Below are 57,671 nucleotides of genomic sequence, written 5' to 3' on the forward strand. Positions count from 1 at the left end.
TCCCTGGCAGTGACCGACCCACGCCGCGAACGCCTGGCCGCCCTGGGCCGGCGCGCCGTCATCCGCCTTGCCGGTGGCGTGCTGGTGCTGTGGGCCGTGGCCAGCTTGACCTTCTTCGCCCTGCGCTTGATGCCGGGTGATCCGGTGTTGGCGATCCTCGGCGGCCCTAGTGCCAACCCAAGCCCGGAGACGATCGAAGCCACGCGCAAGGAATACGGCTTGGACCAGCCGCTGGCGGTGCAGTACGTGTTCTACCTCGGCCGCCTGCTACAAGGCGACCTGGGCGTGTCCTACTCGCAACACCAGCCGGTGACCCAGGTGTTGGCGGAGCAGGGCGGGGCAACCCTTGAGCTGACCGTAGCGGCGCTGCTGCTGGCCTGGTTGCTGGTGTTGCTGCTGACGGTGGTGACCGCCGGGCGCGGCAGGCTGGTCGGGGGCCTGGCGTCGATGGCCGAAACCCTGAGCGCGGCATTACCGCACTTCTGGCTCGGCGTGGTGCTGCTGGCGGTGTTCGCCTTTGGCCTGCGCTGGTTCCCGCCGGCGGGCAGCGACAGCTTGGCGAGCCTGGTGCTGCCGGCGTTTTCCCTGGCAATCCCGCTGGCCGGCTTCATTGCCCAGGTAACCCGCGAATCGCTCGAACTGACCCTTGACCAGCCGTTCATCCTCACCGCCCGCAGCCGCGGCTTGAGCGACCTGGCCGTGCGCTTTCGGCATGCCCTGCGCCATGCGCTGCTGCCGGGGGTGTCGTTGTCCGGCTGGGCGATTGGCGCGCTGATCAGCGGCGCGGTGGTGTGCGAGGTGATCTTCTCGCGCAAAGGTGTCGGCCGTCAGCTGTATCAAGCGGTGCAAGTGCAGGACCTGCCACTGGTGATCGGCATCAGCCTGGTGGTGGCTGCCGGCTACGTGCTGGCCAACATTCTGGTCGACTTGCTCTACCAGTGGATCGATCCCCGTCAACAGGAGGCCAAGCCATGAGCGAACTGATCCTTGAGCGGGCGCAGGCCCCGCTGCGTCGGCAACGGCGGCTGCACCTGCCGCCGCTGGGTGCGAGCCTGGCCCTGGTGTTTCTCGCCGGGTTGCTGTTGGCGGCCCTGGCGCCGCAGCTGTTCACCCGTATCGACCCGCTGGCCATCGTGCCCCGCGAAGCGTTCCAGCCGCCGAGCTGGGCGCACTGGCTGGGCACTGATCAGTCCGGTCGCGATATCTTCGCCCGGGTCATCCACGGTGCCCGCCAGAGCCTGCTGATCGGTGTGGCGGCCACGGCCTTGTCGATGGCCATCGCCATCAGCCTGGGGCTGCTTGGCGGGCTGGGCGGGGCCAAGCTCGACCGTGGGGTCGGTTGGTTGCTAGAAGTGCTGTTCGCCTTTCCCAGCCTGGTGCTGGCGCTGCTGTTCGTGGCGGTGTTCGGCAGCGGCATTGGCCCGCTGATCGTCGCCACCGGCCTGGGCGGCGCCCCGGGCTATGCGCGGATGGTCCGCGGCCAGGTGCTGGCGGTGCGCAATGCCGGCTACATCGAAGCGGCGCGGGCGCTCGGCCATCCGACCTCGCGGATCATTGTGCGCCAGCTCCTGCCCAACGCCATGCGGCCGCTGATCGTCACCCTGACCATGGGCGTTGGTCAGGCCATCGTCTGGGCCTCTGCCCTGAGCTTTCTTGGCCTTGGCGCCCGGCCACCGGCACCGGAGTGGGGGACCATGCTGTCGATGGGCCGCGACTTCATCGCCAACGCCTGGTGGCTGACCTTCTTCCCAGGCCTGTTCATCGTGCTGACCACCTTGGCCACCACGGTGACTGGCCGCTATATCCAACAACGCTTGGAGGGCCGCCTGCCATGACTGACAAAACCTTGATCGTCGAAGGCCTGACGGTGTCCTTCGCCGGCAACAGCGTGGTCCGCGACGTGAGCTTCACCCTGGCCCCGGGGCGCTGCGTGGCGCTGGTCGGTGAATCGGGCTCGGGCAAGAGCGTCAGCGCGCGTAGCCTGGTCGGGCTGACCGGGCCCAACAGTGAAGTGACCGCGCGCCAGCTGAGTTTTGCCGGCCATGACCTGCTCGATTTGAGCGAACGCCAATGGCGCCAGGTGCGCGGCAAGGACATCGGTTTCGTGCTGCAGGATGCGCTGGTCTCGCTCGACCCCTTGCGCCCGGTTGGCAAGGAAATCCTCGAAGTGCTGCAGAACCATCGGTACGGCGACCGTCAGCAGCGCAATGCGCGGGTGCTGGAGCTGCTGGAGCGGGTCGGCGTGCCGGACGTTGCCCTGCGCGCCCGTCAGCGCCCAGGGCAGCTGTCTGGGGGGCTGCGCCAACGCGCGCTAATCGCCAGCGCGCTGGCCCTGGACCCTGCGCTGGTGATCGCCGACGAGCCGACCACGGCCCTGGACGCCACGGTGCAGGCGCAAATCCTTGAAGTGTTCCAGCAGATCAAGGCGCGTGGCGCATCGCTGCTGATCATCAGCCATGACCTGGCGGTGGTCGCCCAGCTGGCCGACGAGGTATTGGTGCTGCGCCATGGCGAGGTGGTGGAGCAGGGACCGATGCAGCAGGTCTTGCGCCAGCCCCGGCATGCCTACACCCAGGCCTTGCTCGCCGCAGTGCCGGCCGAGCATCCGCGTGGCACGCGGCTGTCGCCACAGCCAGCGGGCGTAACCCGCCCAGCGGTTGCCCGCGGGCATGGCGATGTATTGATAGAAGGGCGCGGCCTGGGCAAGCGCTATGCCGGCCCCGATGGCCTGGTGCGGCAAGTGGTGCAGGGCGTTGATTTCACCCTGCGCGCCGGGCGCACCCTGGGCATCGTCGGTGAATCGGGCTCTGGCAAGACCACCGTCGCCCGTATCGCCCTGGGCCTGCTGAGCCCCGACGAGGGCCAGGTGCTGTATCGCGGCCAGCCCTGGAACTTGCCGGGCGAGGCGGTCAGCGAAGCCAGCCGACGGCCGCTACGACGGCAGATCAGCGTGATCTACCAAGACCCGCTCGGCTCGTTCGACCCACGCTGGAGCGTGGCGCAGATCCTCGACGATGCCCTGCAAGTGGCGGGTATCGATACCGCCGCGCGGCCGGCGCGCATCGCCTTGCTGCTTAATCAGGTGCGCCTGCCGGCTGAGCTTGCCCAGCGCCGGCCATTGCAATTGTCGGGCGGCCAGCGCCAGCGGGTGGCGATCGCCCGGGCGATTGCCAGCGAACCCCGCCTGATCATCTGCGACGAGCCGGTCTCGGCGCTGGATGTCTCAGTGCAGGCCCAGGTGCTCGACTTGCTGGCTGACCTGCAGGACGAGTTGGGCCTGGCCTACCTGTTCATCTCCCATGACCTGGGGGTGATCCGCCATGTCAGCGACGACGTGCTGGTGATGCGCCATGGCCAGGTGGTCGAGCAGGCGCCCGTCGAGCAGCTGTTCGAGCGCCCTGAACATGAATACACCCGCCGCCTGCTCGGCTCGGTGCCGCGCCTGCCGGGCACCGGCGCCGAACTGGTAGTGCCGCCGCTGGACCTGGAACACGAAGCCTTCGACCTGTTCGATGAATCACGACTGTGGAAAATTGCCATCTAAGGACTGCCCCATGACCACCTTTCAACGTTTCCCTGCCCAGGCACCCGCTGCCACTGTCGCCGCACTCAAAGCGCGTATCGCGGCCTTGCTGCCGGAGATCGCCGCCGGGGCAGCCCTGCGCGAACGCGAGCGCAGCCTGCCGCACGCGGCCATCGCCCAGCTCGCCGCCGCCGGGCTGTACACCGTGCGCATTCCCCAGCAGTACGGCGGCCCGGGCGGCAGTGTCAGCGACGTGATCGACGTGTTGTTGCAGGTGGCCTCGGTCGACTCCAACGTTGCCCAAGCCCTGCGCCCCGGCTTCGCCTTCGTCGAGGGGCTGTTGGCCGCAACCGCCGAAGGCGCCGAACAGGAGCGTGAGCGTTGGTTCGCCCGCTACCTTGAGGGCGCGGTGATCGGCAATGCCGGTTGGGAGCTGGGCGGCGCCAATGGCGCCATCGCCGCCCGCCTGGTGCGCGAGGGCGATCATTTTCGCGCCAACGGCAGCAAGTTCTACAGCACCGGGGCGCTGTTCGCCGACTACGTCAGCGCGGTGGCCTTGGATGAGGACGAACAACCGGTGTCGTTCATCCTGCCGCGTGACCGTGAAGGCCTGGAACTGGTCGACGATTTCGACGCCATGGGCCAACGCCTGACCGCCAGCGGCACCACCCATTTGCACAACGTGCGGGTCGAGGCCAGTGATATCCGCACGCGCACGGTGCAAGAAGGCCAGCGCACCATCGTCACCCCGTTCTTGCAGCTGTTTCTCGGCACCGTGCTGGCCGGGATCGCCCGCAATGCCTTGAACGATGCCAGCCAGTTTGCCCGCGAGCATGCCCGGCCGATCAAGCACAGCAGCGCCAGCCGCTCGGTCGATGACCCTTACGTCGAGCTGTCGGTAGGCGATATCGCGGCGCGCGCCTTTGGCGCCGAGGCGCTGGTGCTCAAGGCCGCGGCGAGCATCGACCGGGCCTGGGCCGCACAACTTGACGAAGCCGCAGTGGAACAGGCCGCCCTAGACGTGGCGCAGGCCCAATACCTGGTGGCGGAGTTGGCCCTCAAAGCCGCCGAAACGCTGTTCGACGTCGGCGGCGCCTCGACCACTGGCCGCCAGCACAACTTCGATCGACACTGGCGCAATGCCCGCACCGTGGCCAACCACAACCCGCGTCACTGGAAGGCGGCGGTGGTGGGCGCCTGGCAACTCAAAGGCACCCGGCCACCTGTCTCGGGGCTGTTTTGACGGCACAGCCGGCCGCCCTGGTCGGCCATTTGCAAAGCCCCAAGGTGCCGGTGATCATCGGCGCCGCATTGTTCATGGAATTGCTCGACAGCACCGCGGTGATGACCGCGCTGCCGAGCATGGCGGCGGACTTTGGCGAGCCGGGCCTGCGCATGAACCTGGTGGTGTCGCTGTACATGCTGGCCTTGGCCCTGTGCGTGCCACTCAGCGGCTGGGCCGCCGAGCGCTTTCGCCCGCGTCAGGTGATGTTGCTGGCAATGGGGCTGTTCACCGTTGCATCACTGGCGTGCGCCTTGGCCGAGTCGCTCTGGCAGCTGTGCCTGGGGCGCATGTTGCAGGGCGCGGCGGGGGCGCTGATGACCCCGGTGGGGCAGGTGATCATTCTGCGCTGGTCGAGCCGCGAGCAATTGCTCCAGGCCATGTCCTGGCTGGCCTTGCCTGCCTTGGTGGGGCCGCTGCTAGGGCCGTTGCTGGGCGGTTTGTTGGTGACGGCGCTGTCGTGGCACTGGATCTTTTTGATCAACTTGCCAATCTGCCTGCTGGGATGCGTGCTGATCCTCAAGCACGTTCCGGATTTCCCCCCGCGCGCGGTGCCACCGCTGGATGGGCGCGGCTTGCTGCTCAGTGGCGGCGCCCTGGCCCTGTTGGTATTAGGCCTGGAGTCGCTCGGGCTGGGCCAACTGCCTCGGATGTGGGCCTTGGCCTTGATCGGCGGTGGCGTAGCTTGCGCCTTGGGTTACCTGCTGCATGCGCAGCGCCATCCCAACCCGCTGGTTGACCTGTCGTTGCTGCGCCTGCGCAGCTTTGGCGTGACCCAGGCCGGCGGCGGGCTGTTTCGCCTTGGTTCGGCGGCGCAGCCCTTCCTGCTGGTGCTGTTGTTGCAGAACTGCCTGGGCATGAGCCCGATGGCCGCGGGCTGGCTGGTGGTCAGCGGCGGCGTCGGCGCCATGTTGATGAAGCTGCTGGCAGTGCCGCTGGTGCGCCGTTACGGCTATCGCCAGGTGCTCAGCTGTAATGCCGTGCTAAGTGGCGCAGGGATTGCCCTGTGCGCCTGGTTCGACCGGGATACGGCGATCTGGTTGATGGCACTGGTGTTGTTCGTCGCAGGGCTGGTGCGCTCGTTGCAGTTTTCCACCTTGGGGGCGGCAAGCTATCAGGACGTACCGGGGGAGCGCTCGGCTGCTGCCACCTCGCTTGCGTCGATGTCGGGGCAGTTGACCATGGCCATGTCGGTGAGCCTGGCGGGGTTGATGCTGGGGGTGCTGGCGGGGGTGGACGGGCGGACGGAGACGTCGGTGGCGGATGTCACCACGGTCATGCTGGTGTGTGCGGGGTTGTGCGGGGTATCGGGGATGGTGTTTCGGCGTTTGGCCAATTGATGTACGCGACCTCCAGGGCCTCATCGCGGGCCAAGCCCGCGCCTACACAATCGGCGAACAACGCGGATCGTGTGGGAGCGGGCTTGCCCCGCGATGAGGTGCTAAAGGGCAGCGTGATCAGGCCACATCGACCAGGACGATCTCGCTGTCCTCGATTGCCGTGACGGTCAACAGCGCTTCCTGCTCGATCGCCAGGCCATCCCGGGCATTGACCCGTACCCCATTGACCTCGACCGCGCCCTTGGCCGGCACCAGGTAGCCGCGGCGGCCCTGGTCAAAGCGGTACTCTGCGCTTTCCCCGGCTTGCAAGGTAGCAGCCACCAGGCGCGCATCGGTGCGGATGCGCAGTTGCTGCTCATCGCCCTCGCGGCCGCTGGCCAGGGTCACGAAGCCTTCGCCGCGCTGGCCTTTAGGGAATGGCCGGGTACCCCAGGACGGCGCATCGCCAACCCGCTGTGGAATGATCCAGATCTGGAAGATCCGCGTATCGACCTGCTCCAGGTTGTACTCGCTGTGCACGATGCCGCTACCGGCACTCATCACCTGGACGTCACCGGCCTCGGTACGGCCTTTGTTACCCAGGCTGTCTTCATGGGTGATGGCGCCTTCACGCACATAGGTGATGATTTCCATGTCGCGGTGCGGATGTGGCGGGAAGCCACTGCCGGCGGCGATCAGGTCGTCGTTCCACACCCGCAGGTTACCCCAGTGCATCCGGGCCGGATCGTAGTATTCGGCGAACGAGAAGTGATGGTGGGCGTCGAGCCAGCCGTGGTTGGCATGGCCGAGGGTATCGAAGGGTCGCAGTTGCAGCATGATCGTGCTCCTTGAGTCGGTGGAATGGGGCCATGATGCGCGTTTGAATGATCGAAAATAAGCGTAAATATCGGCTAAATATAATCGTATTGATCGATATATAAAGGTGCGGTGCTTTATGCGTTTCATCGCCTAATCCACTGATCTTCAAGCATTCGCTGGTGATTTTTGGCGGATGCGGCGAACATGCACAGCTGATTGGATTTTCAACGGAGTGACCGTGCCACACGAGCAGCCCCTTGTCCCGGCGGACCTGTCTCCGCCTGCCCAACTGCCTTGGTTTCGGCGTCTGGCGGCACGCCTGTTGGGCCGTGGCCTGAGTCGCCTGCAAGCGCAGCACCGCGACTCCTGGTTCCTCGGCCATGCCACGGGCCAGCGCAGCGGCCATACTGATGGCCTGCGCGAGGGTTACGAGCGTGGCCGGGCCGAGGGTTATGAGGCCGGGCGCCAGGTTCTGGTGATCCGCGATACTCGCCCGGAAAACCCTGGGGTACCCGGCCAGGACGACAAACTGTTCGATGACTGGCGCCTACCGCTGAGCGCCGAGCTGAAAAAGCGCTTCAAGGCTGATGTGGCCCAGCGCCTCCCGGCCGAGGCCCAGCCTAGCGCTGCGCAGTGGAAGCTGATTTTCAGCGATACGCCGTCAACCTGTGTGGTGGCCGGGGCGGGCGCGGGCAAGTCGACCTCGCTGGTGCTGCGCATCCTGTTGCTGCGCCATTACCTGGGCTATGAGCTCGACGCCATGACCGTGGTGACCTTCACGCGAGAGTCACGCAAAGACTTCATCAAGCGCTTGCAACAGGTGTTCGCGCTTTGGCAGCTCGACTTTTCAGCGGCCAACGCCCGCGAGCTGGTGCGTACCTTCCATTCGCGAATCCTGCCGCTGGTTCGCAGCCTGCCTGGCTTTGGCCAACTACGCGCCTTCGAAACCCTGGGCAACGAGATGCCAGCCGGCAGTGAGGCCGCCGCCGACAGCAACCCGTTCGACCTGCGCTTGAACGACGCCCAGCGCCAGCAGCTCAACCTGTGTTATCGCGACCTGTTGCGCGACAGCCCGCGTTTCGCCGAGCTGATAGGCGCCTTGCGCCGCGAGGCCTTGCAGCTCAAGCCGCTGGACCCGGACCACCCCGACGTGCAAAAGCGCGTGCAGGTGACCCAATTGGCCGCCCAGCGCGACGAAGAGCTGTGCGACGTGATCGAGGATCTGTGGTTCGCCGCCGGTGCCTGGCCGATCAAAGGCATCGAGCCATGCCGCGAAACCGTGCAGATCCGTGGTCACAGCTTCCATGTGCATGGGCGTTTGCAAGGCCAGGATGGCTGGGTGGTGCTGGGCTTCGACCCTAGTGAAAGCGCTCAGTATCAGCGTCCGGGGGCCAAGCTTACGGTGCGCGCAGAGTGGGCGGTAAAACGCACCTTGTTTCAAGCTTTCTGCGATAAGCCACTGATATGGTTAGATAATTATGCAACAGCCAAGCGCCTGGCCGCCTCCTTGGCGGGCGACGCTGTAGCCGGGCCTGGCTTTGAATACAAGGTCAAGGGCGAGCTGGCGCCGGCGCCCTTGCTGGATGCTTTCGTAGCGGCCGCGAGCTTCATCGAGAACCTCGGCCTGGAAGTGGGCGGCGCGGTGAGCGCCATGAGCTTCCCGCCAGGTGACAGCGATGGGCAATTCTTCGAGGCCTTGGCGCTGTACTGGCGAGCGTTGGAAGCGCACCTGCTGGCCCAGTCGCCACCGGTCATGACCTACAACCGGATGTTTGCCCTATTTGGCGAGAACAACCCAGAGAACCTGCAGCTGTTGCCTGATGCATTGCTGCGCCCATTGGCGCATTTGATGATCGATGAGTTCCAGGACGTCTCGCCGCAGATCGTCAGCTGGCTGCGCGCCAGCCTCGCCGAGATTCGCCGGCGCGGCCCAGCGATGAATGTGGGACGCAGTGCCCAGCATTCATCGTTGCTGTGCGTTGGCGATGACTGGCAGTCGATCTATGGTTGGCGCGGCAGCTCGCCGAAGTTCTTCATGGAGTTCACCAAGACCTTCCCGTCACCGGCCAATACCCGGGTGATGCTGGTGGAAAACTACCGCAGCCAGCAGCAGGTCATCGATGCCGCTGAGCATCTGGTCAAAGGCGCGCAGGCGATTTCCGGCAAGAAGGCCCGAGCCACTGGCGTGGCAGCAGCACTGCCGTTGTCACCGGTGCGGATTTTCGATCGTGATGAGGCGGCCCTTGGCCAGACCGTGATCGAGCACTACGAGCGCGGCGAATCGGTGATGATACTGTTTCGAAAAAGTAGCGATAAATTGCTGATTTCAGAACATATTCAGTCTGTAGTTAAAGCGGATTCTAGCTTGCCGGCGGAGCAGCGCCGTCTGCGCCAACTGACCTACCACAGCGCCAAGGGCTTGCAGGCCGATGCGGTGTTCATGCTTGGCGATTGCCAATACCTGACCAGCTCGCCTTACAAGAACCAGGTCTATCGTCTGGCCGATCTTGGCCGCGCTGGCGACGCCCAGCCGTTCGATACTGCGCAGAAAGAAGAAGTGCAGCGCCTGGCCTACGTGGCGGTGACCCGCGCAGTCAGGCACTGCTATTGGCATGTGGAGGCGGCATCTGGCGATACTGCCAAGTTGCCGCGAGCGTCCAGCCAGGTTGATGGTCGGCAGGTGTTCTTCGAAGACCTGCGCGGCCAGTAGTGGGATGCCAGATTAGCTATTGGGCCCTCGGTCATTAAGATCCAGGGCGGCGGTCAGGCGCAGCTGGAGTGCGTGCTCAGCACGCTCCTTCGCTTGCTTGAACGACGCCCAGGCATCGATCAGCGCTTGCCCCTCAAGATCAGCCTGACGCAACTGGCCGTTCTCTATGGGGCTGTGCCCTACCGCGGCCGTCAGCGCCTGGGTTACCTCAGGGGTGAGCGCTCCGTCTGTCAGCTCATACACGCCAGAAAGGTAGTTGGAGCCTTGCAGCCAGGCTTCGGTTAGGGCGCTTAGCTGGTCGCCGTATTCACGCTGAAGAAACAGTTGCCAGGTCGGGTGGCGGACCATCCACTCATGTCGGTTGGCGGGTACGCTATCGAGTTCGTAGACCCGTTGCTCGACGTTGTACTCAATGGTCCTGGTGATCATTGCCGTCTGTCGATAGAGCATGCCCTGGCTTGGCTCAGGGAAGTTCAGCAAGGCTTCGGGCGCCAGGGCCTGGCGTAAGGCCAACCGAATCTCGATGTCGTCAACCAGCGAGTTGCGCAGGTCTTCGTCACTGATAGCGTCTTCTGGGGCGAGTTCTGGCAGTTCAGGCAGGTTGTCCACGAGGGCCGCCCGGCGTAGCGCTCTGCGCACGGCGATATTGTCGGCTATAGCGTTGACCTGAGCGCGGCGGAACAGCCTGCGGTAGAAGTTGAAGCGGTATTGCGGCGCAAGATCGGCATACTCGGTTTCGTCGAAGGCCAAAACTTCCAATTCCAGCGCACTGAACGCATCGGTCCCAGCATCGCCGCAGGTTGCCGGGTACTCGCGCGCAACCTCTACGATGCGTTGGCGCAACTGGTCATCTTCGGTCACCCGTCCCAGCAGTGCCCACACCCGACGATAAAGCTCTTGCGGGTGATGCAGGGCTTCGGCGGAAAGCGTCAGACGATCCAGAACATCGACCACCGGCTCATTCTCAAGGCTGATCATGAACGCTTCAGCGCGCGCTCGTTGTTGCGCCGAACCTGCCTCCAGCCAGCCACCCTCGCTTTCTGATTCGGACACGGAGTGTTCGATAACGCTGATGCCGGATTCACGCAGCCGCAGGGCTTGACCTTCCTGCAATCTGTTGTAATTGAAGTGCCAACGCAGACCGGCGCGCTCATCGCGTAGGCCCTGCGCATACGGTGTGGCAAGCACTGTCTCAATCTCCGGCACCAAGGGGATGGCGTTGTCACTCAGGTCAAGATGGCGCAGTTGATAGTTGCGTTGACTCATCAAGGTGGTCAGCCCTTCGGGCCAGCTGGTCAACTGGGTTCTGCTCAGATTCAGATGTTCCAGGCGCGCCAGGTAACGTACATCAGGGGCGATTCGCAGCGGATTGCCGGCGAGTTCCAGGCGGCGCAGGTGCACCATGTCCTGGAAGTAGGCGGCTGTGCTGGCATCGAGCTCGATGGCATTGCGGTTTAGGTCCAGGTATTCCACGGGCAGCTGAGTCAGCGCTCGCAACTGTTCCGCGCTCAACCGCAAGTCATTGTTGCGCAGGCTCAGGCTGCGTAACTGCCGCAGTTGCGTGAGCGTTGGCAGCGCATTTGCCGGTAATGTCGCCATCTGATTATTGCGCAGGTCCAGCTCATGCAGGCGCGTGCTGCGGCGCAACGCCTGAAACAGGGTTGTCCTGTCTAGTTGAGGGTTCTGGATGACGCGCAAGCGCTCAAGATTGGGGAAGCTCTGCAGAAACGCTTCGGCCACATGACGCACCCCCGCATCACGCACGGTGATGGCAGTAATGTGCTCCATACGCGCCGGCAGTGGGGGCAAGGTTTCCAGCTCAATGGATGTCACCTCCAACGTGTCGCCGGTTTCCCGCCGCCAAGCGCTGCGCACAGCGTCACTGAACACCTCGCGACTTGCCCGTTGCACATACCCGACTGCCTGCGACCAGGCACTTAGGCTGCTATCAAGGTTGCGCCATTCTTCCTCTAGGACGTTGAGTTGCGTGGCCAGATCGCCGCGCTGGGTGAGCCGCTGGAGCATTGTTTGGCGCTGGCGGGAGTCTAGTGCGGGGTACAAATCGCGTAGACGCCGTGCGCTTGTGCCTTGTCTGCCGCTCAGTGGATAGCCCACGCGTCCATCGCTTAGGCGCAAGGGCGAACGAAAGCCCGGTCTGATTGGTTGTTGGCCAAGCAGTCGGGCAGCCAGCGGGCGGTCATTGGCCAGTAGCGCAAACAGCTGCGCTGGCGTGGCATTGGCCAGATCCGGTCGCTCAACCAGGAGCGCCTCCTCCAACAGGCGTGTGTCGGCGTTTGCCAGCGTTGGGCGGTGCAGGCCGATCAAGGCTCGGTCCAGGCGCGCCCGTGATTGCAGCCGCCGCGCTTCCTCGCCAATGCGCAAGGGCACACCACCACTAGCCAGACGCTTGCGCTCCAGTGGCGTGGCGTACTCGACGATTTCCTCAAGGGCAGGGTCTGGCAGGCTGGTGAACTGGCGGCCCAATGTCTGCGCGGCTTCACTGAGCGCCGGGCGATGCCCCAGATACAGGCTCTGGAACATGGCCGTGTGCTGGCCATTGAGGTGATCAGCGAGCTTTTTCTGAAGGTTTTGCGCGCGTAGTTCTTGGGCAGTATTCGGTAACAGGGCGCTGGCAGTTTGTTCGTCCATTTGACTCAACACTGCCGTGGCCAGTTCGCCTTGTTCCAAGTTCGTTCGACTCAGCTGGATTTCCACACTGCCTTGGCCATACAGGGTAGAGCTTCCCCATAACTCTGGACCATTAAAGACGCGGATCGCGTGGTCCTGCGGCCAGTTTGGCAGTTCCAGCAGCGCCGGGACCGCGTAGTTTTTATAGGCCGCGAGCGAGCGTCCGCCACCCACGCGGGCAATGATGTCGTCTACTTCGTGGTCAAGCCTGAGCCGGGTGAGCGCGTCTACAAGCAGCGCCGGTGCGGGTTTTGCGCGCATATGGGTGTAACGCAAAACATCCTCGTCAAGGCCGGTGCTACGCAGTGCGCTGATTAGTTGCTGATCAGACAAGCCTGCGCTGGGTGGGCCAAGGCGGCGCAGTAGACGCGCAGTGTCCCAGTCCATGGGCTGTTCGTGCTCAACGCGCCAGGCGCCTTGCTGGTTGTGCTCCAGGCGCGGGCTGTAGGCGTGTGCGTCCTCGGGATGCTTCAGCCGCCAGCTGTTATCGGCAGCTTTGGCCTGCTCATAGAGTTCACCGTCCAAGCGGATGTAGTACTTGCCATCAAGTAGATATTGGCCTCGCTCGTTGGGCTCAAGCGAAGCGGGCAGCTCGACAGGGCTGCGGTAGCCAGTGAGGTTGGCAAACCACAGTCGTTCCTCGCCCTCGACCCACACCCTTTTCATGACATCGACGAATCCAGAAGCCTTGATCAGTGCAGCCCCGCCAGCAAGGGTGCCGACGACTGCAAGATTGACCATGATCGATTCCAGCTGCGCCAAAGCCTCGGCTGTTTCGCCTTCTTCCCAGGCGTGGAGGCCTTGGAAGACGCTTTGCAGGATCTGGCTGGCGCCGACTGCCAACATCACAGTGTTCAGCCCCGGGACGAACATGGCGGCGACGTTGAGTACGTTCAGGCCGACCTCATACCAATGTTTCAGGCGTTCCAGCTGCGCTTCGGCGTCCACCGCTGCGGTCGGCACAGCGATGCATGCCGCATCGCCTTTGAGCCGCAGTACATGCAGTTTGTGCAACGTGGTCCATGGCTGAATAGGTAAGCGCGTGATATTCAGGTCGATTGTTGGGGCGCTACGCGGATGCAGGACCTCGCTGCCATCGAGTTCGCGGCGTTCGAACAGCGCGTGTTGCAGTTTTTTGGCCAGCGCAGGCTGGAGTGGGCCGGGGGCAAGGGCATTGATCTGGCGGCGAAACGTAGTTCTGAGCAACTGCGCTTTGAAATTAGCCATCGCTTCGCGCCGTGACGTGTACTCGCGCAGCGGTTCCTGATCATCGCCTGGGATATAGAGGATCACTGGGTTGATCTGGTCGGGTTGGTCTGGGCCGATCAACAGGACTTCGTGCAGGCCGATATCAAACACACTCAGTCGCCAGCAGTGCAGGGCGGAGTGCTTGTAACGCGGCGTCGGCAGGTTGTTGCTCAGTTGCTGCAGGGCATCCAGGCCGTGGGCGGTTAGCAGCCCTTGCAGCGAGGCGATCCGAGCCCTGACTCGCAGTTCATCTCGGTTCGCTTCTGACATCAGGGCCTCAAGCGTCTCACCCGCGGCGCCGCCATGGATAGTGTCCAGATGCGTTTGATAACGTGCTCCCAGGTCCAGCGTCCGGCAATGCTGGATGAACTGCGCCACAGTCAGGGTGGGCAGTGTTCGAGTGTCTGTGGCGCTGTATTGCAGGGTGCTATAGGGACCTGCCTGGGAAGTACCGGTAAAATTGTGCAGCGCCGCCTCGAGCAAACTGCGCAGCTGTGGTGAGCCCTTAGGGTGGGTGGCGCTGACGTTGGTCTCTCGCTCGGTCGCCACTGGGTATTCAACGTCGATGGGAGATACCCAGCTGTCGCCGATCTCTTCAAAGGGCTGAAAGCTGTACTGGGCTTGATCGACTGGAATGTCGAGGGCCAACCGTTGCTCAAGCAAGGGTGCGCAGAATTCGGTAATGCCTTTGAGCGGTGCCAGTGCTTGTTGCAGCGCTTTGCGGCTTTCATTGCGTTTGGCTATAGCCCTGCGTACGCCATCCTGCCAATCAGGACGAGCGCCGGCAAACCACGGATAGGGCACGCCGTGCTCGTCCAGGTAGTCGTTGCGCAGGCTCTGGATCATCTTGCGGGTGTGGCTTGGGTGTAATTGTTTGCTCCACGCGGGCAGCGTGCGCACGATTTGCGCGTGGTGGTAGGCGGGGGTGCTGGTCATGCGGGTGCTCCTGAAAGTGGAGCCCCATCACACCGTAATCGCTGCCACGCCTTGCGGTACATAGCTAGGGCGCTGCGGTCGGTGTCGCGCATGTCGCCGTCGGTGACGGGCCAGCGGCTGGCGGCGCACTAGGCGATGGTAAGCTGCCGGCCTGGCGCGTGGGCGTCGGGCGCAGTCATGGAGAGTGCCCATGAGGCCCAAGGATCACCTGCTAGACCTCGACGGCATCGAGATCGCCGTGCGTACCTGGGGACCGGAGGACGGTATCCCAGTGTTGGCCCTGCACGGTTGGCTGGATAATGCCGCCTCATTCGAACGCCTGGCGCCGTTGCTCGATGGCTGCTTCGTAGTGGCCCCCGACCTGGTCGGTCATGGCCGCTCCGATCACCGCCGTCACGACAGTGGCTACTACCTGTGGGAGCATGCCGAAGACATGCTGGCGGTGGTCGACAGCCTCGGCCTTAGCCAGTTTCATCTGATCGCCCATGGCATGGGCAGTGGCATCGCCACCCTGCTTGCGGCAATGACCAGTGGGATTGCCAGCATGATCCTGCTCGATGGCATGGGCGCACCGTTTACCGTGGCCGAGGATGATCGCGTGCAGCACCTGGCCAAGGCCTATCGACTCAAGCGCTTGGTGCGGCGCAGTCGCTTGCAGGGCTTCAGCGAGCCGGATGGCAGTCAGTTCGACAGCCTTGACGCGGCATTGCAGCAGCGCCGTAGTCGCCTCGCTGGCAATTTGTCGGAGGACGCTGCGCGGCTCCTGGCGCTGCGTGACCTGTTGCAGGTCGGCGATGGTTACTGCTGGCGCCATGATCCGCGTCTGGTGTTGCCCGAACCCATGCCGCTGACCGAAGGTGAAGCCTGCACGCTGCTGGCGCAGGTCAGCTGCCCGTTGTACCTGATGCTGGGTCGTCAGGGCGCGTTTGCCGGTGACGGTTTCGCCCGCCGTGAGGCGGCTCTGCCGCGCCAGGCCAAGGTCTCCTGGCATCCGGGTGGGCATCATCTGCACCTGGAGGCACCTGAGCGCGCCCTGGTTGACCAGATCTTGCGGGTACTGGCCCGGCATGAGCAGGGGGCCGTGCAGCGGCTGGTCAATGAGTGACACGGGTCTATTGCCCCACGCTGTGATGGGCTATGTTGGTGCACTTGTTTCCACGTCGCCACAGGGAGATGCGGCATGCGGCCTTTCACCATCGAGCAGATCGACCATCTAGTCCTGCGGGTTAGCGATCTTGAGCGCAGCATCGGCTTTTATCGAGACCTGCTCGGCTGTCAGGTCAGTCGGATTCGCGAAGACCTGGGCATGGTCCACCTGGCCGCCGGTAGCGCGATGATCGACCTGGTGCGCATCGACGGCCCGTTGGGCCTGCCGGGAGGTCGCGCTGCCCAGGATCAGGGGCGCAACCTGCATCACTTCTGCCTGCGCATCGAGCCGTTCGATGAGCAAGCGCTGAGCGACTACCTCAAAACCGCTGGGGTAATTGTCGAGCCGGCCGAGAAGCGCTACGGCGCCCAGGGTGAGGGGCTGTCGTTGTACTGTTTCGATCCAGACGGCAACCAGGTCGAGCTCAAAGGGCCGGTGCAGGAGAAACCATGATGCAGCCGCAGGTCAGGCAGCACTGGATCGCAACTGCACAGGGGCGGCTATTCGCCCAGGACTGGACGCCCGAGGCCGAGCAGGGCGTGCCGATCATCCTGTTGCATGACTCGCTGGGCTGCGTGGCGTTATGGCGCGAGTTTCCCGAGCGCCTGGCGCGCGCTACCGGGCATCGGGTGATTGCCTATGACCGGCTCGGCTTTGGCCGCTCCGACCGCCACCCTGGCCAACTGCGCCTGGGTTTTGTCGAAGCGCAAGCTGAGCAGGAATTTACCGCGCTGCGCAGCCAGCTCGGCATCGATGCGTTCATCGTCTTTGGCCACAGTGTCGGTGGCGGCATGGCGATCAGCTGCGCGGCACGCTTTGCCGAGCATTGCCAGGGGCTGATTACCGAATCGGCCCAGGCCTTTGTCGAGGCGCGCACCGTTGCCGGGATTCGCGCCGCCGATCGCCAGTTCGCCGAGCCTGGGCAGATCGAACGGCTGAGCAAGTACCACGGCAACAAGGCGCACTGGGTGTTGCGTGCGTGGGTAGACAACTGGTTGTCCGACGCTTTCGCCGGCTGGAACCTGGATGCAGTGCTTGCCCAGGTGCGCTGCCCGCTACTCAGTTTGCACGGAGATCTGGACGAGTTCGGCTCCGACGCCCATCCGCGCCGCTTCATCGCCATGGCCGGCGGGCCGAGCGTGATGCGGATGCTGCCCGGTTGTGGGCATGTGCCTCATCGCGAACATCAAGAGGTGGTGCTGAGCGCCGTCAGGCAGTTTCTGGCCTGAACGTGCCGCGATTCATCCGCCGTCAGCGCTGTGCCTGGAGAGGGGCGCGGGCTGGCGAGTGGATATCCGCGCAAAGCCGATTATGCTTGAGCTTACCTTGCTGCGATCCGAGGCGGTTCGTCTCGTCGTGCTTCGCGCAACCGTGAGCCAAACAAGCCCAAGGGCCAGGGTGCGGTGTTGATCTTTGAGGTACTCAGGCCTTCAAGAACAAGACGGAGGCAACCCATGGCGGTTATCGACAGCACATCGACGGGCAGCGCGCCCCAACGCGGCATCACCCGGGAGGAGCGCAAGGTCATCTTCGCCTCATCCCTAGGCACAGTGTTCGAATGGTACGACTTCTACCTGTACGGCTCACTGGCCGCGATCATTGCCAAGCACTTCTTCGCCGGCGTCAACGAAACCACCTCATTCATCTTCGCCTTGCTGGCCTTTGCCGCGGGCTTTGCCGTGCGCCCGTTCGGCGCCATCGTGTTCGGTCGGCTGGGGGATATGATCGGGCGCAAGCACACCTTCCTGATCACCATCGTCATCATGGGTCTGTCCACCGCGATCGTCGGCCTGTTGCCCAGCTACGCGAGCATTGGCGTGGCGGCGCCGGTCATCCTGATAACCCTGCGTCTGCTGCAAGGGCTGGCGCTGGGCGGTGAGTATGGCGGTGCGGCAACTTATGTGGCCGAGCATGCGCCCAAGGGCAAGCGCGGTTTCTTCACTTCGTGGATCCAGACCACCGCCACGCTGGGCCTGTTCCTCTCGCTACTGGTGATTCTCGCGTGTCGTACCGTGCTTGGCAACGAGGCCTTCGAAGCGTGGGGTTGGCGCATCCCGTTCCTGCTGTCGATCCTGCTGCTGGCGATCTCGGTGTATATCCGCTTGCAGCTCAACGAATCGCCGGTGTTCCTCAAGATGAAGGCCGAGGGCAAGTCATCCAAGGCGCCGCTGACCGAGTCCTTCGCCCGCTGGGACAACCTCAAGGTGGTGATCATGTCGCTGCTTGGCGGCACCGCCGGCCAAGCGGTGGTGTGGTACACCGGCCAGTTCTACGCGCTGTTCTTCCTCTTGCAGACGCTCAAGATCGACCCGCAGACGGCCAACTTGCTGATTGCCGGGTCACTGCTGATCGGCACGCCATTCTTCGTCATCTTTGGCAGCCTGTCGGATCGGATCGGGCGCAAGAAGATCATCATGGCCGGCTGCATCATCGCTGCGTTGACCTACTTTCCGATCTTCAAAGCCCTGACCGAATACGGCAACCCGGACGTGTTCGTGGCCCAGGAGCAGAACCCTGTGGTGGTGGTCGCCGACCCTGACCAGTGCTCGTTCCAGTTCGACCCGGTCGGCAAGGCCAAATTCACCAGCTCCTGCGACATCGCCAAGAGCCTGCTGGCCAAGCGCGCGATTCCCTATGAGAACCAACGGGCCGAGCCTGGCAGCGTGGCCCAGATCCGCATCGGCGAACGGGTGATCCCAAGCTTCGATGGCCGGACGATGGCGGCGGCAGACTTCAAGGCGCAGAACGATGCCTTCACCGCCTCCCTCGGTGGCGCGCTGAAAGAGGCGGGGTATCCGGAGAAGGCCGACCCGGCCAAGATCCATTACCCGATGGTGCTGTTGCTGCTGACCATCCTGGTGATCTACGTGACCATGGTCTACGGGCCGATCGCCGCCTGGCTGGTGGAGCTGTTCCCGACGCGCATCCGCTACACCTCGATGTCGCTGCCATACCACATCGGTAATGGCTGGTTCGGTGGTTTCCTGCCGACGGTGGCGTTTGCCATGGTCGCAGCCACCGGCGACATCTATTACGGGTTGTGGTACCCGATCGTGATTGCAGTGATGACGGCGATTCTAGGGATCTTGTTCCTGCCGGAAACCAAGGATCGCGATATTACCTGATCGCGCTCTGGACGCTATCGACGGTATTGCCTGGTATTACTTGGCGATACCGTCGGTAGGGCCAGTCGCTCAAGCGAAATCCCCGCGCAGGGTAAAGGCATAGCCGGTATCGACCCCGGAGGCGTCGCCGCGGCTCCAGGACTTTTTCAGCAGGAACTCGAAGGTCGGCTCGTAGAGCCCGTCGCGCTTGACCGCGCCAGCGAGCACCTCAACGTTGTACCAGCCGTTTTCCAGCTCGATGATCGGCCGATTCGGCATCTGGTAGCGCGCCAGCAGGTCGCCCAAGGTCTTGTTGGTGAAATGCTGGAGGATTCTCCAGGTGAACAGCATCACTGCACGGTTCTCTACTCGCAGCACATAGCCGCCGCGCCGATGCTGCAAGCGGCTGCCCGCTTCGAGCAGGACCGGGTTGTCTTCATCGACACTGAAAATGATCGTGTAGGGCAGGTTCTCGATGCCGGCCAGGGGCAGGACCACCCCTTCAAGCACTGCCTGATCGCCGCTGTCGTTGTGGGTGAACTCGTAGGCCAGGTCATCAGGCAAGTCGTTTTCCTGCTTGAAGCGCGCTAGCAGCTGGATGTCACCGAGCAGGAAGTAGTCGACCAGGTCGTTGAGCACTTCGTTGAATTCATAGCGCATGGTGTTTTCCTTGTTCTGGATGCGCTGGGTGTCTTGAGACTGTAGCGGAAGGCTGGGTAGGTGTCAGTACCGGCATCCGCGTTGGGAAATTGCCGGTACTGCGGGGCGTGATGGCTGATTAATGGCGCTGGGCGATCTGGATCAGGTTGCCGCAGGTATCGTCGAACACCGCGACGATGACTGGGCCCAGATCGGTGGGCGGCTGGGTGAACTCAACGCCGGCCTTGCACAAGCGGGTGTACTCGGCGTGGATATCGCGTACGCCAAACGAGGTGGCGGGAATGCCGTCTTGCTTGATGGCGGTCTTGTACGCCTTGGCGGCGGGATGGGCGTCGGGTTCGAGCAGCAGTTCGACGCCGTTGGGGTCATTGGGGGAGGTAAGGGTGAGCCAGCGGTGGCGGCCCATGGGAATGTCGTGCTTGGGCTCGAAGCCCAGTACGTAGTGGTAGAACGCCAATGCCTTGGCTTGATCGTCGACAAGAATACTGGTGACCACAATCTTCATGGGGCACTTCCCTCTGTGACGGGTTTGGTTTTTCTTCAAGTAAAGCTGGTATGGCTGAGTTGACCAGGCTTCGTCGCTGCGCTCTCGCAGAAGCCGAAGCCAAGGATTGAATTTTTTTGTGGGGTTTGTTCTGGCCTCTTCGCGGGCAAGCCCGCTCCCACAGGTACCGCGCCGATTTCAGTCCAGTGTTGAGCCAGCACTGACACCACGCAGATACTGCGCACGCCTCGAACCCTGTGGGAGCGGGCTTGCCCGCGAAGAGGCCGGAATAGTCACCAACAATTCCACTATCGCCCCCAATTCGGGGAAACCTACTGGGGAATCCTCCCCAATCCGTTGCACTTCAAACCCTAACTACCTGAAAAACAACAAAAATTTTTATGGCATACACCTTGCTCCACCTCCTCGCAGAGTCCCTGTGTCCCCCGGAGGTGCAGCATGATGACCCCGCTCAAAGGCTCAGTCCTGACATCACTCGTGCTGGCCCTGTTCGGCTGGCAAGCGACCAGCGAAGCGGCGGTGCAATGCCAGCGCAACCTGGTCGCCAACGTAGTGGCCCTGGACCAGCCCCTGATGTTCAACCGCCTCGGCGCGCAGAACGCCAACGGCATGATGTTCGCCCTGCGCCAGGATGTGGTCGACGAACACCATATCCCGCTGACCCAGGGCGGCGCCGCGGTGCCAGGCAAGGTCACCCTGCGCCCAGACAAACGCCCACGGCCGATCGTATTGCGCGTAGCCGCCGGTGACTGCCTGACGGTCAACCTGACCAACTTGCTGGCCTACCAGGCCAACCCCAATAAGCACGGCATCGACCACGACGACAACGAAGTCGAGGGCGAGGAAGAGAACGAGAACGAAGCCGGTGAATTGGAAAACGAGGGCGGTGAGCATTTCATCGCCGACGAGCAAGTCACCGACCGTCACGTGGGCTTCCAAGTCAATGGCATGCAGGCGGTCGACGGTATCAGCGACATTGCCGCCAACACCGGGCGCAATGGCAATTTCCTGGTCGCCCCCGGTGGCACCCGCAGCTATACCCTGTACGCCGAGCGCGAAGGCGCCTTCGCCGCCACCAGCCAGGGCGCTACGTTTGGCGGCCAGGGTGGTGCTGGCAACGTCGCCAATGGCCTGTTCGGCCAAGTGGTGGTAGTGCCTAAAGGCGGCCGTACCTACCGCAACACCCTGACCGAAGAGGAGATGCGCCTGGCCAGCACCGGCCGTGCACCCACCGGTCAACCGGTGGTCGACTACGAAGCGCGTTACCCGCAAGTGGAACCCTGGATCAGCGAGGGCAAGGCTGGCAAACCGATCATCGCCATGATCGACGGCAGCGAGATCCTCAGCAGCGAGACCGACGCCATCGTCATGGGCCCCAACCCTGACGGCAGCTTCCCGCGCTCGACCTATCCGCTGGAAAGCATCAACAAACGTAACCCGGCATTGCCTAACCGGCTGGAAGCGTTCCGCGACTTCGGCTCGCAGTTCGCCGACGAAGTGGCCGGGACCCAGGCATTCCCAGGCTACTGGGCCGACCCGATCATGGGCCATGTGCTGGAACCTGCGCGTGACTCGTTCATGATCAACTATGGCTCCGGCGGCATGGGCGCTGAGGTGGTGGCCAACCGCCTGGGCGTAGGCCCGATGCATGACTGCCTGTCCTGCGCCTACGAGGAGTTCTTCCTCAGTGCCCACACCGTGGGCGATATCGGCACCTTGGTCGATGTCCCGGCCAACGTTGGCCTGGAACACATCCGCCCAGGCGAAACACCGCCGGCCAATGCCGTCGGGGTCAAGGCCAGCATGGCCCTGTACCCGTCGGAGCCGGCCAACGTGCACCACAGCTATATCGGTGACTTCACCAAGTTTCGCAACACCCACAACGGTCACGAACAGCACATCTTCCACCTGCATGGCCATCAGTGGCTGTTCAACCCCAACGACGATAACTCCGACTACATCGATGCCCAGGGCATTGGCCCAGGCATCGGCTACACCTACGAGATCGCCAACGGCGGTTCGGGCAACCGCAACCGGGTAGCGGGCGATGCTATCTACCACTGCCACTTCTACCCGCACTTTGCCCAAGGCATGTGGGCCATGTGGCGGGTACACGATGTGTTCGAAGAAGGCACCCGCCTGGAAGTCAGCGGCGAGGCGCAGGACGGCTACCACAGCACCCCCTTTGCCCTGCGCAGTGGCAAGCCAGCAGCGGGCGCCCGGGCTTTGCCGGATGGCGAGATCATTGCCGGTACACCGATTCCGGCCATCGTGCCGCTGCCCGGTAAAGCGATGGCGCCGATGCCCGGCAAGGTGGTAGTGGTGCCCAAGCTGGCAGAACAGCTGGTCGCCGAACATGAAGAGGAGGAAGAGGACGAGGAGGAGGGCGACGACGACCATGGCCATCACGGCAATGACGACGCCGCCCCGCGGGCCATCGGCTCGCTGGCCCTGGTCGATCGTAGCGAAAGCAACCGCAACGCTGACGGCAGCCTGAAAAACCCCGGCTATCCGTTCTGGATCGGCGGCATGGAAAGCAGCGTCGGCCAACGTCCACCGACGCCACCACTGGACATGCTCGACCCTGTCCTGGCGCAACAGCTCAAGAACAGCGGTAACGCCCTGTGGGCCAACCTTGATGCCGGTCAGGTCGATGGCTGGGATGGGGGCCTGGGCCGGCACGCGCTGGATGGCATTTCCGCTGGCGGCGAAGCGGTGTCGACCACCACCAGGCTGGACTTTTCCAAGGTGGTGCACAAGGCCAAGCCGATCTACATGCCCGAGGAGGGCACCGACGTCGAGCAGGCCGCCATGCAGTTCCACGCCAAGGCCGAGCACGCCAGCTACGCGTTGATCCCAGGCAGCCAGCCGGTGGCGCGCAACTTCCGCACCAACGGCGCCTTGCCTACTGCTGGGGCACCGTTCTATGAACCGTGCATGGATGACCGGGGCAAGCGCCTGACGCAAGCTTCCGGCGCGGGTGAGTTCTTCAGCGGCGAGAGCCTGACGGGCTTGAACTTCCGCGGTGCCTCGACCTTCACCGCCGACCGTCCGCGGATCTACAAAGGCGCCAACATCCAGTTCGACGCGGTGTACAACAAGGTCGGCTACCACTTCCCGCAGGCGCGCATCCTGGCCCTGTGGGAAGACGCCTGGCCGGTGATTACCAAGCAGCGCCCACCAGAGCCACTGGTGATGCGCATGAACACCTTCGACTGCACCATGTACACCCACACCAACCTGATCCCGTCGTTCTATGAGATGGACGACTATCAGGTGCGCACCCCAACCGACGTGATCGGCCAGCACATCCACCTGCCCAAGTGGGACCTGACCGCCGCCGACGGCTCGGCCAACGGCTGGAACTACGAAGACGGCATTCTCTCGCCCGGCAGTGTGGTCGAGCGCATCCAGGCCATCCGCAGCTTCAATGGTTGCAGCGAAGGCGATGCCCGTGATGGCAGCGCCGCTTGCCCGAAAGCCAAGCAGCACCCGTACTTCGGGCGCTTCGGCAGGGCAGACTGGCTCGGTGCGCGCACCGCCATGCAGCGTTGGTTCGCCGACCCGTTGGTCAACGTGCATAACGTCGATCGCGGCCTGGGCACCATCTTCACCCACGACCACCTTGGACCATCGACCCATCAGCAACTGGGCCTGTATGCCACTGTGCTGGCCGAACCTGCCGGCTCGACTTGGTACCACGCCGAGACCGGCGAGAAGCTCTACAACCCGGCGATTCGCCAGGACGGTGGGCCGACCTCGTGGCAAGCGGTGATCCAGACCGGCGATCACGACGGCGACGGGCGTAACGACAGCTATCGCGAGTTCTTCCTGGAGTACAGCGACTTCCAACATGCCTATGAAGCCGGCGTGTATGTTGGCGCCGGCCCCGATGGCGTGCCCAATGGCCAGGCGTACCCAGCCACCAGCGACAGCTTCCGCTACGCCATCAACCCACCGGTGCGCCAAGCAGCCTCCAACCTGCTCGAGTCGGTGGTCGAGTCGCGCGGCGGCCTGAGCCCAGGTTGCCCAAGCCGGCCGTGTCCGCAAGCGATCTCGGTGGATGACCCTGGCATGTTCGTCGTCAACTACCGCAACGAGCCGCTGGCCCTGCGCGTGTTCGACCCGAACAAGGTCGGCCCGGATGGCAAGCGCGGCATGCAGGCCGATGGCCTGGCGGGAGACCTGAGCTATGCCTTGCAGACCCGTACCGACCGCGCCATCCCGGCGATGAACCTGGCGCCCTCGGCGATCACCTCGGCGCTCGGCCCAACCGGCGGCACTACGCTGTTCCCGCCGCACATCAACAAGGGCAGCGAGCCTGGCGACCCGTTCACCCCGCTGCTGCGTACCTACTCGGGCGACAACGTGCGCTTGCGCATGCACGCCGGCGGTCATGAAGAGGAGCACAACGTCACCTTGCACGGAGTCAAATGGCTGCAAAACGGTTCGGGCTTCGGCAACAGCTCCAACTCGGGTTGGAAGGCTTCGCAGATGATCGGTATTTCCGAGCAGCTCGGCTTCATGGCGCCGGTGTCGATGATCTCCAGCTCCGCAGCCACCAACGGGGATTACCTGTACTCGCTCGACGCGGCCCTGGAGGGCTACTGGAACGGCATCTGGGGCATCATGCGCAACTACACCGCGCAGCGCGCCGACCTGTTCCCGTTGCCGAATAACCCGCAGCCGGTGGCCATGCGCAACACCGTGGCGTTCGACGGCATCTGCCCGAGGACTACCGCCAACACCAATGGCGTGGGCAGCAAACCGACGGTCAAACGCAACTATGAGATCGTCGCAGCGCTGGCCAACGACATCCTCGACAACCGTCATGGCGTGAGCATCGCCGACCCGGCGGGTCTCGGCCAGCATGTCGGCGGCCCCCTCAAGGCCAATGGCGGCACCCTGGTGTTCAACAGCCGCAAGACCAGCATCCCGCAAGTGACGGTAACCGACGAGGAGGACGGTGCCACCTTCACCATCGGCGGCCACAGCGCGCCGCTGCATGACCCGACCGCGGTGCTGTATGTGCGCAAGGGCGACCTGGACACCAGCACCGGCAAGCTCAAGGCCGGGGTGCCGGTAGAGCCGCTGGTGCTGCGCGCCAACGCGGGCGACTGCATCAGCATCACCCTGGAAAACCGCCTGCCGCTGATGATGCCGGACCTGCCCAGCACCGCGGTGATGCAGAACGTGGTCAAGCGTGATCGCAACGGTAGCGAAGGCTCCACCGCCTTCAACAACAACCTGATGCGACCTTCGAGCCACGTTGGCCTGCATGCCCAGCTGCTGAGCTACGACATCACCAAGTCCGATGGTGCCAACGTAGGCCTCAACCCGATCCAGACCGTACCCCCGCGCGCGGGTAGCAGCGGCGCCTACCCGAGCAAGGTGTATCAGTACTACGCCGGGCACCTGGAGCGCGAAGGCAAGCCGGTGCTGCAACTGGGCCGTACGGTGGACAACATCAACACCACCGCGATCGAGTTCGGCGGCCTCAACCTGACCCCTTCGGATGTGATCAAGCAGCCGCAGAAGGGCCTGGTCGGTGGCATGAGCATCCTGCCGCAGAGCGCGACCTGGACCGAGGACAACGCCAGCCGCGCCCAGGCCACGGTCAAGGTCAGCGGTCAGCCCGACTACCGCGACTTCGTCACTGTCTGGCAGCGTTCGCTGAACATGCGCTGGGCCGATGGTCGGCCGGTTGAGGGCATCGCCACCGAAGGCAACGGCGTGCCGGGTGACCCGAAAGACAACGGCAACATGGCCATGAACTACAAGACCGAGCCGCTGTGGCTGCGCTTCGGCCTGGCGCCGGACGCACCGTTCGGGCATGCCGATGGCTTTGGCTTCGCCGATGTGCCCAACGCGCACATGGCCTACAGCAATGCCCTGGTCGGTGGCGATCCACAAACCCCAGTGCTCTGGGCCAAGCCTGGGCAACCGGCACGCAACCACGTGCTGATGCCCAGCGGGGGTAGCCGCGGTATCACCTACCAACTGGACGGGCACCTGTGGCCACTGCACGCCTACCAGGCCGAGAAGAACGACCTCGACGGCTACCCCATGAGCCTGCCGGGCATTGGCTCGGTGCGCTTTGGCTACAACCCGATGTCGATCTACATCGGCGCCCAGGAAAGCGTGCTGCCGGCCGCGCACTTCAGCTTCATGCTGCCAAGCGCCGGCGGTGCCAACGCCATCCCAGGTGACTATCTGTTCCGCGACTACGCCGCCTACGGCAATGCCTCGGGGCTGTGGGGGATCCTGCGGGTGACCAACGAAGCGCCGCCGGCAACCGCCCCGGCGCAATGACAGAAGGGGAGCGCGAGCATGAACAAAAAGACTCGCCCTGCTTACTTGGGGGTACTGCTGGGAGTGGCGCTGATCGGCATGGGGGTGGCCTACGAGAAGCTCTGGTGCGACCCGCGCGAGCTGTTGCAGGAGGCTGCCGACGCGCAGGGCCTGCACCGGCTCAGCCGCGACGGGGTGACCGTGGAATTCGAAGCCAAGGCCATGGACGGTGGCCAGCTGCGTGAAGGCAGCTTTGCCAACGTGCGGTTCAAGGTCAGCGACCAGAGCAGTGGCCAACCGTTGTCGGGGATGGCACCGGGGGCCTGGCTGGACCCGGCCCAGTCGGCTCCGGCAGGTGACCGCGACAGCAGCTGCAAGGCGCGCGTGGCGCTGTTTCTCAAGAGCAGCATCGGTGCCCGGCCATTGCTGGACCTGAACAGCTACTTTCTCTTGGTGCTGAACAAGGACCCCAGCCTGACGGTGATCGACCCCACCGTGTCGGTGGGCGGGGTCACCAGCACCTTGGCGCGTATCGACCTGCCAGGCCGGCCGATGGATTGGGCGGCCACGGGCGATGACAAGCAGGTGTTCGTGTCCATGCCCGAGCGTGGCCAGGTGGCGGTGATCGACACCGAAACCTTCCGCCGCGTGGCGACCCTGGAGGCCGGCGCCCAGCCGTTGCGGGTTGCCCTGCAGCCCGACCAGCGCCTGCTCTGGGTAGGCAACAACAGTGATGATCCGGCCAAGGGCGGGGTAACCGTGATCGATGTGCACAGCCGTAGCATGCTCAAGTCGTTCGCCACCGGCTCCGGGCATCATGAGATCGCCTTCAGCAGTGATTCGCGCTATGCCTTCGTCACCAATCGCGATGGCGGCACGCTGAGCATCATCGATGCTGCCGAGATGCGCCTGGTAAAAACCCTCGACGTGGGCCCGCACCCGTTGTCGGTGGCCTATTCGCCGCTGTCCCAGGCGGTCTATGTGGCCGATGGCGAGGAGGGGACGGTGCGCGTCATCGACGCACGCAGTCATCAGCTGCGCCACACGGTCAAGGCAGAGCAGGGGCTGGGGCCGATGCGCTTTAGCAACGATGGCCGCTACGGCATCGTGCTCAACACCCTGGAAAGCCAGGCCTTGGTGATCGATGCCAGTACCGACACGCTGATCCACCGCATTGCGGTGGCGGCCGAACCGTACCAGCTGACCTTCACCAAGGGCTACGCCTACGTGCGTGGGCTGTCGTCGCCGAAGGTCAGCATGATCAACCTGGGCAGCCTGGGCGAGGGCCGCCAGCCCATCGTCCAAGGCTTCGAGGCCGGCCCCGCCGCGCCGCGCCAGGCCGGTGACTTGCCCTTGGCCCAAGGCCTGTCGGTGGCCCGCGACAACAACTCGGTGTTCGTGGTCAACCCGGTGGACAACACCACTTACTTCTACGCCGAGGGGATGAACGCGCCGATGTCCGGCTACAACAACCGCGGGCATCAGGCGCGGGCCGCGATCGTCATCGACCGCAGCCTGCGCGAGCTGGCCCCAGGTGTTTACGGCTCGACCGTGAAGATGCCGGCGGCGGGCAAGTTCGACGTGGCCTTTCTGCTCAACCAGCCGCAAATCATCCACTGCTTCAGCACCGATATCGCCGTGGCGCCTGAGGCGGCCAAGCGCAAGGGCGCTCACGCCGAGTTCATCGGCAATGATCAGCCGGCCTTGCAAAACAGCCCCTTCGTTGCCCGCGTGCGTATCCTCGGTGACGACGGCCAGCCACGCCTGGGCCTGCGCGACTTGAGCCTGCGCTACTTCCTGGCGCCGTCGTCGCTGCCGCGCAGCTTGCCCCTGACCGAGGTGGGTGAGGGGGTCTACCAAGCCTCGCTGGAGTTGGCCGAAGCCGGTGCCTGGTACCTGCACGTGCAGTCGCCATCACTGGGCCGCACGTTTGCCGAAGAGAACTACACCAGCCTGCGCGTCCTGCCGGCCGCAGCGTCTACCGCTTCCCAAGGGGAACCCAGGAGTGTGCGATGAACTGCCCAAGCAAACTGCTCGCCCTGAGCCTGCTGCTCGCCAGTAACCTGACCTGGGCGCATGCCGGTCATGATCACAGTGGGCATGCCCCGCAACCGCCAGCGGCGCGCCAGGAAAAGGCCAGCGTCAGCTTTGCCGACGTCGCCCTGCAGGACCAGGACGGCATGCCGGTACGTCTGGAAAAGGACCTGGTGGGCGATCACCTGGTGGTCATGGGCTTTATCTACACCAGCTGCACCACCGTGTGCCCGGTGGTGTCGTCGATCATGTCCAAGGTCCAGGCGCAGATGGGCGGGCGGGTTGGCGAGGAGATCCAGCTGGTGTCGATCAGCGTCGACCCGCAGCGCGACGATGCCAAGCGCCTGGCCAGCTACGCCAAGGCGTTTCAGCAGGGGCCGGGCTGGAGTTGGCTGACCGGCTCACCCTATGCCATCACCCAGACCTTGAAGGGCCTGGGCAGCTTCAGCGCCGACCTGACCCAGCACCCACCGATGATCATCGTCGGTGATGGTCGCAGCGGCCACTGGACTCGCTACTACGGCTTCACCGATCCGGCCGTGCTGGTCGCCGAGATCAACCGCCTCAGCGCCCGCCGTGTGCACGCCAAGAGCACTGCGATCGCCGCAACCCCAGACCCTGCCGCCCAGGAGGCACAACCATGAGCAGTCTTACCAGCCGCCGAAGCGGCATGCGTGGTCTCGACTGGCTGACCCTGATCGGCTGCCTGTGGATCCTCAGCAGCGTCGCCTTGGCCCACGGGGGCCATGCGCCGACAGCCCCCGCGCCGCAACCGGCATCGCCGACCATCAGCAGCGGTGGCGGCACCCGCGATGCCCAGGCCTGGTTCACCGATACCGTGCTCAAGGACCAGAACGGCCGCGAGCTGCGCTTCTACAGCGATGTGCTCAAGGACAAGGTGGTGATGCTCAATGTGATCTTCACCCACTGCAACGATGCCTGTCCGTTGATTACCCGCAAGTTGCGTGAAGTACGCGAGGCCATGGGCAGCGAACTGGCCAGCCAGGTGACCTTCATCTCGGTCAGCAGTGATCCGCTCAACGATACCCCCGCAGTGCTCAAGGCGTTTGCCGAAAAACAAGGCGTGGATGGCCCCAACTGGCTGTTCCTGACCGGTGACAAGGCCAATGTCGACCTGGTGCTGGGGCGCCTTGGGCAGTTCTTGCCCAGCCCAGAGCAGCACTCAACTCAATTGATCGCTGGCGATGTGGCGAGCAAACGCTGGAGCAAGATCCGCCCCGACGCGCCGCCTGCGGCCATCGCCCAGCGCATGCAGCTGCTCACCCAACCGCTGGCCGGCCGGTGAGCGCCGTGGGCCGGCTGCTGGCACTGTGGCTGGGGCTGTCGCTGTGCAGCACAGCCCTGGCCCTGGACTTGACCGCGCAGGAACAGGCGGGCAAGCGCCTGTATCGCCAGGGCCTTGCCAGTGGCGACGCCCAGGTGGTCGCCCGGGTCGGTGTCAGTGACATGAGCGTGCCGGCCAGCGTGCTGCCCTGTGCAAGTTGTCATGGTAACGATGGCAAGGGCCGCGCCGAAGGCGGTGTGCGCCCGCCAAGCCTGGATTGGCAGCGCCTGAGCGTCGGCGCCGGTGAGCGCCAGGCCAATGGCCGCAGTTACCCGGCCTACGACGCATCAGCCCTGGCCCGGGCGGTGCAGCAGGGCATCGACCCGGCTGGCAATCGGCTCGATCCGGCGATGCCGCGCTTTGTCCTGAGCCAGGCCGATCAACGCAATCTCACCGCTTATCTCAAGCGCCTGGGCGAGGAGCGTGATCCGGGCGTGGAGGACAGCGTATTGCGCCTGGGCACCTTGTTGCCTGCTGCCGGGCCCTTGGCTGAGGCGGGCAGGGTGGTGCGGGCCGTGCTCGACGACGGGCTGGAGCAGCTCAACCAGCAAGGCGGGATCAATGGCCGGCGTTTGCAACTGGTGGTGCTGGATCCGGGTGCAGACCCAGACAGCGCCAGCCGCGCCTTGGACCGCTTGCTGGACGAGGAGGGGGTATTCGCCGTGGTTTCGCCGCTGGTGCCGATGCTCGATGAACGTCTGGCCGCCGCCCTCGAACAGCGTGGCGTGCCGCTGATCGGCAGTACTCCACGCAGCGGCCCCAGCCCGCAGATCTTCGACCCGATGCCGGGTCTGCTGGAGCAGTTGCTGAGCCTGGCGGTGCATGCTCGCGACGGTTTGGGCTTGCCTGCCGATGGCTTGCAGGTGGTCTACGCCGATGCCGAGCAGGCTGCTTTGGCCGAACAGTTGCGCCAGCGGCTGCAGCAGGCCGGTTGGAGTGTGCCCGCCGCGCAGGCGTTCACCGGGAAGGCGCCGGAGGCCCAGGGGGTGGTCTACCTGGGCCACGCGCACGGCTTTGGCCAACTGACCCAGGCGCTCAACGCCGCTGGACGAGAGCCGCTGTTGTTCGCTGCCGCCAGCCAGGTCGCCGGGAGCTTGCCGAACCTTGCGCCGCAGTGGTCGCAGCGGGTGTTCCTGGCCTATCCGTTCGTCCCCGGCGATTGGACCGAGCAGGGCCGCGCCCGGCTGGCAGGCCTGCACCAGCGCCAGGGCCTGGATGCGCGCCAGGCCTCATTGCAGGTCAACACCCTGTGCGCCTTGCGCCTGCTCAGCGAGGCACTCAAGCAGATTGGCCGCGACGCCAGCCGCGAACAATTGGTGCGCGCCCTCGAAAGCCTGCATGACATCGACACCGGCCTGACCCCGGCCTTGAGCTTCGGCCCGGGCCGGCGCCAGGGCATGGCCGGGGCCCATGTGGTGGCGGTAGCCCTGCCTGGGCCGCGCTTTGCCGAAGTTGCGCCGTACCGGCCGCTGCCGGACACCCCTTGAACGGAGGTTGCCATGCGTATCGTCTTGCTGTGCCTGTTGCTGGGGATCACCCCGATCAGCTGGGCCGACCTTGCCGCCGCGCGGGTCAATGGCGTTGAGATCAGCGTCATGCGCCTGGAGCGCTATTTCAGCGAGTACCTGCAGGCGCAGGGGCGGGCGCTGAGCAGTATCCGCAACCCCAACCTGTACAAGCGCCTGCGCGACCAGGCCCTGGATGAGCTGATCGACAAGGAGCTGCTCTGGCAGGAGGCGCAGCGGCGCGGCATCGTCGTCAGCGACGAACAGGTTTCGGCGCACATCGGCCAACTGGAACAGGCCTTCGGCAGTCCAGTGATATTCGAGCGGCGGCTGAGCGAGGCGGGCTTTAATCGGGCAGAGTTTGCCGACTACACTCGTCACGAAATGGCTGCCCAGCGCGTCTACGCGCAGCTGAGCGCGGTAGCGGCGCCGTCCGAGGCTGACGTCCAGGCTTTCTACCAGGCCAATCGAGAAAGACTGCAAGGAGCGCAGAACCAAAGTGATAACACTTCTGTCATACCCGAACAGAGCCTGCAGATGGCCAGGCTCGCGCTCGCCGAACAGCTCAGCGCCCAGGCGCGGCAAACGGTACGCCAACGTTTGCGTGAATCGGCCCACGTCGAGCGCGCAGACTGATACGCTCTGGCAGAGATTTCCCCAAGTGTGGGGACATATCTCTGGGCAAAGTGCCATCAAGCTCCCCGGTTGTGGGGAACTGGGTGCTCGGGTTTTTTCTGGGTATCTGGATGGCTAAGTAAAATCAAAGACTTACAGTGGTGCAACATGACCTTTCATGCCTGGCACGAAGCCTGCTCAAGCCTCTTCAAGGCCGCACTTCGCAGACCGGGAAACCGGGTAGTTCTTGGGAGTCGACCTTGGTGAACAGAGTATTGGTAGTCGATGACGAGCAGACCCTCGCGCTGAACTTGCAGGCGTATCTGCAAGCGCAAGGCCTGGAAGTTGATGTTGCCCACGACGGTTTCAGCGGTATTGAGCAGGCTGAGAAGCTCAAACCCGATGTGATCGTGCTGGATTACCGCTTGCCCGACATGGAGGGGTTTCAGGTTCTGGAGACCGTGCGCAAGAACAGGCAGTGCCATTTCGTGCTGATCACCGCCCACCCGACCGCCGAGGTCCGTGAGCGGGCCGCCGAACTCGGCGTCACCCATGTCCTGTTCAAGCCGTTCCCCTTGGTGGAACTGGCCCGCGCAGTCTCCGACCTGACCGGGGTAGAGCGCCAGCGCAGGGCAAGCGACAACCCGGCCGAAGGTTTCGTCGAACGACGCCAGAACAGGAACGATACGTTCCCCATGCAGTTGTTCGATGGAAGCTGGGTACTGGCCGACCGCCGCCGTCATGGCGCACGACCTCCTGGACCTGACGACGACCAACTGCTCACCGGGGAATAGCGGCGCCCGCGGCCACCCCGGTCCCCACCGAGCCAACCTGCGACGCGCCCTTGAGCGGAGTCGCAGGCCATGTCCGATGTACTTGAGCAGAGCCCACCCGAGCATCCAGATCCGGCGCTGCAGATCGCCAGCTTCCCCCGCGAACTGCTCGCCCAGGCCCGCCTGGCAGCCGGTGAAGAACGCCTGCTGAACTGCCTGCAACGTCTGAGCAACGATGCCCCGGCCACCTTCACCCAGCGCCTGGCCCACACCCTGCATTACCCGCTTCTGGACAGCCCCAGCCTGTTCGCCTGCACCCCGGTGTTCGAGCGGGTCAGCCTGGCCCAGTGCCTGAAGCACGAGTTCGTACTGGTCCAACAGGCAGGCGAACTGATCGGCGTGTTCGCCGACCCCTTCGATCATGCCCGCCTGGCCTGGATCGACGATAACCTGCAAGGCGCCGCCTTGTACCTGGTCCACGCCGCTGACCTGGCAGCGTTTCTGGCCCGCCACGAGGAAAGCTTCCACGCCGTCGACGCCATGGACCAGGACGGCGAACCCGGCAGCGAGGCCGACCCGCTGCAACGGCTGTCGCTGACCAGCATTAGCGAAGACCAGAGCCGGGTGGTCAAGCTGGTCAACTCGACCCTCTACGATGCCCTCAAGCAACATGCCAGCGACATCCACCTGGGCATGACCGGCCAGGGCCTGACCATCAAGTACCGCATCGACGGCGTGCTCAACTGCGCCGGTAAAGCCAGTGGCAGCGCCTTTGCCGAGCAGGTGATCTCGCGCATCAAGGTCATGGCCGAACTGGACATCGGTGAAAAGCGCGTACCCCAGGACGGCCGCTTCAAGGTGGCGGTGGGCGAGCGGCAGATCGACTTCCGCGTCTCGATCATGCCCAGCATCTTCGGTGAAGACGCGGTGCTGCGGGTGCTCGACAAACAAGACCTGTCGGACAAGGTCAGCGGTGTGCAGCTGCAAGCCCTGGGCTTTCAGGAGCAGACCCTGCGTGCGCTGCGCCGGCTGGCCAGCGAGCCCTACGGGATGATCCTGGTCACCGGCCCCACCGGCAGCGGCAAGACCACCACCCTCTACGCGATGATCAGCGAGATCAACCATGGCGTAGACAAGATCATCACCATCGAAGACCCGGTCGAGTACCAGTTGCCGGGGGTGTTGCAGATTCCAGTCAACGAGAAAAAAGGCCTGACCTTCGCCCGCGGCCTGCGCTCGATCCTGCGCCATGACCCGGACAAGATCCTGGTCGGCGAGATCCGCGACCCCGACACCGCCCAGATCGCCGTGCAGTCGGCGCTCACCGGGCACCTGGTGTTCACCACCATCCACGCCAACAACGTGTTCGATGTGATCGGCCGCTTCAGCCAGATGCAGGTCGACCCCTACAGCTTCGTCTCCGCGCTCAACGCTGTGCTCGCCCAGCGCCTGATTCGCCTGGCCTGCCCGCACTGCGCAGTGGCTTGCGAGCCGGACGATGAGCTGCTGGCAGTCTCCGGGCTTAGTCGCGAGGCGGTCAGCGGGTGGCACTTCGTTCGCGCCCAAGGCTGCGGCCAGTGCCGCGGCAGTGGCTATCGCGGCCGCAACGCGATTGCCGAGTTGCTGCACCTGGATGACGACCTGCGCCAGATGATCGTCGAGCGCCGCCCGCTGGCGCAGATCAAGGCATTGGCTTGCCAACGCGGCCTGCGCCTGCTGCGCGCATCCGCCCTGGACCTGGTCCGCGAGGGCCGTACCACGCTTGAGGAGATCAACCGTGTCACATTTATCGCCTGATCGCTATTGCGCCGTACTCGGCGCCGAGGGTGTCGGCCTGGGTCGCTGGCACGCCAACCAACATCAATGGCTGGGCAGCTGCGGCTTTACCTGCGATGCCACGCAGCCGGCCTGGGCACCTGCCGTGCAAGCGCTGGACGCGCTGCTCAGCGAGCACGCGCTGGCCGGTGCGCAGCTGCGGGTACTGCTGTCGGCGCGCTACAGCCGCTTCTGCCTGGTGCCCTGGAGCGATGCCATCGGCCACCCCCGCGAACTCGATGCCTACGCCCGGGCGTGCTTCGAGAACCTCTACGGGCAGTCGCTGGATGACTGGCGCATCGTCCTCTCGCCCGAAGCTGCCGGCGCTGCGCGGATCGCCACGGCCCTGCCGCAAGCACTGATGCAAGGGCTGCAAGCCTTGGCCAAGGAGCGCCGGCTGGGCCTGCGCTCGGTGCAACCCTACCTGATGGCCGCTTACAACCATTGCAGCGCCCAGCTGGAGCAGGGCGACTTCCTGTTCGTCCTCGCCGAGCCCCGGCGCAGTGTGCTGTTGCTGGCCGCTGGCGGCGCCTGGCAGCAAGTCCTGGCCCAAGGCTGCGCCGACACTGACCAGGCCCTGCAAGCGCTGATCGAACGCACCTGCGAGCTGTACGGCGAGCATCTGCCACGCATCTACCTGCATGCCCCAGGGCGCAGCGATGTACCACAGCTGGCCGCCGTGCAGCTGTGCCAGAGCGCAGGCGACAGCGACCCGCTGTGCGCCATGTGGCGGGCGGTGGCCTGAGATGCGCCGCCTCGATCTGGAATTCCAACCCCGGCGCAGCAGCGCGTTGGCCTGGTCGCTGCTGGCCTTGGGCAGCGCAGTGCTGGCGCTGCTGTTGCTGGTGCAGCAGCAGTTGCAGAGCGAGCAAGTCGACCTGGAGGCACGGGTGCACAGCCTTGAGCTCAAGCTTGGCCGCCGACCCGCTACCGCCGCACCGCTGAGCAGCGCCGCCAGCCGCGAACAGGCCGAGCAACTGGCGCAGATGCGCAACGTCTCGCAGCAGCTGCAACGGCCGTGGGAGCAACTGTTCGCGATGCTCGAAGCGATGCCGCAGCAAGACGTCGCGCTATTGACCATCACCCCGGACGCGCGCAAGGGCCAGGTGCGCATCGCCGCCGAAGCGCGCGACCTGGAAGCGATGCTGCAGTACCACCAGCGCCTGGAACGCAGCGCCGAGCTGCGCGATGTGTCGCTGCTCAACCACGAAGTGGTCGCCGGCCAGCCTGAGCACCCGGTGCGCTTCAACCTCACCGCCACCTGGGAGATCGGCCATGCGCGTCCCTAGCCTGATCCTGCATGAACAGGCGCGCCGCCTCGGTCGCGCTGGCCTCGGCGCGCTGCTGGTCAGTGGCGTTGCCCTGGTGTTCGGTGTGGCCAGCGTACTGCCGCAGTGGCAAGCGGTGCGCGAACTGCGCGCCAACGAAGCCGACGCCAGCGTGCAGGTCCAGCGTTTGCAGCGTGGCGAGCTGAAAATTGCCGTCAAGCCCGAACAGCAGGCGCTGGACAGCCTGCGCCAGCAACTGCCAGGCCAACCCCAGGCCAGCGAGCTGATCGAGCGCTTGTACCGCCTGGCCAGTGCCGAGCGCATCAGCCTGGCGCGCGGCGAATACGCCCTGGGCGTCGACCCCAAGACGCAGCTGGCGCGCTACCAGATCGTCCTGCCGGTGCGCGGCAGCTACCCACAGATTCGCGGCTTTCTCCAGGCCCTGCTAGGGCAACTGCCGACCCTGGTGCTCGAAGACCTGGAACTGCAGCGCAAGCGCATCGGTGACAGCGAACTCAATGGTCGCCTGCGCATGACCCTTTACCTGTCGAGGTCGTCATGAACACCAAGCGCACGGCGATATGGATTGGCTTTCTTGGCCTGAGCGCGGCGTTGGCCTGGGCGCCTGGGCGCTGGTTTGGCCAGACCCAAGACAGCGTTGAACCCCTCGCCGGGCAAGCCCGCGCCCCCGTTGCCGAGCGGGCAACGGACCGGCGCGTGACGGCGAGCGTGCCTGGCGAAAAGGCCGCAGGCAAACCATCACGCGATCTGTTCCCGGTACAGCGCTGGAGTGCAGCGCCAACTCTGGCCACGGTCACCGAGCAACCGGCGCTGCCCACCCCGGTCGCTGCCGCCGCCCCCACGGCGCCCATGCTGCCGTTCCAGTTCATCGGTCGCATCGGCGATCGCGACGACTTGCAGATCTTTCTGCAGAGCGGCGAAAAGCTCTACGTCGTGCGCCAAGGCGACGTGATTGACGACACCTACCGCCTCGATCACGTCTCGGCCACTGAGCTGAGCCTGGTCTACCTGCCACTGCACCAGCCACAGACCCTGTCTGTCGGGAGCGCACCATGAAGCCTTCGAAGTTGTGCAAGCCTGCTCCATTCCTGCTCCTGGCGCTGTGCGTGGCGATGGCCGGGTGCGGCTCCAGCGCGGTGCGTAAAGACAGCGATGCGCTGTTCAAGGAGGGCCAGTACGAGGCCGGCATCGCTCGCCTGGAAGATGCCCTGCGCGAAGACCCGCGCGACACCGAGCTGAACATCGCCCTGGCCCATGGCCGCCAGGCAGCGGTCGAGGCCTTGCTGACCCAGGCCGACAGTGACCGCAGCCGCCATGACTTCGCTGGCGCCCGCATGGGTTACGGCCGGGTGCTGACCTTCGAGCCGAACAACCGCCGCGCCCAGGAAGGCATTCGCCAGATCGAGCTGATGCGCACCCTCGAAGACCGCATCGCCCTCGGCCAGGCCTCGCTGCGCCAGGGCGACCTGTTCGGTGCCGAGCGTATCGTGCGTGACGTGCTACGCCTGGATCCGCAAAACCAGAAGGGCATCATGCTGCGTAGCGATATCGAGAACGTCCAGGCGCGCACTGCGCAGCCGTTCCCGCAACTGCGCAGCAAGCTGGAACGGCCGGTGACCCTGGAGTTTCGTGACGCTAACCTCAAGACCATCTTCGAGGTCCTGGCCCAGGTCGCCGGGATCAACTTCATCTTCGACAAAGACCTGCGTCCGGAAATGAAAGCCACTATCTTCGTGCGCGATGTGCGCATCGAGGATGCCGTGGCCCTGCTGCTCGAGCAGAACCAGCTGCACCAGAAGATCGTCAACGACAACACCCTGCTGATCTACCCCGACTCGCCGCAAAAGACCAAGGACTACCAGGAACTGGTCATGCGCACCTTCTACCTGACCAGCATCGATGCCAACACCGCGATGAACATGGTCAAGACCATGCTCAAGACGCGCGACGTGTTCGTTGACGAGCGGCTCAATACCCTGACCATGCGCGACACGCCCGACGCCGTGCGCATGGCCGAGAAACTGCTGCAATCGCAGGATCAGTCCAACCCTGAAGTGGTGCTGGAAGTCGAAGTGATGGAAGTGGCCCGCTCGCGGATCCTCGACCTGGGCCTGCAATGGCCGAACACCTTCGGCCTGCTTACCAGTGAAGGTAAATCGGTCAGCGTGCTCGACCAGCTGCGCGGGATCGACTCCAGCCGCATCAGCATCGCCCCGGCGCCGCAAGCCAAGATCAACGCCCAGGACAAAGACATCAACACCCTGGCCAGCCCAGTGATTCGGGTCAGCAACCGCGAGCAGGCGCGCATTCACATCGGCCAGCGGGTGCCGATCATCAGCGCCACGTCGGTGCCGTCGACCCAAGGCCCAGTGATCACCGAGAGCATCACCTACCTGGACGTCGGCTTGAAGCTCGAAGTGCAGCCCACCGTGCACCTGAACAACGAAGTGGCAATCAAAGTGGCGCTGGAAGTGAGCAATGCCACGCCGCTTGAGGCCACCCGCCAAGGCACCATTCCGGTCCAGGTCGACACCCGCAACGCGCAGACCAGCCTGCGCCTGCACGACGGCGAAACCCAGGTGCTGGCCGGCCTGGTGCGTAACGACCACAACGCCAGCGGCAACAAGATCCCCGGGCTTGGCGATATCCCCGGCCTGGGTAGGTTGTTCGGCAGCAACAAGGACGACATGACCAAGTCCGAGCTGGTCTTGGCGATCACCCCACGGATCGTGCGCAACCTGCCGTACCAGAGCCCCTCGGACATGGAGTTCGCCACCGGCACCGAGTCGAGCCTGCAAGTGCGGCAACTGGCCCAGCCGCTACCGGCCAGCGCCTTGCCTAGCGATGCACCGGGCGATGCGCCCGCCGAGGCGCCCTTGGTCAATGGCCAAATGGCCGTGGTCCCAGCCAACCGGACTGTCCAGCCATGAAACGCCAAGCCCGTGGCTTCAGCCTGATCGAGGTGGTGCTGACCCTGGCCCTGCTCGGCATGCTCGCCGCCATGGCCGCACCACTGACCGAGACCGTGGTACGGCGCGGCAAGGAGCAACAGCTGCGCGAAGCGCTGTACCAGATTCGCGATGCCATCGATGCCTACAAGCGTGCGTTCGACGCCGGTTACATCGAAAAGCGCCTCAATGCCAGCGGCTATCCGCCCAACCTGCAAGTGCTGGTCGATGGCGTGCGCGATGTGCGCAGCGCCAAGGGCGCCAAGTTCTACTTCCTGCGGCGCATCCCACATGACCCGCTGTTGGCGGTCAAGGACGACGACCAGGGAGGCTGGGGCCTGCGTGCCTACGACAGCAGCGCCGACAACCCACGCGATGGCGAAGACGTCTTCGACGTGTATTCCAAGGCCCGTGGCAAGGGCCTCAACAGCATCCCCTACGGGCAATGGTGACGGCCATGAAACGCAGCCAAGGCTTCACCCTGATCGAGTTGCTGGTAGTGATGGCGATCATCGCCACCCTGATGACCATCGCCATGCCGCGCTATTTCAACAGCCTGGATGCCTCGCGCGAGGCCACCTTGCGCCAGAGCCTGGCGGTGTTGCGCGAATCGCTCGACCACTACTACGGCGACACCGGCCGCTACCCCGAATCGCTCGAGCAACTGGTCGAGCAGCGCTATCTGCGCAACACCCCAGTCGATCCGATCACCGAGCGCAGCGATGCCTGGCAGCTGGTGCCACCACCAGAGGGCGTGCCCGGCGGCGTGGCGGACATCAAGAGCGGTGCAAGCGGGAGGGCGCGTGATGGCAGCCTCTATGCAGAGTGGTAAGGCCTGCGCCGGCTTCACCTACCTGGGCGTGCTGCTGCTGATCGCCATCAGCAGCATGGCCCTGGCCGCTACCGGCACCCTGTGGTCGACCAGCGCCCTGCGTGACCGTGAGCGGCAATTGCTCTGGGTTGGCGGCCAGTACGCCCAGGCCCTGCGCAGCTACTACCGCGCATCCCCGGGCCTGGCCCAGTACCCGCAAGATCTCAACGACTTGCTCGAAGACAACCGCTTCCCCACGGCCAAGCGGCACATCCGCAGGTTGTATCCCGACCCGATTGCCGTCGGCGAGGAGTGGGGCCTGCTGCGCTCGATCGACGGGCGCATCACCGGTGTGCACAGCCGCGCCGATGCCGCCCCGCTCAAACGCAGCGGCTTCGATGCCCAATGGTCGGCCTTCGAGGGCCTTGAACACTACAGCGATTGGCAGTTCGTTGCCGAGCAGGCCTTTGCCGAAGGTGGCAACGGCGAGCGTCGGCCCAGCGCCCAGGGAGATGCGCCATGAACCGCAGAACGTTCGTCCTGGCCTTGTGCCTGCTGCTCAACCACGGCGCGGCCAATGCCGGCCCCGAGGACGAGATGATGGGCTTTATCGTCGACAACACCATCTCGCACATCGGCCACGACTTCTACAACGCCTTCACCGAGCGCCTGCGCGCCACCAGCCGCCTGGACTTCAACCTGGTGGTGCGCGAACGCCCGGACGCCCGCTGGGGCAGCCTGGTGACAGTGGAGTTTGAAAGCGACGTGCTGTACCGGCGCTTCCTGCCCCCGAACACCACCCAACTTACCGACGAGGCCGTCGCGGCCGCCGACCTGGTCAAGCAGCAGATCATCCAACGCAAGTTGCAACGCCTGCTGCAGGACACCACCGATCTGGAGAGGGACGAGCTATGAGCAAGCACATTCCACAGCAGCTTCTACGCGGCCTCGCCGCCAGCCTGCTGGCTGGTGTCCTGGCCAGCCAGGCGCAGGCCACCGAGCTGGTCTACACCCCGGTCAACCCAGCGTTCGGTGGCAACCCGTTGAATGGCACCTGGCTGCTCAACAACGCCCAGGCGCAGAACGACTATGACGACCCCGACCTCAAGGATCGCACCTCGTTCGCCGGCACCTCGGCCCTGGAGCGGTTCACCAACCAACTGGAGTCGCGGATGCTCTCGCAGTTGCTCGACAACATCAGCAACGGCAACACCGGCAGCATGTCCACCGACACCTTCCTCATCGACGTCATCGACGATTCCGGGGCCTTGAGCATCAAGGTCACCGATCGGGCGACCGGTGAAGTTTCGATCATCGAGGTCAGCGGCCTGAACCCCTGAGAGGGACGGGACTAGCATTTAGGGGAGAACGACCATGAAACGTCTGCTGAGCACACTGCTGATCCTCGCCACCTTGCAAGGCTGCGGCCTGCGCGAACCGATGCCCGCCGAACAGGACACCGATTCGCCCACCCTGACCCCGCGCGCCTCGACCTACTACGACCTGATCAACATGCCCCGGCCCAAGGGCCGGCTGATGGCGGTGGTCTATGGCTTTCGCGACCAGACCGGGCAATACAAACCGACTCCGGCCAGCTCTTTCTCCACCAGCGTCACCCAGGGCGCGGCCAGCATGCTGATGGACGCCCTGAGCGCCAGTGGCTGGTTCGTGGTGCTGGAGCGCGAAGGCCTGCAAAACCTGTTGACCGAGCGCAAGATCATCCGCGCTTCGCAGAAAAAACCAGACGTTGCGCCTAACATCCAGAGCGAATTGCCACCGCTGCAGGCCGCCAACCTGATGCTCGAAGGCGGCATCATCGCCTACGACACCAACGTGCGCAGCGGCGGCGAGGGGGCGCGCTACCTGGGTATCGACATCTCCCGTGAGTACCGGGTCGACCAGGTCACGGTCAACCTGCGCGCGGTCGACGTGCGCACCGGCCAGGTGCTGGCCAACGTCATGACCAGCAAGACCATCTACTCGGTCGGCCGCAGCGCCGGGGTGTTCAAGTTCATCGAGTTCAAGAAGCTGCTCGAAGCCGAGGTCGGTTACACCACCAACGAGCCGGCCCAACTGTGTGTGCTCTCGGCGATCGAGGCGGCGGTGGGGCATTTGCTGGCCCAGGGTATCGAGCGGCGGCTGTGGCAGGTCGAAGGCAGCGGCGACAAAGCGACGGTGGACAAATACCTGAGCCAGTACCAGGAGCAATGAGGTGGCAAGCCCGCTCCCACGTGAGCAAAGCCCAATACCGACTGGCGTGGGAGCGGGCTTGCCCCGCGATGAGGCCCGAACTGATACAGCAAAGGAACAAGTCATCACCTGCAGACTCCATAGAAAGCAGCCAGACTGTGCAAACCGACTTTTTTGGAAGTACCCGCCATGCTTACCAGCCTGCTGATCTTCCTGCTGACCCTCACCGCCATGGAAGCGGTGGCCTACCTCGCCCACAAGTACATCATGCATGGCTTCGGCTGGGCCTGGCATCGCTCGCACCATGAGCCGCGCCAAGGCTGGTTCGAAAAGAACGATCTGTACGCGCTGGTGTTCGCCAGCCTGGCCATCGTGCTGATCGCCCTGGGCAACCTCGGCTGGTATCCGCTGCAATGGATCGGCGCTGGCATGACGGCCTATGGCGCCTTGTACTTCATCGCCCACGATGGCCTGGTGCACCACCGCTGGCCGCTGCGCCTGGTGCCACGCCGGGGCTACCTCAAGCGCTTGTACCAGGCGCACCTGATGCACCATGCGGTGCAGGGCAGGCAAGGCTGCGTATCGTTCGGTTTTCTCTACGCGCCGCCTATCGACCGTCTGCGGGCACAGTTGCGGGCGCGTCATGGCGGGCCGCTGCGGGCGTCGGGTGAGGCCGCGCCCACAGCCCAGGGTCGCGTGCTGGGTAACGACGCAGGCGGCAACTGAGGGCGCGCCACAGGCCGCCAGCGACAGCGCGCAGTTTCTCCCATTTCGAAGTCGACAGCCGGCCATCCCAGGCATCGGCACCTGCCTTGCGCACCTTTAGCCCGATCTGCCGATACACCAGCGCCGCCGTCGCCACTGCCCACGCCGAGCGCCAGGGCAGTGCCGGTAACCCGGCTTGGGCACTGAGGTAGTAAGGCTCGGCGTGTTCGACCAGGCGTTGCGCCAGTTGCGCCAACCTGCGGCGATAGCGCTTATCGGTCAGCCTGTCGCCAGGGATGGCGAGCTCCTCCAGCCACTGCTCAGGCAGGTAGCAGCGCCCGACCTGGGCATCGGCGACGATGTCGCGGGCGATGTTGGTCAATTGCATGGCCAGGCCCAAGTCGCAGGCGCGGTCGAGCACTGCCGGGTCACGCACGCCCATCACCCGCGCCATCATTAGGCCCACCACCCCGGCTACGTGGTAGCAGTAGCCCAATGTCTCGTCCAGGCTGCGGTAATGCTCGCCGGCAACGTCCTGGGCGAAGCCGGCCAGCAGGTCGAATGCCTCCTGGCGCGGGATGCCATGCTGCCTGGCAACTTCACGCAAGGCGGCGAATGCCGGCTGCTCGATCGGGGCATCGCGACAGGCGGCGTCGGTCTGCACTTGCAGCTCCAACAGGCATTGCAGGGCCAGCGCTGGAGCTTGCACGCTAGCCTCGTGGCCGGCCTGTTGGCCGTCGATGACATCGTCGCAGTGCCGACACCAGGCGTATAGCAGCATCGCACTGCGGCGGGTGTTGGCGTCGAACAAGCGCGCGGCGGCGGCGAAACTCTTTGAGCCGACGGCGATACTGCGTTCGGCGTGGGCGAGTAAGGGGTCGTGGCTCATCGGTGCAGATCCTCCAGCATCAGCCCAGCGGTGGCCTTGGCCGAGGCAATCACCCCAGGCACGCCCGCGCCAGGGTGGGTGCCGGCACCCACCAGATACAAGTTGCTCAACTGCGCATCGCGATTATGCGGGCGGAACCAGGCACTCTGGGTGAGGATCGGCTCCAGGGAAAACGCCGAGCCCACGTGCGCATTGAGCTGGTCACGAAAATCCAGCGGGCTGAAGGTGCGGCAGGTCACCAGTGACTCGCGCAGCCCCGGCATGTAGTAGCGCTGCAGATAGGCCAGGATCCGATCACGGTAGCGCGGGCCCTCCCGCTCCCAGTCGACCGGCGCGTTGCCCAGGTGTGGCACCGGTGCCAGCACGTAGTGACTGGAGCAACCCGGCGGCGCCAGGCTGGGGTCGGTGGCGCAGGGGCTATGCAGGTAGAGCGAAAAGTCCTCGGCCAGCCCCGGCCCGCTGAAAATTTCATCGATCAGCGCCTGATAGCGCGGCCCGAAGCACACGGTGTGATGGCGCAGCTGTGGCTGCGGACGGTTCAGGCCAAAGTGCACGACAAACAGCGAGTTGCTAAAGCGTTTGCCCTTGAGCCGTCGGCCCTCCTGCTGACCACGCGGATGCGCGCCGAGCAGTTCGGCGTAGGTGTGTACCACATCGGCATTGGAGGCCACGGCATCAGCCTGCCAGTGTCGACCATCGTGGCTGCGGGCACCGGTGAGGCGGCCAGCTTGGACGTCGAAAGCGGCGACGTCGGCATTCAACTCCAAGGTGCCGCCCAGGTCTTGGAACAGTTTCACCAGCCCCTGCACCAGGGCGCCGGTGCCACCGCGTGCAAACCACACCCCCCACTGCCGCTCCAGGGCATGGATCAGGCTGTAGATCGAAGAGGTAGCGAACGGGTTGCCGCCCACCAGCAGGGCATGGAACGACAAGGCCTGACGCAGCCTGTCGTTACCCACGAAGCGGGCCACCATGGCATACACGCTGCGCCAAGCCTGTAACCGCGCCAGCTGTGGACCGGCCTGCAGCATGTCGCGAAATGACAGGAACGGCACCGCACCGAGCTTGACATAGCCCTCGTCGAGCACCGCCTTGGAGTAGGCCAGAAAGCGCCGGTAGCCAGCCACGTCAGCGGCATCCAAGGCATGGATCTGGCGCTCCAGTTCATCCTGGTCGTTGCCATAGTCAAAGCAGGTGCCATCTTCCCAGCACAGCCGATAGAACGGGCTGACGGGCAGTAGCTCGACATAATCGGCCATCGGCTTGCCGGCCAGGGTGAACAGCGCCTGGATCGCCGTGGGGTCGGTGATCACCGTGGGCCCGGCATCGAAAGTGAAACCCTGGTCGTGGTAGACGTAGGCGCGGCCACCGGGTTGGTCACGCTTTTCCAGCAGCGTCGTATTGACCCCGGCGGCTTGCAGGCGAATGGCCAGGGCCAGGCCGCCCAGGCCTGCGCCGATAACCAGTGCTGTTTTCGCTTGGCTCATTGTGGCTCCTCGAAGTGCCGGGGTGAGTGGCGCAGTGCCGCGCGCAGGGCTTGCCCGACCGGCACCGGCGGCTTGCCCGAGAGCAGCCGCAGGCGGTCGCGCCAGGTGCTTTGTCCAGCATAGAAACGGGCGATCAGCGCCTCTGGAAGCTGATAGAAACGCTGCAACACCTGCCAGCGCTGTTCAGGCCGACCGGCCAGGAACAGCATGCGATTGAGCAGGCGGTAGAAGCCTTGGTCATGCCAGCGATCACTCAGGTAGTGCTTGAGGTTGTGCGTCAGCTGGGCGGCCTCATCGAGCGGTTGGGTCGCTAACCAGTCTGCCAGGCGCACCGCTTCGGGCAGCGAATAACCGGTGGTGCAATGAAACAGCCCGGCACGCAGCCCCGACAGCGGTTGATTGCCTTGCTCGGCCCACCAGCGGGGGAAGTCGCCGGCCAGGGTAATCGGCAGCACGCCCTGTTCTTCGCGCAGCACTTGCGCTACTGCCCAGCCGTGTGCCTGCAGGTAATCGGCAATGTTGGCCCGTAGCAGCTCGGGCGCGGGCGGGTCACGCTCGACGTAGTGAGTATCTTCAACCAACAGGGTGTCGGCAGTGAACGGCAGGACATAGACGAATCGATAGCCCGCGCCCTGGGCCACGCGCGCATCCATCACTATCGGTGCCAGCAGGCCATGTGGCTGGCGTAGGCGCAGCACCTGGCCGAGAAACGCCTGCCGGGCCAAGATTCGCTGGCTGCTGGGCTGCGCGCCGCGACCGTCGATGACAATCCGCGCCTGCAACTGCTCGCCAGTGTCCAGGCGCACCTGGCTGGGCCCCAGCGCCTGGATCTGGCAGCCGGTACGCAGGGCCGGCCCGAGCACTGGCGTGATGATCTGGGCAAAGCGCTCGCTGGTGATGCTCGCATAGCCGCTTTGCAGCCTGCGGGACAGCTGTGGAAAGTGCACGTGATAGGCCGGCCAGCGCTTGACCACTAGCGGCTGCAGCCACTGTTGTTGCTGGTGGTCGAGGTCGTGCTGGTGAAACGACCAAGTATGGTTGCCGCCAAGGCTGTCTTGCTGTTCCAGGCACACTACATCCAGCTCGGGTCGCAGCTGACGCAGGCGCCAGGCGATCAGGCCATTGGCCAGGCCGCCGCCAGCCAGGATCAGGTCATGGCTCATAAAGGAGCCTGCGCCAGCACAGGCTGCCCGGTACGCACGGCCGTCTCGATGATATCGGCAGCCAAGCCAACGCCGCCGGCCTGGGCCAGCTCGGCTTGCAGCGGCGCCAGGCCGGGCATCGGCTGCTCCAGCAGATGCGCCAAGGCTGCGGCAATCGCGCTGACCCCGGCCCGCCGTGACAGCGCCAGGCCCAAGTGGTGATAAACCACGCGCGCCGCCACCCCAGGTTGATCGAAGGCGATCGGTAATACCAGCAGCGGCGTCCCCGCCCCCAGCGCATCCATCACCGTGTTCAGCCCGCCATGACTGATCACCACGTCGGCGCGGCGCACCGCCCACTGCTGCGGGGCAAAATCAGTGACCACCGCAGCGCCCATTTGCAGCAAGCGCGCCTGTTGCGGCACATCGAGCCCGCCACAATGGGCGATCAGCAGTTGCACATCGAGCAGGCGACAGGCTCGGGCAATGCGCGCGAACAGGCCGAAGCGGTGACCTTGCAAGGTGCCCAAGCTGGCAAACACTACGGGTTTGCGCGGATCGAGCGGCCAAGCGCCAGGCGCCTGTGGTTCGCTGTTGCGCAATGGGCCGACGGCATGAAAATGCGCGGGCAAGGCCTGGCGCGGAAAGTCGAAGCCGGCCAGGGTCTGGCTGATCTGCGCCAAGGGCGAGAGGTAATCTTGCAAGCCCCCGCGCGTGGGCAAGCCGAGGCGCTGTGCGGCAGTTTCCAGCACTTGGGTCAATGGCCGCATCAGCCAGTCATGCACATCGGTGCTGCCCTGATACAGCCGTTGGCTGCGTGGGTCGTGGGCGTACTTGAACGGCATGACCGGCAACGGCACCCCCTCTTCACGATTGATGGGCAAGGCGCAGGCAATCGATACCATGGGCAAGTGCAGCGCCTCGGCGACCAAAGCACCGGCCGGCTCCATCTGGTCACTGAGCACCGCGTCAATGCGCTGCTGTTGCAGCGCCGCGGGTAACTGCGCGCAGAGCAGGGCGCTGGTTTCTGCCAACTGGCGGATCAGCCGGCGAAGACGCCAGGGGGGGCTGGGATTGGCGGCCAGCTGGAGCGCCTGATCGAGGCTACCGGCAGGCCGCTGGTCCAGGCCTACCGGGCAAAAGGCGATGCGCGCATCGTCGAGCCAGCGCTGGCTGTCGCACTGATGAAAAAACGTCACCTGGTGGCCGCGCTGCAGCAACGTCCCGGCCAGCGCTTGCAGCGCTTTGAAATGGCTAGGGTAGGGCGGCGCTACCACCGCGAAATGGCTCATGGCAGGTCCAGCTGGTTGCCCAGCAGCCGCGCCCGACGCAGCTCGAGCAGATTGCGCGATCCGGTACAGAAACAGGCAATGCGCAACTGGCGCAGGACAATATCGAAATGCTCCACCACCGCGTCGCTGGACTGGGTGGCAGCCTGCAACACCCCAGCCGCCTGTCCGACCAGATCGGCGCCCAGGCGAATTGCCTTGGCTGCATCGATGCCATCACCAATGCCCCCAGAGGCGATCAGCGGCAGATTTGGCAAGGCTCGGCGTACAGCTAGCAGGCACTGCGCCGTGGGGATGCCCCAATCGGCGAAGGCCATCGCTACGGCGCGATCGGCCTCGGTTTGCGCCCGGCGCGCCTCGACCGCAGCCCAGCTGGTGCCGCCGGCGCCGGCCACATCGATCATGCGCACCCCGGCTTCGACCAGCGCGCGGGCCACCGTCGGCGAGATTCCGGCGCCGACCTCCTTGACGATCACCGGCACCGGCAACTCGCCAGTCAGCGCCGCGATCCGTGCCAGCACCCCGCGCCAGTCGCGATCACCCTCTGGCTGCACCGCCTCCTGTAACGGATTGAGGTGGATGATCAGCGCGTCCGCTTGCAGGCTGTCGACGGCACGGCGCGCCAGGTCCAGGCCATCTGCCTCACTCAACTGGGCGGCGCCCAGGTTGGCCAGCAACGGGATATCCGGCGCCAAGCGGCGCAGCTCGCCGGTCAGCCCTTGGTCATGGCCGCTACGCAAACTGACCCGTTGCGAGCCGACCCCCATGGCGATGCCCAGTGCTTGCGCGGCCTCGGCCAGATGCTGGTTGATGAAGCGGGCGCGCTCGGCACCGCCGGTCATCGAGCTGATCAGCAATGGCGCGCGCAGGGCGATGCCCAGCAGCGAGCTGCTTAGGTCGATTTCGTCCAGGGCCAGTTCAGGCAGGGCGCAGTGCTCGAAGCGGATCGCCGACCAGCCTGGATCCTGGCGTAACTGCGCCGGATCAGGCGCCAGCACGATGTCCAGGTGGTCGTCCTTGCGTTGACTGAGGAAGCTTTTCTTCATGCCGGCTCCGGTGCCTGGGAATCATTGAAGGGCAAGCGGGGTCATTGCTTAACGTTAAGTTGTACAACGTTAGCCGCTTTGTACAGCTAAGCTCAAAAAACGCTATAGCGTCAGGCCACGACTGCTGACAGTCGTTCCATTTCACCTGCGGCCCTGGTGCCGCGCTGAGCAGAAGAGGCAAGGATGACGACCATCGCACCACCGCTCCCGGCCGCCGACACCGGCCTCACTGGGCATATCGCCGCCTTGCAGCATGCGCTGCAGACCCGGCTGGATGAGCTGCTGCCGGCAGGCCAGGAACGTGACCTGCTGGCTGCGGCCATGCGCGCAAGCACCTTGGCCCCGGGCAAGCGCCTGCGACCGCTGATGCTCCTGCTCAGTGCCGATGGCCTGGGGGCATGCCCACGCGCGGCACTGGAACTGGGCTGTGCGGTGGAAATGGTGCATGCCGCATCGTTGGTGCTGGATGACCTGCCGTGCATGGACGACGCAGCGCTCAGACGAGGCCGGCCTACGCTGCACCTGGCCTTTGGCGAAGACGTGGCGATCCTTGCCGCCATCGCCTTGCTCTCGCGCGCGTTCGGCCTGGTCGCAGGGATCGAAACCCTGCCGGCGGCGACGCGTACTCGCCTGGTGTCGATCCTTGCCGAAGCGATTGGTGCGCAAGGCTTGGTCAAAGGCCAGCTGCAGGATTTGCGCGAAGGCAGCCAGCCACGTAGCGCGCAGCAGATCGCCGAGACCAACCGACTGAAGACCGGGGTGCTGTTTGCGGCGATCATGCAGATGGCGTGTGAGATTGCTGACTCACCGCAAGCGGTGCGTGAGGCCTTGCTGCATTTTGCCGGTGAGCTGGGGCAGGCGTTTCAGCTGTATGACGACCTGCGCGATCACGACCCTGGCACTGGCAAGGATCAGGGCAAGGATGCGGGTAAATCGACCCTGGTCGCCGTGTGCGGCGAGACCGCGACCCGCGAGCGTTTGTTGGCGCATTTGCACTGTGCCGAGCGGTGCCTTGAACAGGCGTTCATGGGCGAGCAGGCCTTGGCCAGTCTGGTGCGGCGGGTGTTTGGTTGTGTTGAAACAGGACGAACTTGAGGGGCTGCACCCGCGAAGGGCACACAAGCCCTACAGGCGCTTTATGCTGTTCACTCGAGATGTTGGGGCCGCTTTGCGGCCCCACTATCAAAAGGTATAGGCAATCCCCGCCTGCACCGTGCGCGGCGCACCCGGGTAGACGTAGGTGTTGAACGCCCCTTCGTCATAGCCCTTGTTGAACAGGTTCTTCACATCCAGGTTCAGCCGCACATGCTCATTGAGCTGGTAGAAGCTCAGCAGGTCGACCACGCTGTACTGCGCCATGGTGTAAGTCTGCGCCTGGGTCTGGCCGGCGCGATCATCGACGTATTTGACCCCCACGCCCAAGCCCAGGCCTTTGGCCAGACCATCCTGGAACTCATAGGTATTGAGCAGGCTGAAGCTGTTGCGCGGAATGTTGGCCAGGCGGGTGCCGGTGGGCAGGCTGGTGTCCTTGGTGACCTCGGCATCGACATAGGCATAACCGCCAATCACCCGCCACTCAGGGGTGAGGTTGCCGGCGACATTGATGTCCAGGCCACGGCTGCGCACTTCGCCTGCGGCAACCTTGTAGGCATCATCCTGCGGGTCGTTGGCCAGCACGTTCTGTTTGACGATGTGGTACACCGCCGCATCGATGCTCAGTTGTTGGTCAAGGGCCTGCCACTTGACGCCCAACTCATACGACTTGCCTTTCTCCGGGTCGAAACCATCACCCTGGCGGCTGGCACCGCTGTTGGGCTTGAACGAGCGTGCGGTGTTGGCGTACACGGCAAGGCTGTCGGTCAGGTCATAGATCACGCCAAAACGCGGCGTCACTGCGTTGTCCGCCGCTTGCCAGCCCTGGGTGTTGGGCAGGTAGTTGTCGTAGTCGTGCTCGAAACGCTCCAGACGCACCCCGGCCAACAGCTTCAGGCGCTCGGTTAGCGCTACCTGGTCCTGGATGAACGCAGCCCAGGTCTTGAGGTGCTCCTGATCATGGGTGGTGGTGCGGCTCAGTGCCGGGCGGGGCTGGCCCAATACCGGGTCGAACAGGTCGATGGGGTAGGCACCGGCACCTGCGGCCGAGCGTTGGATGATCGATTGGTAGTGGTAATCCTCGTACTCGATGCCGGTCAGCAGGGTGTGGGCAAAACCTGCGGTGTCGAAATGGCCGGTGAGGTTGAGCTGGTAATCGCGGTCACTCCATTGCAGTTTGCGGTAGTTGAAGTTGCGCCCCAGGGTGCGCCCATCGGCCTGCAAGGCATTGGCTTCGACGGCATTGCCTTCGAGGGTGCCGTGCAGCCACTGCATGCCGCCGGCCAGGGTCCAGTTGTCGTTGAGCAGATGCTCGAAACGGAGCTGGGCCATGTTGTTGTCGTTGTGCAGCAGGTTGTCGCTGCCTGTCTCCCAGATGTTGGTATCACGCGAGGCGCTGCCGCGCTGGGTCGGATAGCGGGTTAGCCCGCGGTCGAGCGGGTGGTTGTTGCGCATGAAATCGCCCTCGAAGACGATCTTGGTGCTATCGCTGACTTGCCAGCTCAGCACCGGTGCAACGTCATAGCGCTCGCTGTCGACATCATCACGGAAACTTTCACCGCCCTCGCCAAGCACGTTGAGCCGGTAGGCCAGGCGGCCGTCCTCGCTCAGTGGCCCGCTGGCATCGAGGGTGGCGCGCTGCATGCCTTGGTCGTCGACCTGGCTGCCCAGGGTCACCCTGGGCTCGGCCAACGGTTGCTTGCTGACCACGTTGAAGGTGCCGCCAGGGTCGCCGCGACCGTACAGGCTGGTGGCCGGACCACGGATCACTTCCAGCCGTTCGACGGTATTGGCATCGGGCGCGTTCGGGTAGCCGCGGTTGATCGGGAAGCCGTTGCGGTAGTACTCACCGGTGGTGAAGCCGCGCACGGTCACGGTGGTCAGGCCCTGGCCACCGAAATTGTTTGCCCGACCGACGCCGCCAGCGTAGTCCAGGGCATCCTGCAAGCGGGTGGCTGCGGTGTCTTCAAGGACATCGCGGGGCACCACGCTGATCGACTGCGGCGTCTCATGCAGCGCGGTGTCGGTGCGCGTCGCACTCGCCGAGCGCGTGGCCCGGTAGCCAACCACCGGCCCATCGGCACGTTCGCGCTCGCTGGCCGCATCGATATTGACCGCTTGCAGCTCAACCGGCTGGGCGGCTGCCGATTCAGCCAGGACCGCTGGGGAAACTGCATTGAGAAGGCAGAGTGAAACGAACGCACGACGCATGGACGATACGATCCTTGGGGGTGGGAGAGGGCCCGGATCATATCTGGTAGCAATTATCATTTACAGTGGTATTTGGTGTACCGTCGTACCAAATTCCACGTCCGGTCACATAGCGAATATCAAATGAGACAAAATGGGCTCAATGCAGCCGCACAGGCCCCTGGACGATGTGTCCGGGGCCTGTGCGGCTGCTTGTGCAGGCTTGGGTTGTGCTTGGTGGTGCTGGGGCTTGCCTCGCGATGAGGTCCGCGCTGCCAGCGCAGCAATCAGTGCGGCGCGCGCACGATGGTCTTGAGCAGGTCTTCCGGGCTGATATGCCCAACCACCTGAGCCACACCACTACCTGGGGTCGGCAGATCGATGATGTGCGACTTCATCTTGCCCACTACATGCATCTCGCAGGGCTTGCAGTCGAACTTCAGGGTCAGCACTTCATCGCCCTGAATCAGCTGCATCGGTGCTACCTTGGTCCGCACGCCAGTCACGCCCTTGGCCTGCTTGGGGCACAAGTTGAAGGAGAAGCGCAGGCAGTGCTTGGTGATCATCACCGGTACTTCGCCGTGTTCCTCGTGGGCCTCGTACGCCGCGTCGATCAACTGCACGCCATGGCGATGGTAGAAGTCGCGGGCCTTCTGGTTGTAGACGTTGGCCAAGAACGACAGGTGCGACTCCGGATACACCGGCGGCGGAGTGGTCTCGGCTTTACGCCCGCCACGAGGGTGAGCCTTGACCCGTGCTGCGGTCAGCGCCTCGATCGCCTCGCGGCGCAGGGCTTTGAGCTGTGAGTTGGGGATGAAGAACGCCTGCGGCGCATCCAGCTCGATGGCAGTGGCGTGGTACTGGGTGGTACCCAGCTGGCCGAGCAGGTCATGCAATTGCTCTAGTGCCTGCTGCGGCTTGTTGGCCTCGCCAAACGGGCCATCCAGTGCAACGCTGACGCTGACGCCTTCCTCACTGGTCGCGTTCAGCTCCAGGCGCGCTTGGCGCAGCTGTGCTTTCCACGCCACGCCCACGCGGCGCTCAGCGGAGGTGCGCTGCAGCGCCAGCTGCCAGTTGTGATCGAGGTTGCGCGACAGCGGGTGATTGGGGCGCAGGCGGTGCATGCCGTCAGGCATCTCGTTGGGCTCGACGCGGTAGCGGTAACGCTTCTGGCCATCTTCCTCGAACTCGCCCTTGGGCTCGGCGATGTTGGCGCGGAAGCCCACCACTTCGCGCTTGACCAGCACATTAAGGCCATCGCCATTGCTCAGCGGCACTTCAGTGACCACTTGCAGGTCGCGCTTGCCGACCTTTTCCACCACGCCCACGTGCAGGCCAGTGAAGGTAGGCGAGTCGAAGGCACCGATATCGATCTTGCGTTCGCTGACAAAATAGTCGGTGCTGCCGCGGTGGAAGGTCTTGTCCGGATCGGGCAGGAAGAAGTGCTCGGTGCGGCCGCTGGAGGCGCGGGCCAGGGCCGGGCGGTCTTCCAGGATCGCATCGAGCTCCTTGCGGTAGTGAGCGGTGATGTTCTTGACGTAGGCCATGTCCTTGTAGCGGCCCTCGATCTTGAACGAGCGCACGCCCGCGTCGACCAGGTCGCGCAGGTTGGCGGTCTGGTTGTTGTCCTTCATCGACAGCAGGTGCTTCTCGAACGCCACTACTCGGCCCTGATCATCCTTGAGGGTATAGGGCAGGCGGCAGGCTTGCGAGCAATCGCCACGGTTGGCGCTGCGCCCGGTCTGGGCGTGGGAGATGTTGCACTGGCCGGAGAAGGCCACGCACAGGGCACCATGGATGAAGAACTCGATGGCTGCATCGGTTTCGCTGGCGATGGTGCGGATTTCTTGCAGGTTCAGCTCACGGGCCAGAACCAGCTGGGAGAAACCGGCCTGGTCGAGAAACTTGGCCCGCGCCAGGGTGCGGATGTCGGTCTGGGTGCTGGCGTGCAGCTCGATCGGCGGGATGTCCAGCTCCATCACCCCCAGATCCTGGACGATCAACGCATCGACCCCGGCGTCGTACAGCTGATGGATCAGCTTGCGCGCAGGTTCCAGTTCGTTGTCGTGAAGGATGGTGTTGATGGTAGTGAACACCCGCGCATGGTAACGCCGGGCGAACTCCACCAGCTCGGCGATCTCGCCGACTTCGTTGCAGGCATTGTGGCGCGCGCCGAAGCTAGGGCCGCCGATGTAGATGGCATCAGCGCCGTGCAGGATGGCCTCGCGGGCAATCGCCACGTCGCGGGCAGGGCTGAGCAGTTCCAGGTGATTCTTTGGCAGGGACATGTCGTTATATTTTCGGGCTGTCACGGTTTAGGCGCGCATTGTAGCGGTGAAATGGCTTGGCGGCACCCTTGGGCTGCCCGGTGGGGCGCTGTGACCGGCCCTGTTGTTGGAAAGGTCTGTCGCTGTAATGGCTACAGTCTGTCTTCAGCAGCTGGCGCTGTGCGCGACTCAATATCGATCGCTGTCGGCCATTGAACCCTTGGGGCGATGCAGTGAATCGGGCTCAACTGCGAATCATCGTTCCAGTCTCGGGGAGGGTGGACGAACTCGGGCAGGGCCTGTGGGCCTTGTTGCATGAACAGCTGGGCAAGTGCCCAGTACTGCTTTCCTTGCTCGATATCGTGGGTGAAAAACAGGCGGTCGATTACTTCTTCGGTGCCGGGTTTGATCACCGAAATCACGACGTTTTCGATTAGACCGCCATTACCCATCGGTGCGTATACGCTGCAGGCTTCGGCGACCAGGTCATCCCAGTCGTAGACAACCGGGCGTATACCCCAGCGTTGTCGGCTGAATAGGTGGAATCGGTCAAAGTGGTATTGGTAGAAATAGACTTTGCGGCGTAGCCGGTTGAAGCGGATGGGTTCGTCGCGGGGGAGTTGAATGTCCATTCGTATGGTAGGGATAATTAGCCAGTAAAGGATGGCGCCGCCTCCAATACATATGAGAGCGAAGCCTGGTTCGAATGTGTCTATAAGGAGAATATAAGCGATGAATAACAATGTGGCTGTGAGGTAGAGAAGCATGAAACTACCGCCAATAATCCCTTTACCTCTCATTCTCAATGTTGATCTGGGTAGCTCGAGATAGACGAGGTTGACATGGTTGGGCGAGAGCTTTAAAGCATCCGTATCAATGCGCAAAGTTGGCGTTTCATTGGATCTAGGTAGGTCGTACTTCCATCCTAGAGGGCGACGAAACTGCGTAGGAACTTTCTGTGATTGCGCCGCGGAGGGCTTAAGGCGAAGGGAGGGGCGGGGGATGAGTGGGGGCTGATGGCATGAGCTGGATCAGCCCAGCGGGTGATGAGCTAGGGAGCGATGGAGCAGCTCTGGGGCGGCCCAGACCCAGAGCACAATCGCTTAGAACTGATACTCCAACCCAGCTCCGGCATACCACGAGCGCCCCGGCGCGGCTTCGTAATAGCGGCCATTGCCATCGCCAACGATCACCGAGCCGACGTACTGACGATCGAGCAGGTTGTCCAGGCGCACCAGTTGATGGAAGGTCCACGGCCCGAACTGTTGCTCAAGGCGGGTCCGCCAGTTGAACACCGCATAACTGGGAGCCGCGTGCTGGTCATTGGTGTCCTCGACATAGACCTTGCTGCGGTACTGCCCCTCAAGCCCCATGCTGATACCGGCACGCGGTTTCCATACCAGCTCGCCGAATACGCTGCTGCGCGGCACGCCCGGTAGGTGGTTACCTTTATCGATGGTGTTGCTGCCCTGGCTGAACGCTTCGTCATAGGTGGCGTCGAGCAGGGTGTAGGCAAGGTTGGCCTGCCATTGCTCGCTCAGTTCACGCTGGATGCCCAGCTCCAGGCCGCGGCGCAGGGTTTTGCCGGCATTGTGGTAGCTGGTGCGGCCGTCTTTGGAGCTGTCGACCACGATCTCGTCACGGGTGTGGATCTCGAACACCGCGACATTGATGCGGGTTTGTTCGTCAGGTCGAGCCTTGAGGCCCAGCTCGTACTGGGTGCTGGTGGAGGGCTTCAAGCCGAAGTTAAAGCCTTCCACCGAGCCTGGCGCATAGGCCATTTCCGCCTGGGTAGGCGTTTCGAACGCTTTGCCTGCACTGATGTAGCCGTGCAGGTCAGGGGTAAAGGCATACATCACCGACAAGGTCGGGGTGGTGCGTTGGTATTTCTTCGAACCGCTGGCGTCGCCGTTGCTGAGGAAATGGTCATTGACCTCCATCTCCATGCTGCTATGGCGCACGCCAGCGTCGACAGTCCAGCGCTCCAACTCCCAATGGGCTTGCAGGTATGGGTCGAGGCTGGTGGCGGTGTCCTGTTCATCGCGGCGCAGTTCGCCTTTGACGCCCAAGGCGTCGCCGCTGAAATTCTGGTAGCCACGGCGGTCGTCGCGACTACGGTCGTAGTCGGCCCCGGCGGTCAGGGTCAGGGCGCCGAAGGCGACATCGACGGGCTGGATCCAGCGCAGGGTGCCGCCGTGGAACTCGCGGTCGAAGTCGACCACGCCGCCGCCGCGATTGTTCGCCGGGGTGCCTTTGGGGATCGACAGGTATTGAATCACGCTGCGTTTGCCGGCATACAGATTGAACTGCAGGGTAGCCTCGCCGAACGAGCGTTCGTAGTTCATGCCCACTTGTTGATGGTGAATGCTTTTGCGCGTGTCGTATTGCTCGGCCCGGTTGCTGACCGAACGCGGATCGTGCTTGTAGGCCTCCCAGGTCTGGCCGAGTGGATCCTGGGTGCCATTCTGTTCCAGGCTGCTGAAGATCAGCGCCAGGCGGCTGTCGTCATCGGGGCGCACATGCACCTTGGCAAAGGTCTGGTCACGGCGCGCGGCGCTGTGGTCGCGGTAGCCGTCGGTGTCCAGGCGCGAGGCGTCGAGGACGAACCCGGCCTGGTCGTTGCCGCCTTCGCCGTACAGGTGATTCTTGTTGAAACCGTCGCTGCCGACGGTGGTTTCGAGGCCAACCTTGGGCGGCCCGGCGCCGTCGCGGGAGAACATCTGGATCACCCCGCCGGCGTTACTGCCGTAGATCGCCGAGGCCGGGCCGCGCAGTACTTCGATGCGCTCGGCGACGTCGAGGTTGAGCGACGCCGCCTGGCCCTGGCCATCGGGTGTGCTGGCCGGGATGCCGTCGCTGAGCAGCTTGATCCCGCGGATGCCGAACGCAGAACGTGCGCCGTAGCCGCGGGAAGAAATCTGCAGGTCCTGGGCGTAGTTCTGGCGGTTCTGCACCACCAGGCCAGGGACGCGGTTAAGCGCTTCGGACAGATTCACCCCGAGTTGGCCGTCGGCAATCTGCCCGCGCTCCACGGTGTCGATGGAGTAGGGCAGGTCGAAGCTGGGGTTGGGGGCATAGGTGCCGGTGACCACCATCGGTTCGAGCAGGGTGAAGGCAGTGGGCGACGCTGCGTGAGCCAGAGAGCAAAGGCCGAGGCTCGGGAGCAAGAGGTAGAGGTGGCGAGGCATGGGGCTTCCTGCTGTGTAGCTATTGAATATCCTGGTTGCCGGTACCGGCGCTATCGGGGGCAATCCGGCAAAGGCTACGCACCGTGGGAGCGGGCTTGCCCCGCGATAGCGCCGGCACTGGCGACAAACCAATCAGCCCTTGGCCGCCATCGCAGTCACTTCCACGCGCATGCCTTCCACTGCCAGCGAAGCGACGCCCACTGCTGCGCGCACCGGCCACGGCTTGCTGAAGAAACGCTGGTAGACCTCGTTGAACGCCGGGCGATCAGCCATGTCGGTGAGGTAGATGGTCAGGTGCAGTACCCGATCGATCGAGCTACCGGCACGTTCCAGGGCCACCTTGAGCGCTTGCAGGGTGCATTCGCTTTGCTCGACGATGCCGCCCAATTCCAGGCTGCCGTCGGCACGGGTGGGGATCTGGGTGCTCACCAGCAGGTTGCCGAAGCCGGTAACGTCCGAGGAAATCGACTCTGGATCCGGATCTGGAATGTAGGTGATATCTGCGTTTGCCATGGGAATGCTTGCCTTGCAACGGAAGGAAAGGCGCAAGCCTACTTGAGCGAAACCGGTCGGTCGAGCCGCCTGGGCATGTCCGCTCAGCCAGGGAAATTGAAATGCGCGGCATTGACCGGCAGAATCGCGGCCATTTGGCCGAGCGCGCTGTGTCGGTCGTGCAGAAGGATCAAAGCTTGAACGTACAGACATTGTCGATGCGCCTGGAACGTGTGGCGGCGCATGTGCCCGCCGGCGCGCGGCTGGCCGATATCGGCTCGGACCACGGTTACCTGCCAGTAGCGCTGATGCTGCGCGGGCGCATCG

General features: G+C 64.3%; 46 protein-coding genes (2 of these 46 cut by a window edge). 32 read left to right on the top strand and 14 right to left on the bottom strand.

The window, feature by feature from the left end:
* The 5 genes in view from OIU19_RS08230 to OIU19_RS08250 are tightly spaced (at most 10 nt apart) and all read left to right on the top strand, a layout consistent with a single transcriptional unit that may run on beyond the window.
* Nucleotides 1–975: the 3' portion of an ABC transporter permease gene (locus tag OIU19_RS08230; protein WP_225915596.1), read on the top strand. The gene continues 15 nt to the left of window position 1, outside the view; 975 of the gene's 990 nt are visible here — the last part of the coding sequence; the start codon falls outside the window, past its left edge; the stop codon is at nt 973–975.
* On the top strand, nt 972–1,835 hold the full coding sequence (locus OIU19_RS08235) for an ABC transporter permease (RefSeq protein WP_264234602.1): 864 nt from the start codon (nt 972–974) through the stop codon (nt 1,833–1,835). The genes OIU19_RS08230 and OIU19_RS08235 overlap by 4 nt, the downstream gene beginning before the upstream one ends.
* Entirely contained in the window at nt 1,832–3,544 is a 1,713-nt protein-coding gene (locus tag OIU19_RS08240) for an ABC transporter ATP-binding protein (RefSeq protein WP_264234603.1), read from the top strand. The genes OIU19_RS08235 and OIU19_RS08240 overlap by 4 nt, the downstream gene beginning before the upstream one ends.
* 10 nt (nt 3,545–3,554) lie before the next feature.
* The gene (locus OIU19_RS08245) at nt 3,555–4,766 is read left to right on the top strand and encodes an acyl-CoA dehydrogenase family protein (protein ID WP_264234604.1); all 1,212 of its coding nucleotides are present in this window, start codon (nt 3,555–3,557) and stop codon (nt 4,764–4,766) included.
* Nucleotides 4,763–6,145, top strand: a complete 1,383-nt coding sequence (locus tag OIU19_RS08250) for an MFS transporter (RefSeq protein ID WP_264234605.1) — start codon at nt 4,763–4,765, stop codon at nt 6,143–6,145. Before OIU19_RS08245 ends, OIU19_RS08250 begins: the two co-directional genes overlap by 4 nt.
* A 117-nt stretch (nt 6,146–6,262) precedes the next feature.
* On the opposite strand, the gene OIU19_RS08255 is transcribed toward OIU19_RS08250, so the two are convergent.
* Nucleotides 6,263–6,961, bottom strand: coding sequence for a pirin family protein (locus OIU19_RS08255; RefSeq protein ID WP_186553281.1), 699 nt, complete (start codon nt 6,959–6,961; stop codon nt 6,263–6,265).
* A 175-nt stretch (nt 6,962–7,136) separates the two neighbouring features.
* Here OIU19_RS08255 and OIU19_RS08260 point away from each other — a divergent pair, with 175 nt between their 5' ends.
* Nucleotides 7,137–9,653: a UvrD-helicase domain-containing protein gene (locus OIU19_RS08260; RefSeq protein ID WP_264234606.1), complete on the top strand. Its 2,517-nt coding sequence runs from the start codon at nt 7,137–7,139 to the stop codon at nt 9,651–9,653.
* 12 nt (nt 9,654–9,665) lie between these two features.
* On the opposite strand, the gene OIU19_RS08265 is transcribed toward OIU19_RS08260, so the two are convergent.
* Nucleotides 9,666–14,525, bottom strand: coding sequence for a dermonecrotic toxin domain-containing protein (locus tag OIU19_RS08265; protein WP_264234607.1), 4,860 nt, complete (start codon nt 14,523–14,525; stop codon nt 9,666–9,668).
* Nucleotides 14,526–14,715: 190 nt separating this feature from the next.
* Here OIU19_RS08265 and OIU19_RS08270 point away from each other — a divergent pair, with 190 nt between their 5' ends.
* The 4 genes from OIU19_RS08270 to OIU19_RS08285 all read left to right on the top strand — a co-directional run bounded on the left by OIU19_RS08270 (nt 14,716) and on the right by OIU19_RS08285 (nt 18,797).
* Nucleotides 14,716–15,630 (top strand): alpha/beta fold hydrolase, encoded by a 915-nt coding sequence (locus OIU19_RS08270; RefSeq protein WP_264234608.1) that lies wholly within the window; start codon nt 14,716–14,718, stop codon nt 15,628–15,630.
* Between the two features lie 75 nt (nt 15,631–15,705).
* The gene (locus tag OIU19_RS08275) at nt 15,706–16,125 is read left to right on the top strand and encodes a VOC family protein (protein ID WP_264234609.1); all 420 of its coding nucleotides are present in this window, start codon (nt 15,706–15,708) and stop codon (nt 16,123–16,125) included.
* Nucleotides 16,122–16,901 (top strand): alpha/beta fold hydrolase, encoded by a 780-nt coding sequence (locus OIU19_RS08280; protein WP_372353297.1) that lies wholly within the window; start codon nt 16,122–16,124, stop codon nt 16,899–16,901. Before OIU19_RS08275 ends, OIU19_RS08280 begins: the two co-directional genes overlap by 4 nt.
* A gap of 225 nt (nt 16,902–17,126) precedes the next feature.
* Nucleotides 17,127–18,797: an MFS transporter gene (locus tag OIU19_RS08285; protein WP_264234610.1), complete on the top strand. Its 1,671-nt coding sequence runs from the start codon at nt 17,127–17,129 to the stop codon at nt 18,795–18,797.
* A gap of 69 nt (nt 18,798–18,866) precedes the next feature.
* Here the strand turns inward: OIU19_RS08285 and OIU19_RS08290 are convergent, their stop codons facing one another.
* Both OIU19_RS08290 and OIU19_RS08295 read right to left on the bottom strand, forming a co-directional pair.
* Nucleotides 18,867–19,436: a hypothetical protein gene (locus OIU19_RS08290; RefSeq protein WP_264234611.1), complete on the bottom strand. Its 570-nt coding sequence runs from the start codon at nt 19,434–19,436 to the stop codon at nt 18,867–18,869.
* Nucleotides 19,437–19,554: 118 nt separating this feature from the next.
* Nucleotides 19,555–19,941, bottom strand: coding sequence for a VOC family protein (locus tag OIU19_RS08295; protein ID WP_186553273.1), 387 nt, complete (start codon nt 19,939–19,941; stop codon nt 19,555–19,557).
* Nucleotides 19,942–20,379: 438 nt separating this feature from the next.
* Here OIU19_RS08295 and mnxG point away from each other — a divergent pair, with 438 nt between their 5' ends.
* The 20 genes from mnxG (at nt 20,380) to OIU19_RS08395 (ending at nt 42,283) form a co-directional block, all read left to right on the top strand.
* Nucleotides 20,380–26,253, top strand: coding sequence for a manganese-oxidizing multicopper oxidase MnxG (mnxG, locus tag OIU19_RS08300; protein ID WP_264234612.1), 5,874 nt, complete (start codon nt 20,380–20,382; stop codon nt 26,251–26,253).
* A gap of 18 nt (nt 26,254–26,271) precedes the next feature.
* Nucleotides 26,272–28,248, top strand: a complete 1,977-nt coding sequence (locus tag OIU19_RS08305) for a cytochrome D1 domain-containing protein (RefSeq protein ID WP_264234613.1) — start codon at nt 26,272–26,274, stop codon at nt 28,246–28,248.
* Complete coding sequence (locus OIU19_RS08310; RefSeq protein ID WP_264234614.1) at nt 28,245–28,910, top strand: SCO family protein; 666 nt, start codon at nt 28,245–28,247, stop codon at nt 28,908–28,910. Before OIU19_RS08305 ends, OIU19_RS08310 begins: the two co-directional genes overlap by 4 nt.
* Nucleotides 28,907–29,572, top strand: a complete 666-nt coding sequence (locus tag OIU19_RS08315; protein ID WP_264234615.1) for an SCO family protein — start codon at nt 28,907–28,909, stop codon at nt 29,570–29,572. The genes OIU19_RS08310 and OIU19_RS08315 overlap by 4 nt, the downstream gene beginning before the upstream one ends.
* Nucleotides 29,573–29,577: 5 nt before the next feature.
* Entirely contained in the window at nt 29,578–31,098 is a 1,521-nt protein-coding gene (locus tag OIU19_RS08320) for an ABC transporter substrate-binding protein (protein WP_264234616.1), read from the top strand.
* A gap of 12 nt (nt 31,099–31,110) precedes the next feature.
* Entirely contained in the window at nt 31,111–31,752 is a 642-nt protein-coding gene (locus OIU19_RS08325; protein WP_264234617.1) for a SurA N-terminal domain-containing protein, read from the top strand.
* A gap of 239 nt (nt 31,753–31,991) precedes the next feature.
* On the top strand, nt 31,992–32,525 hold the full coding sequence (locus OIU19_RS08330; RefSeq protein ID WP_264234618.1) for a response regulator: 534 nt from the start codon (nt 31,992–31,994) through the stop codon (nt 32,523–32,525).
* Nucleotides 32,526–32,594: 69 nt separating this feature from the next.
* Entirely contained in the window at nt 32,595–34,301 is a 1,707-nt protein-coding gene (locus tag OIU19_RS08335; protein ID WP_264234619.1) for a GspE/PulE family protein, read from the top strand.
* A complete protein-coding gene (locus OIU19_RS08340) occupies nt 34,282–35,064 on the top strand; it encodes a hypothetical protein (RefSeq protein WP_264234620.1) in 783 nt (260 codons plus the stop codon). Before OIU19_RS08335 ends, OIU19_RS08340 begins: the two co-directional genes overlap by 20 nt.
* A gap of 1 nt (nt 35,065) precedes the next feature.
* A complete protein-coding gene (locus OIU19_RS08345) occupies nt 35,066–35,608 on the top strand; it encodes a PilN domain-containing protein (RefSeq protein ID WP_264234621.1) in 543 nt (180 codons plus the stop codon).
* On the top strand, nt 35,595–36,149 hold the full coding sequence (gene pilO, locus OIU19_RS08350) for a type 4a pilus biogenesis protein PilO (protein ID WP_264234622.1): 555 nt from the start codon (nt 35,595–35,597) through the stop codon (nt 36,147–36,149). The genes OIU19_RS08345 and pilO overlap by 14 nt, the downstream gene beginning before the upstream one ends.
* Nucleotides 36,146–36,664 carry a hypothetical protein gene (locus OIU19_RS08355; protein ID WP_264234623.1) on the top strand — a complete coding sequence of 173 codons (519 nt, stop codon included), beginning with the start codon at nt 36,146–36,148 and terminating at the stop codon, nt 36,662–36,664. Before pilO ends, OIU19_RS08355 begins: the two co-directional genes overlap by 4 nt.
* Nucleotides 36,661–38,538 (top strand): secretin N-terminal domain-containing protein, encoded by a 1,878-nt coding sequence (locus OIU19_RS08360; RefSeq protein ID WP_264234624.1) that lies wholly within the window; start codon nt 36,661–36,663, stop codon nt 38,536–38,538. Before OIU19_RS08355 ends, OIU19_RS08360 begins: the two co-directional genes overlap by 4 nt.
* On the top strand, nt 38,535–39,008 hold the full coding sequence (locus OIU19_RS08365; protein WP_264234625.1) for a type II secretion system protein: 474 nt from the start codon (nt 38,535–38,537) through the stop codon (nt 39,006–39,008). Before OIU19_RS08360 ends, OIU19_RS08365 begins: the two co-directional genes overlap by 4 nt.
* 5 nt (nt 39,009–39,013) lie before the next feature.
* Nucleotides 39,014–39,388 (top strand): type II secretion system protein, encoded by a 375-nt coding sequence (locus OIU19_RS08370; protein WP_264234626.1) that lies wholly within the window; start codon nt 39,014–39,016, stop codon nt 39,386–39,388.
* A complete protein-coding gene (locus OIU19_RS08375; protein ID WP_264234627.1) occupies nt 39,363–39,890 on the top strand; it encodes a type II secretion system protein in 528 nt (175 codons plus the stop codon). Before OIU19_RS08370 ends, OIU19_RS08375 begins: the two co-directional genes overlap by 26 nt.
* Nucleotides 39,887–40,282 (top strand): curli production assembly/transport protein CsgE, encoded by a 396-nt coding sequence (gene csgE, locus OIU19_RS08380; RefSeq protein WP_186553256.1) that lies wholly within the window; start codon nt 39,887–39,889, stop codon nt 40,280–40,282. Before OIU19_RS08375 ends, csgE begins: the two co-directional genes overlap by 4 nt.
* Nucleotides 40,279–40,707 (top strand): curli assembly protein CsgF, encoded by a 429-nt coding sequence (locus tag OIU19_RS08385; protein ID WP_186553255.1) that lies wholly within the window; start codon nt 40,279–40,281, stop codon nt 40,705–40,707. The genes csgE and OIU19_RS08385 overlap by 4 nt, the downstream gene beginning before the upstream one ends.
* A gap of 34 nt (nt 40,708–40,741) precedes the next feature.
* Complete coding sequence (locus OIU19_RS08390) at nt 40,742–41,578, top strand: CsgG/HfaB family protein (RefSeq protein WP_264234628.1); 837 nt, start codon at nt 40,742–40,744, stop codon at nt 41,576–41,578.
* Between the two features lie 168 nt (nt 41,579–41,746).
* The gene (locus OIU19_RS08395) at nt 41,747–42,283 is read left to right on the top strand and encodes a sterol desaturase family protein (RefSeq protein ID WP_264234629.1); all 537 of its coding nucleotides are present in this window, start codon (nt 41,747–41,749) and stop codon (nt 42,281–42,283) included.
* Here OIU19_RS08395 and OIU19_RS08400 read toward each other — a convergent pair.
* The 5 genes from OIU19_RS08400 to fni are packed head-to-tail and all read right to left on the bottom strand — an operon-like array spanning nt 42,165 to nt 48,115.
* Complete coding sequence (locus OIU19_RS08400; protein WP_264234630.1) at nt 42,165–43,151, bottom strand: phytoene/squalene synthase family protein; 987 nt, start codon at nt 43,149–43,151, stop codon at nt 42,165–42,167. The genes OIU19_RS08395 and OIU19_RS08400 overlap by 119 nt on opposite strands.
* Nucleotides 43,148–44,638, bottom strand: coding sequence for a phytoene desaturase (locus OIU19_RS08405; RefSeq protein ID WP_264234631.1), 1,491 nt, complete (start codon nt 44,636–44,638; stop codon nt 43,148–43,150). The genes OIU19_RS08400 and OIU19_RS08405 overlap by 4 nt, the downstream gene beginning before the upstream one ends.
* Nucleotides 44,635–45,801, bottom strand: coding sequence for a lycopene beta-cyclase CrtY (gene crtY, locus OIU19_RS08410; RefSeq protein ID WP_264234632.1), 1,167 nt, complete (start codon nt 45,799–45,801; stop codon nt 44,635–44,637). The genes OIU19_RS08405 and crtY overlap by 4 nt, the downstream gene beginning before the upstream one ends.
* On the bottom strand, nt 45,798–47,072 hold the full coding sequence (locus tag OIU19_RS08415) for a glycosyltransferase (RefSeq protein WP_264234633.1): 1,275 nt from the start codon (nt 47,070–47,072) through the stop codon (nt 45,798–45,800). The genes crtY and OIU19_RS08415 overlap by 4 nt, the downstream gene beginning before the upstream one ends.
* Entirely contained in the window at nt 47,069–48,115 is a 1,047-nt protein-coding gene (gene fni / locus OIU19_RS08420; RefSeq protein WP_264234634.1) for a type 2 isopentenyl-diphosphate Delta-isomerase, read from the bottom strand. The genes OIU19_RS08415 and fni overlap by 4 nt, the downstream gene beginning before the upstream one ends.
* Before the next feature lie 183 nt (nt 48,116–48,298).
* Here fni and OIU19_RS08425 point away from each other — a divergent pair, with 183 nt between their 5' ends.
* The gene (locus OIU19_RS08425; protein WP_264234635.1) at nt 48,299–49,210 is read left to right on the top strand and encodes a polyprenyl synthetase family protein; all 912 of its coding nucleotides are present in this window, start codon (nt 48,299–48,301) and stop codon (nt 49,208–49,210) included.
* An 87-nt stretch (nt 49,211–49,297) separates the two neighbouring features.
* Here OIU19_RS08425 and OIU19_RS08430 read toward each other — a convergent pair whose 3' ends face one another.
* The 5 genes from OIU19_RS08430 to OIU19_RS08450 form a co-directional block, all read right to left on the bottom strand.
* A complete protein-coding gene (locus OIU19_RS08430) occupies nt 49,298–51,418 on the bottom strand; it encodes a TonB-dependent siderophore receptor (protein WP_264234636.1) in 2,121 nt (706 codons plus the stop codon).
* A 266-nt stretch (nt 51,419–51,684) separates the two neighbouring features.
* Nucleotides 51,685–53,685 carry a U32 family peptidase gene (locus OIU19_RS08435; protein WP_186553245.1) on the bottom strand — a complete coding sequence of 667 codons (2,001 nt, stop codon included), beginning with the start codon at nt 53,683–53,685 and terminating at the stop codon, nt 51,685–51,687.
* 131 nt (nt 53,686–53,816) lie between these two features.
* Nucleotides 53,817–54,548 carry a DUF6708 domain-containing protein gene (locus OIU19_RS08440; RefSeq protein ID WP_264234637.1) on the bottom strand — a complete coding sequence of 244 codons (732 nt, stop codon included), beginning with the start codon at nt 54,546–54,548 and terminating at the stop codon, nt 53,817–53,819.
* Nucleotides 54,549–54,767: 219 nt separating this feature from the next.
* Nucleotides 54,768–56,852, bottom strand: a complete 2,085-nt coding sequence (locus OIU19_RS08445) for a TonB-dependent receptor (RefSeq protein WP_264234638.1) — start codon at nt 56,850–56,852, stop codon at nt 54,768–54,770.
* Between the two features lie 132 nt (nt 56,853–56,984).
* On the bottom strand, nt 56,985–57,365 hold the full coding sequence (locus OIU19_RS08450; protein ID WP_264234639.1) for a RidA family protein: 381 nt from the start codon (nt 57,363–57,365) through the stop codon (nt 56,985–56,987).
* Nucleotides 57,366–57,541: 176 nt separating this feature from the next.
* On the opposite strand from OIU19_RS08450, the gene OIU19_RS08455 reads away from it, so the two are divergent.
* On the top strand, nt 57,542–57,671 hold the beginning of the coding sequence (locus tag OIU19_RS08455) for a class I SAM-dependent methyltransferase (protein ID WP_264234654.1). It continues 563 nt past the right edge of the window; the window shows 130 of its 693 coding nt (coding positions 1–130); the start codon lies at nt 57,542–57,544; its stop codon lies off the right edge, out of view.

The organism is Pseudomonas sp. BT-42-2, from assembly GCF_025847435.2.
Lineage (GTDB): Bacteria > Pseudomonadota > Gammaproteobacteria > Pseudomonadales > Pseudomonadaceae > Aquipseudomonas > Aquipseudomonas urmiensis.

Excerpts from the sequence above, each read along its gene's own strand:
- OIU19_RS08270 (WP_264234608.1), top strand. The coding sequence starts at position 14,716 with ATGAGGCCCAAGGATCACCTGCTAGACCTCGACGGCATCGAGATCGCC.
- fni (WP_264234634.1), bottom strand. The coding sequence starts at position 48,115 with ATGAAGAAAAGCTTCCTCAGTCAACGCAAGGACGACCACCTGGACATC.
- OIU19_RS08355 (WP_264234623.1), top strand. The coding sequence starts at position 36,146 with ATGAACACCAAGCGCACGGCGATATGGATTGGCTTTCTTGGCCTGAGC.
- OIU19_RS08290 (WP_264234611.1), bottom strand. The coding sequence starts at position 19,436 with ATGCGCTATGAATTCAACGAAGTGCTCAACGACCTGGTCGACTACTTC.
- OIU19_RS08285 (WP_264234610.1), top strand. The coding sequence starts at position 17,127 with ATGGCGGTTATCGACAGCACATCGACGGGCAGCGCGCCCCAACGCGGC.
- OIU19_RS08260 (WP_264234606.1), top strand. The coding sequence starts at position 7,137 with ATGCGGCGAACATGCACAGCTGATTGGATTTTCAACGGAGTGACCGTG.
- OIU19_RS08385 (WP_186553255.1), top strand. The coding sequence starts at position 40,279 with ATGAGCAAGCACATTCCACAGCAGCTTCTACGCGGCCTCGCCGCCAGC.
- OIU19_RS08360 (WP_264234624.1), top strand. The coding sequence starts at position 36,661 with ATGAAGCCTTCGAAGTTGTGCAAGCCTGCTCCATTCCTGCTCCTGGCG.
- OIU19_RS08310 (WP_264234614.1), top strand. The coding sequence starts at position 28,245 with ATGAACTGCCCAAGCAAACTGCTCGCCCTGAGCCTGCTGCTCGCCAGT.
- OIU19_RS08375 (WP_264234627.1), top strand. The coding sequence starts at position 39,363 with ATGGCAGCCTCTATGCAGAGTGGTAAGGCCTGCGCCGGCTTCACCTAC.
- crtY (WP_264234632.1), bottom strand. The coding sequence starts at position 45,801 with ATGAGCCATGACCTGATCCTGGCTGGCGGCGGCCTGGCCAATGGCCTG.
- OIU19_RS08425 (WP_264234635.1), top strand. The coding sequence starts at position 48,299 with ATGACGACCATCGCACCACCGCTCCCGGCCGCCGACACCGGCCTCACT.
- OIU19_RS08325 (WP_264234617.1), top strand. The coding sequence starts at position 31,111 with ATGCGTATCGTCTTGCTGTGCCTGTTGCTGGGGATCACCCCGATCAGC.
- OIU19_RS08345 (WP_264234621.1), top strand. The coding sequence starts at position 35,066 with ATGCGCCGCCTCGATCTGGAATTCCAACCCCGGCGCAGCAGCGCGTTG.
- OIU19_RS08445 (WP_264234638.1), bottom strand. The coding sequence starts at position 56,852 with ATGCCTCGCCACCTCTACCTCTTGCTCCCGAGCCTCGGCCTTTGCTCT.
- OIU19_RS08265 (WP_264234607.1), bottom strand. The coding sequence starts at position 14,525 with ATGACCAGCACCCCCGCCTACCACCACGCGCAAATCGTGCGCACGCTG.
- OIU19_RS08430 (WP_264234636.1), bottom strand. The coding sequence starts at position 51,418 with ATGCGTCGTGCGTTCGTTTCACTCTGCCTTCTCAATGCAGTTTCCCCA.
- OIU19_RS08295 (WP_186553273.1), bottom strand. The coding sequence starts at position 19,941 with ATGAAGATTGTGGTCACCAGTATTCTTGTCGACGATCAAGCCAAGGCA.
- OIU19_RS08240 (WP_264234603.1), top strand. The coding sequence starts at position 1,832 with ATGACTGACAAAACCTTGATCGTCGAAGGCCTGACGGTGTCCTTCGCC.
- OIU19_RS08450 (WP_264234639.1), bottom strand. The coding sequence starts at position 57,365 with ATGGCAAACGCAGATATCACCTACATTCCAGATCCGGATCCAGAGTCG.
- OIU19_RS08305 (WP_264234613.1), top strand. The coding sequence starts at position 26,272 with ATGAACAAAAAGACTCGCCCTGCTTACTTGGGGGTACTGCTGGGAGTG.
- csgE (WP_186553256.1), top strand. The coding sequence starts at position 39,887 with ATGAACCGCAGAACGTTCGTCCTGGCCTTGTGCCTGCTGCTCAACCAC.
- OIU19_RS08405 (WP_264234631.1), bottom strand. The coding sequence starts at position 44,638 with ATGAGCCAAGCGAAAACAGCACTGGTTATCGGCGCAGGCCTGGGCGGC.
- OIU19_RS08390 (WP_264234628.1), top strand. The coding sequence starts at position 40,742 with ATGAAACGTCTGCTGAGCACACTGCTGATCCTCGCCACCTTGCAAGGC.
- OIU19_RS08365 (WP_264234625.1), top strand. The coding sequence starts at position 38,535 with ATGAAACGCCAAGCCCGTGGCTTCAGCCTGATCGAGGTGGTGCTGACC.
- OIU19_RS08235 (WP_264234602.1), top strand. The coding sequence starts at position 972 with ATGAGCGAACTGATCCTTGAGCGGGCGCAGGCCCCGCTGCGTCGGCAA.
- OIU19_RS08315 (WP_264234615.1), top strand. The coding sequence starts at position 28,907 with ATGAGCAGTCTTACCAGCCGCCGAAGCGGCATGCGTGGTCTCGACTGG.
- OIU19_RS08400 (WP_264234630.1), bottom strand. The coding sequence starts at position 43,151 with ATGAGCCACGACCCCTTACTCGCCCACGCCGAACGCAGTATCGCCGTC.
- OIU19_RS08280 (WP_372353297.1), top strand. The coding sequence starts at position 16,122 with ATGATGCAGCCGCAGGTCAGGCAGCACTGGATCGCAACTGCACAGGGG.
- OIU19_RS08275 (WP_264234609.1), top strand. The coding sequence starts at position 15,706 with ATGCGGCCTTTCACCATCGAGCAGATCGACCATCTAGTCCTGCGGGTT.
- OIU19_RS08370 (WP_264234626.1), top strand. The coding sequence starts at position 39,014 with ATGAAACGCAGCCAAGGCTTCACCCTGATCGAGTTGCTGGTAGTGATG.
- OIU19_RS08435 (WP_186553245.1), bottom strand. The coding sequence starts at position 53,685 with ATGTCCCTGCCAAAGAATCACCTGGAACTGCTCAGCCCTGCCCGCGAC.
- mnxG (WP_264234612.1), top strand. The coding sequence starts at position 20,380 with ATGATGACCCCGCTCAAAGGCTCAGTCCTGACATCACTCGTGCTGGCC.
- OIU19_RS08395 (WP_264234629.1), top strand. The coding sequence starts at position 41,747 with ATGCTTACCAGCCTGCTGATCTTCCTGCTGACCCTCACCGCCATGGAA.
- pilO (WP_264234622.1), top strand. The coding sequence starts at position 35,595 with ATGCGCGTCCCTAGCCTGATCCTGCATGAACAGGCGCGCCGCCTCGGT.
- OIU19_RS08255 (WP_186553281.1), bottom strand. The coding sequence starts at position 6,961 with ATGCTGCAACTGCGACCCTTCGATACCCTCGGCCATGCCAACCACGGC.
- OIU19_RS08415 (WP_264234633.1), bottom strand. The coding sequence starts at position 47,072 with ATGAGCCATTTCGCGGTGGTAGCGCCGCCCTACCCTAGCCATTTCAAA.
- OIU19_RS08245 (WP_264234604.1), top strand. The coding sequence starts at position 3,555 with ATGACCACCTTTCAACGTTTCCCTGCCCAGGCACCCGCTGCCACTGTC.
- OIU19_RS08335 (WP_264234619.1), top strand. The coding sequence starts at position 32,595 with ATGTCCGATGTACTTGAGCAGAGCCCACCCGAGCATCCAGATCCGGCG.